General features: G+C 40.7%; 59 protein-coding genes, 1 tRNA gene, 1 other RNA gene and 1 pseudogene (1 of these 62 cut by a window edge). 30 read left to right on the top strand and 32 right to left on the bottom strand.

Annotated elements, in window-relative coordinates; translation table 11 throughout:
- The 9 genes from HKX40_RS03995 to rpe form a co-directional block, all read right to left on the bottom strand.
- Positions 1–238: the beginning of a class I SAM-dependent methyltransferase gene (locus HKX40_RS03995; protein ID WP_171588269.1), read on the bottom strand. 926 nt of this gene lie to the left of the window's left edge; 238 of the gene's 1,164 nt are visible here — the first part of the coding sequence; it begins with the start codon at positions 236–238; the stop codon falls past the left edge of the window.
- A gap of 134 nt (positions 239–372) precedes the next feature.
- Positions 373–2,070 (bottom strand): DEAD/DEAH box helicase, encoded by a 1,698-nt coding sequence (locus HKX40_RS03990; protein WP_171588268.1) that lies wholly within the window; start codon positions 2,068–2,070, stop codon positions 373–375.
- 306 nt (positions 2,071–2,376) lie between these two features.
- Positions 2,377–2,814 (bottom strand): HIT family protein, encoded by a 438-nt coding sequence (locus HKX40_RS03985; RefSeq protein ID WP_171588267.1) that lies wholly within the window; start codon positions 2,812–2,814, stop codon positions 2,377–2,379.
- Between the two features lie 192 nt (positions 2,815–3,006).
- The gene (trpC, locus tag HKX40_RS03980) at positions 3,007–3,795 is read right to left on the bottom strand and encodes an indole-3-glycerol phosphate synthase TrpC (protein WP_171588266.1); all 789 of its coding nucleotides are present in this window, start codon (positions 3,793–3,795) and stop codon (positions 3,007–3,009) included.
- Between the two features lie 165 nt (positions 3,796–3,960).
- Positions 3,961–4,998 (bottom strand): anthranilate phosphoribosyltransferase, encoded by a 1,038-nt coding sequence (gene trpD / locus HKX40_RS03975; protein WP_171588265.1) that lies wholly within the window; start codon positions 4,996–4,998, stop codon positions 3,961–3,963.
- 16 nt (positions 4,999–5,014) lie between these two features.
- Positions 5,015–5,587, bottom strand: coding sequence for an anthranilate synthase component II (locus HKX40_RS03970; protein ID WP_171588264.1), 573 nt, complete (start codon positions 5,585–5,587; stop codon positions 5,015–5,017).
- A gap of 11 nt (positions 5,588–5,598) precedes the next feature.
- Positions 5,599–7,119 carry an anthranilate synthase component I family protein gene (locus HKX40_RS03965; protein ID WP_171588328.1) on the bottom strand — a complete coding sequence of 507 codons (1,521 nt, stop codon included), beginning with the start codon at positions 7,117–7,119 and terminating at the stop codon, positions 5,599–5,601.
- Positions 7,120–7,396: 277 nt separating this feature from the next.
- Complete coding sequence (locus HKX40_RS03960) at positions 7,397–8,071, bottom strand: phosphoglycolate phosphatase (protein ID WP_171588263.1); 675 nt, start codon at positions 8,069–8,071, stop codon at positions 7,397–7,399.
- Positions 8,072–8,207: 136 nt separating this feature from the next.
- Positions 8,208–8,906, bottom strand: a complete 699-nt coding sequence (rpe, locus tag HKX40_RS03955) for a ribulose-phosphate 3-epimerase (protein ID WP_171588262.1) — start codon at positions 8,904–8,906, stop codon at positions 8,208–8,210.
- Between the two features lie 84 nt (positions 8,907–8,990).
- On the opposite strand from rpe, the gene mltA reads away from it, so the two are divergent.
- From mltA to HKX40_RS03940, 3 genes are read left to right on the top strand one after another with little or no spacing between them, the layout of a single operon-like run.
- Entirely contained in the window at positions 8,991–10,244 is a 1,254-nt protein-coding gene (gene mltA / locus HKX40_RS03950) for a murein transglycosylase A (protein ID WP_171588261.1), read from the top strand.
- A gap of 17 nt (positions 10,245–10,261) precedes the next feature.
- Complete coding sequence (locus HKX40_RS03945; protein ID WP_246233557.1) at positions 10,262–11,503, top strand: FAD-dependent monooxygenase; 1,242 nt, start codon at positions 10,262–10,264, stop codon at positions 11,501–11,503.
- A gap of 4 nt (positions 11,504–11,507) precedes the next feature.
- Positions 11,508–12,206, top strand: a complete 699-nt coding sequence (locus HKX40_RS03940) for a DsbC family protein (protein ID WP_171588259.1) — start codon at positions 11,508–11,510, stop codon at positions 12,204–12,206.
- A gap of 88 nt (positions 12,207–12,294) precedes the next feature.
- Here the strand turns inward: HKX40_RS03940 and HKX40_RS03935 are convergent, their stop codons facing one another.
- Together HKX40_RS03935 and yjgA are read right to left on the bottom strand one after the other, a co-directional pair.
- Entirely contained in the window at positions 12,295–12,963 is a 669-nt protein-coding gene (locus HKX40_RS03935) for an alpha/beta hydrolase (protein ID WP_171588258.1), read from the bottom strand.
- A 16-nt stretch (positions 12,964–12,979) separates the two neighbouring features.
- On the bottom strand, positions 12,980–13,531 hold the full coding sequence (gene yjgA, locus HKX40_RS03930; protein WP_171588257.1) for a ribosome biogenesis factor YjgA: 552 nt from the start codon (positions 13,529–13,531) through the stop codon (positions 12,980–12,982).
- 287 nt (positions 13,532–13,818) lie between these two features.
- Between yjgA and pmbA the strand changes: the two genes are divergently transcribed.
- From pmbA to HKX40_RS03890, 8 genes are all read left to right on the top strand, one after another.
- On the top strand, positions 13,819–15,147 hold the full coding sequence (pmbA, locus tag HKX40_RS03925; RefSeq protein ID WP_171588256.1) for a metalloprotease PmbA: 1,329 nt from the start codon (positions 13,819–13,821) through the stop codon (positions 15,145–15,147).
- Positions 15,148–15,175: 28 nt separating this feature from the next.
- Complete coding sequence (locus tag HKX40_RS03920; RefSeq protein WP_171588255.1) at positions 15,176–16,276, top strand: TRAP transporter substrate-binding protein; 1,101 nt, start codon at positions 15,176–15,178, stop codon at positions 16,274–16,276.
- Positions 16,277–16,603: 327 nt separating this feature from the next.
- Positions 16,604–17,032, top strand: coding sequence for a 50S ribosomal protein L13 (gene rplM / locus HKX40_RS03915; RefSeq protein WP_171588254.1), 429 nt, complete (start codon positions 16,604–16,606; stop codon positions 17,030–17,032).
- A gap of 9 nt (positions 17,033–17,041) precedes the next feature.
- Positions 17,042–17,434, top strand: a complete 393-nt coding sequence (gene rpsI / locus HKX40_RS03910; protein ID WP_171588253.1) for a 30S ribosomal protein S9 — start codon at positions 17,042–17,044, stop codon at positions 17,432–17,434.
- A 434-nt stretch (positions 17,435–17,868) separates the two neighbouring features.
- A complete protein-coding gene (gene fic, locus HKX40_RS03905; RefSeq protein ID WP_171588252.1) occupies positions 17,869–18,984 on the top strand; it encodes a protein adenylyltransferase Fic in 1,116 nt (371 codons plus the stop codon).
- A gap of 27 nt (positions 18,985–19,011) precedes the next feature.
- On the top strand, positions 19,012–20,058 hold the full coding sequence (gene argC / locus HKX40_RS03900) for an N-acetyl-gamma-glutamyl-phosphate reductase (RefSeq protein WP_171588251.1): 1,047 nt from the start codon (positions 19,012–19,014) through the stop codon (positions 20,056–20,058).
- Positions 20,059–20,378: 320 nt separating this feature from the next.
- Positions 20,379–20,741, top strand: a complete 363-nt coding sequence (gene erpA, locus HKX40_RS03895) for an iron-sulfur cluster insertion protein ErpA (protein WP_171588250.1) — start codon at positions 20,379–20,381, stop codon at positions 20,739–20,741.
- Between the two features lie 18 nt (positions 20,742–20,759).
- Positions 20,760–23,429: an SEL1-like repeat protein gene (locus HKX40_RS03890; protein ID WP_171588249.1), complete on the top strand. Its 2,670-nt coding sequence runs from the start codon at positions 20,760–20,762 to the stop codon at positions 23,427–23,429.
- A 6-nt stretch (positions 23,430–23,435) separates the two neighbouring features.
- Here HKX40_RS03890 and HKX40_RS03885 read toward each other — a convergent pair whose 3' ends face one another.
- A complete protein-coding gene (locus HKX40_RS03885) occupies positions 23,436–24,608 on the bottom strand; it encodes an anhydro-N-acetylmuramic acid kinase (RefSeq protein ID WP_171588248.1) in 1,173 nt (390 codons plus the stop codon).
- Positions 24,609–24,912: 304 nt separating this feature from the next.
- On the opposite strand from HKX40_RS03885, the gene tyrS reads away from it, so the two are divergent.
- The 7 genes from tyrS (at position 24,913) to HKX40_RS03850 (ending at position 31,752) form a co-directional block, all read left to right on the top strand.
- Positions 24,913–26,139, top strand: a complete 1,227-nt coding sequence (gene tyrS / locus HKX40_RS03880; protein ID WP_171588247.1) for a tyrosine--tRNA ligase — start codon at positions 24,913–24,915, stop codon at positions 26,137–26,139.
- Positions 26,140–26,320: 181 nt separating this feature from the next.
- Positions 26,321–26,953, top strand: coding sequence for a YbhB/YbcL family Raf kinase inhibitor-like protein (locus HKX40_RS03875; RefSeq protein ID WP_171588246.1), 633 nt, complete (start codon positions 26,321–26,323; stop codon positions 26,951–26,953).
- Between the two features lie 137 nt (positions 26,954–27,090).
- On the top strand, positions 27,091–28,335 hold the full coding sequence (gene glyA, locus HKX40_RS03870; protein ID WP_171588245.1) for a serine hydroxymethyltransferase: 1,245 nt from the start codon (positions 27,091–27,093) through the stop codon (positions 28,333–28,335).
- 186 nt (positions 28,336–28,521) lie between these two features.
- Entirely contained in the window at positions 28,522–29,019 is a 498-nt protein-coding gene (nrdR, locus tag HKX40_RS03865) for a transcriptional regulator NrdR (RefSeq protein ID WP_171588244.1), read from the top strand.
- 391 nt (positions 29,020–29,410) lie between these two features.
- Positions 29,411–30,631, top strand: a complete 1,221-nt coding sequence (gene ribD, locus HKX40_RS03860; protein WP_246233556.1) for a bifunctional diaminohydroxyphosphoribosylaminopyrimidine deaminase/5-amino-6-(5-phosphoribosylamino)uracil reductase RibD — start codon at positions 29,411–29,413, stop codon at positions 30,629–30,631.
- A gap of 314 nt (positions 30,632–30,945) precedes the next feature.
- Positions 30,946–31,563: a riboflavin synthase gene (locus tag HKX40_RS03855; protein ID WP_171588243.1), complete on the top strand. Its 618-nt coding sequence runs from the start codon at positions 30,946–30,948 to the stop codon at positions 31,561–31,563.
- Between the two features lie 101 nt (positions 31,564–31,664).
- Positions 31,665–31,752 (top strand) — tRNA-Ser (locus HKX40_RS03850).
- A gap of 8 nt (positions 31,753–31,760) precedes the next feature.
- On the opposite strand, the gene HKX40_RS03845 is transcribed toward HKX40_RS03850, so the two are convergent.
- Positions 31,761–32,156 (bottom strand): hypothetical protein, encoded by a 396-nt coding sequence (locus tag HKX40_RS03845; protein ID WP_171588242.1) that lies wholly within the window; start codon positions 32,154–32,156, stop codon positions 31,761–31,763.
- Between the two features lie 302 nt (positions 32,157–32,458).
- Between HKX40_RS03845 and HKX40_RS03840 the strand changes: the two genes are divergently transcribed.
- Complete coding sequence (locus HKX40_RS03840) at positions 32,459–32,743, top strand: type II toxin-antitoxin system RelB/DinJ family antitoxin (protein ID WP_171588241.1); 285 nt, start codon at positions 32,459–32,461, stop codon at positions 32,741–32,743.
- Positions 32,744–32,899: 156 nt separating this feature from the next.
- Positions 32,900–32,986, top strand: a pseudogene (locus HKX40_RS10940) (hypothetical protein); the annotation flags it as partial.
- Between the two features lie 14 nt (positions 32,987–33,000).
- Here the strand turns inward: HKX40_RS10940 and HKX40_RS03830 are convergent.
- From HKX40_RS03830 to HKX40_RS03815, 4 genes are all read right to left on the bottom strand, one after another.
- Complete coding sequence (locus tag HKX40_RS03830) at positions 33,001–33,594, bottom strand: hypothetical protein (protein ID WP_171588240.1); 594 nt, start codon at positions 33,592–33,594, stop codon at positions 33,001–33,003.
- Between the two features lie 12 nt (positions 33,595–33,606).
- Entirely contained in the window at positions 33,607–34,578 is a 972-nt protein-coding gene (locus tag HKX40_RS03825; protein ID WP_171588239.1) for a hypothetical protein, read from the bottom strand.
- Between the two features lie 259 nt (positions 34,579–34,837).
- Entirely contained in the window at positions 34,838–35,437 is a 600-nt protein-coding gene (locus HKX40_RS03820; protein WP_171588238.1) for a hypothetical protein, read from the bottom strand.
- Positions 35,438–35,688: 251 nt separating this feature from the next.
- Positions 35,689–36,480 carry a hypothetical protein gene (locus tag HKX40_RS03815; RefSeq protein WP_171588237.1) on the bottom strand — a complete coding sequence of 264 codons (792 nt, stop codon included), beginning with the start codon at positions 36,478–36,480 and terminating at the stop codon, positions 35,689–35,691.
- 244 nt (positions 36,481–36,724) lie between these two features.
- Here HKX40_RS03815 and HKX40_RS03810 point away from each other — a divergent pair, with 244 nt between their 5' ends.
- Positions 36,725–36,997: a type II toxin-antitoxin system RelB/DinJ family antitoxin gene (locus HKX40_RS03810; RefSeq protein WP_171588236.1), complete on the top strand. Its 273-nt coding sequence runs from the start codon at positions 36,725–36,727 to the stop codon at positions 36,995–36,997.
- On the top strand, positions 36,984–37,277 hold the full coding sequence (locus HKX40_RS03805; protein WP_171588235.1) for a type II toxin-antitoxin system YafQ family toxin: 294 nt from the start codon (positions 36,984–36,986) through the stop codon (positions 37,275–37,277). Before HKX40_RS03810 ends, HKX40_RS03805 begins: the two co-directional genes overlap by 14 nt.
- Positions 37,278–37,627: 350 nt before the next feature.
- Here HKX40_RS03805 and HKX40_RS03800 read toward each other — a convergent pair whose 3' ends face one another.
- From HKX40_RS03800 to HKX40_RS03755, 10 genes are all read right to left on the bottom strand, one after another.
- A complete protein-coding gene (locus HKX40_RS03800) occupies positions 37,628–38,422 on the bottom strand; it encodes a hypothetical protein (protein WP_171588234.1) in 795 nt (264 codons plus the stop codon).
- Positions 38,423–38,736: 314 nt separating this feature from the next.
- On the bottom strand, positions 38,737–38,973 hold the full coding sequence (locus tag HKX40_RS03795) for a hypothetical protein (protein WP_171588233.1): 237 nt from the start codon (positions 38,971–38,973) through the stop codon (positions 38,737–38,739).
- Between the two features lie 219 nt (positions 38,974–39,192).
- On the bottom strand, positions 39,193–39,882 hold the full coding sequence (locus HKX40_RS03790) for a HEPN domain-containing protein (protein WP_171588232.1): 690 nt from the start codon (positions 39,880–39,882) through the stop codon (positions 39,193–39,195).
- 568 nt (positions 39,883–40,450) lie between these two features.
- A complete protein-coding gene (locus tag HKX40_RS03785; RefSeq protein ID WP_171588231.1) occupies positions 40,451–40,657 on the bottom strand; it encodes a hypothetical protein in 207 nt (68 codons plus the stop codon).
- 43 nt (positions 40,658–40,700) lie between these two features.
- On the bottom strand, positions 40,701–40,934 hold the full coding sequence (locus tag HKX40_RS03780; protein WP_171588230.1) for a hypothetical protein: 234 nt from the start codon (positions 40,932–40,934) through the stop codon (positions 40,701–40,703).
- Positions 40,935–40,969: 35 nt separating this feature from the next.
- Entirely contained in the window at positions 40,970–41,236 is a 267-nt protein-coding gene (locus tag HKX40_RS03775) for a YkgJ family cysteine cluster protein (protein ID WP_171588229.1), read from the bottom strand.
- Positions 41,237–41,246: 10 nt separating this feature from the next.
- Positions 41,247–42,260, bottom strand: a complete 1,014-nt coding sequence (locus HKX40_RS03770) for a hypothetical protein (RefSeq protein WP_171588228.1) — start codon at positions 42,258–42,260, stop codon at positions 41,247–41,249.
- A gap of 16 nt (positions 42,261–42,276) precedes the next feature.
- A complete protein-coding gene (locus HKX40_RS03765) occupies positions 42,277–43,005 on the bottom strand; it encodes a hypothetical protein (RefSeq protein ID WP_171588227.1) in 729 nt (242 codons plus the stop codon).
- Positions 43,006–43,014: 9 nt separating this feature from the next.
- Positions 43,015–44,559 carry a hypothetical protein gene (locus HKX40_RS03760; protein ID WP_171588226.1) on the bottom strand — a complete coding sequence of 515 codons (1,545 nt, stop codon included), beginning with the start codon at positions 44,557–44,559 and terminating at the stop codon, positions 43,015–43,017.
- Between the two features lie 18 nt (positions 44,560–44,577).
- Complete coding sequence (locus tag HKX40_RS03755; RefSeq protein WP_171588225.1) at positions 44,578–45,468, bottom strand: helix-turn-helix transcriptional regulator; 891 nt, start codon at positions 45,466–45,468, stop codon at positions 44,578–44,580.
- 246 nt (positions 45,469–45,714) lie between these two features.
- On the opposite strand from HKX40_RS03755, the gene HKX40_RS03750 reads away from it, so the two are divergent.
- Positions 45,715–46,062 (top strand): helix-turn-helix domain-containing protein, encoded by a 348-nt coding sequence (locus tag HKX40_RS03750; RefSeq protein WP_171588224.1) that lies wholly within the window; start codon positions 45,715–45,717, stop codon positions 46,060–46,062.
- A gap of 338 nt (positions 46,063–46,400) precedes the next feature.
- Here HKX40_RS03750 and HKX40_RS03745 read toward each other — a convergent pair whose 3' ends face one another.
- The 3 genes from HKX40_RS03745 to HKX40_RS03735 form a co-directional block, all read right to left on the bottom strand.
- Positions 46,401–46,631: a LuxR C-terminal-related transcriptional regulator gene (locus HKX40_RS03745; protein ID WP_171588223.1), complete on the bottom strand. Its 231-nt coding sequence runs from the start codon at positions 46,629–46,631 to the stop codon at positions 46,401–46,403.
- A 192-nt stretch (positions 46,632–46,823) separates the two neighbouring features.
- The gene (gene rnhA / locus HKX40_RS03740; protein ID WP_171588222.1) at positions 46,824–47,273 is read right to left on the bottom strand and encodes a ribonuclease HI; all 450 of its coding nucleotides are present in this window, start codon (positions 47,271–47,273) and stop codon (positions 46,824–46,826) included.
- A gap of 33 nt (positions 47,274–47,306) precedes the next feature.
- Positions 47,307–48,005 (bottom strand): class I SAM-dependent methyltransferase, encoded by a 699-nt coding sequence (locus HKX40_RS03735; protein WP_171588221.1) that lies wholly within the window; start codon positions 48,003–48,005, stop codon positions 47,307–47,309.
- Between the two features lie 12 nt (positions 48,006–48,017).
- On the opposite strand from HKX40_RS03735, the gene gloB reads away from it, so the two are divergent.
- The 3 genes from gloB (at position 48,018) to yghU (ending at position 51,383) form a co-directional block, all read left to right on the top strand.
- Complete coding sequence (gloB, locus tag HKX40_RS03730) at positions 48,018–48,797, top strand: hydroxyacylglutathione hydrolase (RefSeq protein WP_425500436.1); 780 nt, start codon at positions 48,018–48,020, stop codon at positions 48,795–48,797.
- A gap of 8 nt (positions 48,798–48,805) precedes the next feature.
- A complete protein-coding gene (locus tag HKX40_RS03725) occupies positions 48,806–50,467 on the top strand; it encodes a lytic transglycosylase (RefSeq protein WP_171588219.1) in 1,662 nt (553 codons plus the stop codon).
- 121 nt (positions 50,468–50,588) lie between these two features.
- Positions 50,589–51,383, top strand: coding sequence for a glutathione-dependent disulfide-bond oxidoreductase (gene yghU / locus HKX40_RS03720; protein WP_246233555.1), 795 nt, complete (start codon positions 50,589–50,591; stop codon positions 51,381–51,383).
- A 101-nt stretch (positions 51,384–51,484) separates the two neighbouring features.
- Here yghU and HKX40_RS03715 read toward each other — a convergent pair whose 3' ends face one another.
- Entirely contained in the window at positions 51,485–52,396 is a 912-nt protein-coding gene (locus HKX40_RS03715) for a LysR family transcriptional regulator (protein WP_171588218.1), read from the bottom strand.
- A gap of 243 nt (positions 52,397–52,639) precedes the next feature.
- Between HKX40_RS03715 and HKX40_RS03710 the strand changes: the two genes are divergently transcribed.
- On the top strand, positions 52,640–54,124 hold the full coding sequence (locus tag HKX40_RS03710; RefSeq protein ID WP_171588217.1) for a YadA C-terminal domain-containing protein: 1,485 nt from the start codon (positions 52,640–52,642) through the stop codon (positions 54,122–54,124).
- Positions 54,125–54,263: 139 nt separating this feature from the next.
- On the opposite strand, the gene HKX40_RS03705 is transcribed toward HKX40_RS03710, so the two are convergent.
- On the bottom strand, positions 54,264–54,536 hold the full coding sequence (locus HKX40_RS03705; protein ID WP_171588216.1) for an SWIB/MDM2 domain-containing protein: 273 nt from the start codon (positions 54,534–54,536) through the stop codon (positions 54,264–54,266).
- 122 nt (positions 54,537–54,658) lie between these two features.
- Between HKX40_RS03705 and pyrC the strand changes: the two genes are divergently transcribed.
- The 3 genes from pyrC to rnpB all read left to right on the top strand — a co-directional run bounded on the left by pyrC (position 54,659) and on the right by rnpB (position 56,944).
- The gene (gene pyrC / locus HKX40_RS03700) at positions 54,659–55,717 is read left to right on the top strand and encodes a dihydroorotase (protein ID WP_171588215.1); all 1,059 of its coding nucleotides are present in this window, start codon (positions 54,659–54,661) and stop codon (positions 55,715–55,717) included.
- A gap of 66 nt (positions 55,718–55,783) precedes the next feature.
- Positions 55,784–56,476 (top strand): O-methyltransferase, encoded by a 693-nt coding sequence (locus HKX40_RS03695; protein WP_171588214.1) that lies wholly within the window; start codon positions 55,784–55,786, stop codon positions 56,474–56,476.
- A gap of 100 nt (positions 56,477–56,576) precedes the next feature.
- Positions 56,577–56,944, top strand: an RNA gene (gene rnpB, locus HKX40_RS03690) — RNase P RNA component class A.
- The last annotated feature ends 1 nt before the right edge of the window (position 56,945 follow it).

Here is a 56,945-nt window from a genome sequence, read left to right as displayed (position 1 = left end):
TTAATTCAGGGGCAGTTGTAAAATCCCCTTGCAGCATAGTGGCTTGATTATCTCCACTCAACTTGGCTAGTCCCCCCGTGTAATAACCACCCAATGGATGATAGAGTGCCTCATTCATCCATTCTTCAAAAGTAATTGTTTGGCGAGGGGCGAACTTATCTTGAATATGACGTAGAAGTGATTGACTATATTCAACTGCTGCAGCACTAGGTGTGGGGAAAGTAGATGGCATTAACATTAACTCGTAATAATTAAATTATCGTGTATTGTACTCATGTCTTATAAGGGAATGACATGATTTTAAAGTTTCTTATAAAAATCCCTATAAAACTCATTGTCTGATTTTATAGGGATTTTTACTGATGATTAATGTTATGCCCACACTCGTTTTTGTGATTTCTTGCGGTTACTTGTTTTTTGACGAGTAGCAGGTTTTGTCGTTGTGTGACTTTTTATCGCACGAGTAGAAGCTGTGGTTTTTTTACCTTTTGCTAATTGAGTTTTTGATGATTTGCTTGCTTGCACACGAGGTTTCTTGCTAGAGCCATCATCAGCATCAGCTTTCTTGTGGCTATATTTTGCCTTGTTACTACGCACTCCACGTTCGTAATCTGCGAATTTAGGTTGTTCAGCCTGGCTAACTACTTTCTTAATACGACGAGCTTCAGTAGGGCTTACTATAGCAAAGTCTTGATTCAATGATAATGCTAAATCGTCAATTCGGCTAGATGAGCTAGACGATTTTTCTTTGCCTTGTGCTTGTTGTAATTGCTTGGTGCCTTTCGCTGATTTAGCTCGTCCCTCGGTTTTGGTACGAGAGGATTTTGCAGATGTCTTCTTGCTTGCTGCCTTGGTACTTGATTTTTTTGCCGGTGTTGGTTCCAATCCAGGAATGACTTCTGTTTCAATCGTTTGACCAATAAACTGCTCAATACGACGAACCTTAAAGCGTTCACTATGTGTTGCAAGAGTAAATGCCAAGCCATTGCGACCCGCACGACCTGTACGACCGATACGATGTACATAATCCTCAGGTTGCATTGGTAAATCGTAGTTAATGGAGTGGGTGATGCCCTGTACATCAATACCACGAGCAGCGACATCAGTTGCTACGAGAATTTGAATACGACCTTTTTGAAGAGCATTAAGGGTACGTGTACGGATACGCTGATTCATGTCCCCGTGCAATGCAGCTACGGCGAAGCCTTGGTCCTCTAGGCGTTCGGCTAAGTCATCTGCTCCGCGTTTTGTGGCAGTAAACACAATTGCTTGCTCAAGTGTCGCATCACGCAGTAAGTAGTCTAACAAACGGAATTTATGCCCTAGGTCGTCTGCATAGAGTAGACATTGCTTGATATTATCGTGTTTCTTTTTCTGATCAGCAATACTGATACGTTGAGGATTATGTAGCATCTCTTCGGCTAACTTTGCAACACTCCCTTCAAAGGTCGCAGAGAACATTAATGTCTGGCGAGTAGGGGAGGTTTGTGCCACGATATGTTTAATATCATCTATAAAGCCCATATCAAGCATACGATCAGCTTCATCCAATACCAGCGTCTGAATTTGCGACAGGTTGATACGTTTGGCTTTTAAGTGATCAAGTAAACGCCCTGGTGTAGCAACGAGAATATCCACATGGTGAGCAAGTGCTTTAATTTGTGCTCCGTAGGGCATACCGCCTACAACTGTAGAAACACGTAATTGCTTAAGACCTGAGGTGTAAGTTTTAGCTGCTTCAGCAACCTGTAATGCTAACTCACGTGTAGGTGTTAAAACCAGCATCTGTACAAAATTTTCAGTGCGTGCAGGTTTATGTTTGCGTGATCGTTTGCCCTCTGATTTTTCTTCTACTGCAGGATGCTCTACAGGATTATCCAGTAGTTTTTGTAGTGAAGGGAGAGTGAAGGCAGCAGTCTTGCCACTTCCTGTTTGTGCTGTGACGATTAAGTCTCGCCCCTCTAGTGCAGCAGGGATTGCTTGTTGTTGTACGGGAGTGGGTTCTGTAAATCCGGCCTTTTTAATGGCACGCAGTAATACTGGGGCTAAGCCCAGATGGTCAAATGACATGGCTGTTTCCTGTAGTCGGTACATCGTGCCGACCAGAACAACCAATTACACGCCTATATAGAGAAGGGCAAATATAGATGCTGGTGAATTTTTAAACACTATTGTGCACAGCATCTTCCTATGTAAGGTCAAGAAGGTAGGAGCGATGAAAATTTAATAAAAGACAACTAGCATACCTTAAATAAGATGGTAGGTAAACCATAATTGCTAAAAAATCAAATGATTAGCTGATTGTGTGGGGGTAAAGCAACTATTTCTGAGTTTAACGATACTTCATTTTTAAAGTGAATGAGGAATCGAAGTTTATCAGAATTGGGTAAGTTGTTGGATAAGTCTTTGCTCGTATTCAGCTAATAGCATTTTCTGCTTGTTAAGCTGCTGTTGATACTCTGCATCGTTTTCATCACGTTGTTTGGCACTCCATACCGAGGCAGGAAAGTGTAAGTCCCACTTAAAGCGAGGAATAATATGCCAATGCAGGTGAGGAACCATGGTGCCGAAGGCTGCCAGATTAATCTTATCCGGATGCAGTATGTCACGTTGAGTTTTTTCTACCAGATATACATAGTCCATCAAGCGTTGTCGCTCTTGTATATCCAAGTCTGTCATCTCTGCGATATGACGCTGTAATACTACACGGGTAAAAGCAGGGTAGTGAGGGTCATTGGCATTAATGACACGGATAAAATTATTTTCATAAAGCACTTGTCCACCAGGAGTATTACATAAAGGGCAAGAGGTCATGGTATTACTCAATAAAGTTGTGACGAGAATATTATAAGAGGAATTGGAACAAGGTTAGACCTACTTTTGCACAATTCTCTATCTTTACCACAAGGGAGGTAGTCATTCTTGATTTGGTGGGCTTTTGTCAGAATGAGCTCCTCCCTGTGATATATAAACATCTAGAAAAAACAACAGAGGTAATAAAGCATATTAGCTAAATAGAGTCTTTAATGCCAGACCAGGTTCTTGCTCACGCATAAATGCCTCACCGACGAGAAAACCGTATACCCCATGCTCATTCATACATGCTACATCATCACGTGTGTGAATCCCGCTCTCTGTGATGAGTAATCTATCATTTGGCACATCACTTAGCAGCTCAATCGTGTGCTGTAGACTTACCTCAAAAGTGCGAAGATTACGGTTATTGATGCCAATTAGTGGGCTCTGACACTTCAACGCCCGCTCAAGCTCCTCACGATTGTGTACTTCGATTAATACATCCATACCGAGGGCAAAAGCAGCACTCTCCAATTCGGCTAATTGAGCATCAGATAAAGCTGCTACAATCAACAAAATGCAGTCTGCCCCCATGGCACGGGCATTAATCACTTGATAAGGATCAATCATAAAATCCTTGCGTAAGACGGGTAAATCACAAGCTGCCCGTGCTTGGCGAAGATAATCAGGAGAACCATGAAAAAATTGTTGATCTGTCAGTACCGATAAGCAAGTTGCTCCATAGGTAGCATAGCTTGTCGCAATCTCTGCAGGGAAGAAATGCTCGCGAATGATGCCTTTAGAGGGAGAGGCTTTTTTGACTTCTGCTATGACGGCATTTTGCTTATTCTTAATGCGTTCGCGTAAAGCATTAGCAAAGCCGCGTATATCTTGACGTGCATTGGCCTCAGCTAACAAATCAGCCGTACTGCGAATCTTTTGCAAAACAGCAATTTCTTCACGCTTGACGGCAAGAATTTTTTCTAAAATATCGGACATTTTTACCATCCTTTATTGAGGCTTTTCTAGTAACAGCATCTGTTATGGACAGAGATGCTATGTGTGAAAAGTCCTCTTAATTCATTAAAATACGGTGCAAAACGATGGGTAACGTATGATGTAGGGGCTTTAATGGAAGCCCACAAACAGCATAGTCAGACTTAATTATGATGCTTTAAATCGTTGCGTATATTCGCAGAATTGATGCATCTTCTCACGTGCAGCACCGCTAGTAATTAACTCATCTGCCATCTTAATACCCTCGGTAATACTATGTGCTTTATTACCCGCATAAATGGCTAGTCCAGCATTGAGTAGTACAATATCACGGCAAGGTCCAGGGTTATTATTTAATACACCACGCACAATATCTCGTGATTCTGCACTGTCCTTGACACGCATATTTTTAATCGAGTGCATGGCTAAACCAAATTCCTCAGGGTGAATTGTATACTCACGGATTTTGCCATCTTTCAACTCTCCGACTAGAGTTTGGGCACCTAGAGAAGCCTCATCTAAACCGTCCATACCATGTACGATAAGTACATGTTTAGCACCTAATTGTTTTAATACACGGACTTGAATGCCCACCAAATCAGGATGAAACACTCCCATGAGTTGGTTTTTAGCTCCTGCTGGATTGGTGAGTGGTCCAAGAATATTAAAAATCGTTCTCACCCCAAGCATCTTACGTACAGGGGCGATATTCTTCATACTGCTGTGATGATAAGGGGCAAACATAAAGCCAATATTAGTCGCCTCCAAGCACTCTTTCACTTGCAGAGGATCTTTAATATCAATATTGGCGCCCAGTGACTCTAAAACGTCAGCACTGCCACTTGAGGAGGAAGCACTGCGATTACCATGTTTAGCTACAGGTACACCAGCTGCGGCAGCGACAAACATTGCTGTGGTGGAAATATTAAAGGTATGACTGCCATCACCACCTGTACCACACATATCTAGTGCCTCATCGGCATTGGTAATCGGTACAGGAGTAGCAAACTCTCGCATTACAGTGGCTGCTGCCGTAATTTCACCTACGGTTTCTTTTTTCACGCGTAACCCCATGAGTAGGGCAGCAGCGATGGGCTCAGGCATTTCACCTTTCATGAGTGAACGCATTAAATCCACCATTTCTTCATGGAAAAGCTCACGATGTTCGATACAACGCGTTAAGGCTTCTTGATAAGAAATTGTCATTTGTCTATCCTCCTAGTTAAGCCTTTTTTAAATCTAAGAAATTTTGCAATAGTTTATGACCATACTCGCTGAGAATAGACTCAGGGTGGAACTGGACGCCATAAATAGGCAATGTTTTATGGGCAATTCCCATAATCTCCCCATCATCAGTTTGTGCGGTAATGTTTAGACAATCAGGTAAGGTATCGCGGTCAATCGCAAGAGAATGATAACGAATCACTGTATAAGGGGAGGGGATGTCTTTAAAAATATCAGTATTAGTATGTGTGATTTTACTAGCCTTGCCATGCATGATAGTTTTTGCTCGGATAATCTTGCCTCCAAAGGCCTCGCCAATGGCTTGGTGTCCTAGACATACGCCAAGGATCGGTTTTTTACCAGCAAAATGTTTAATCACTTCTAATGAAATCCCTGCCTGTGCGGGGTCACAAGGTCCTGGTGAAATACAAATATAATCTGGATTAAGTGCTTCAATTTCTTCGATGCTGGTTTGGTCATTGCGCAATACACGCACATCTTGACCAAGCTCACCGAAGTATTGCACGATGTTATACGTAAATGAATCGTAATTATCTAACATGAGTAACATAACTGTCTCCTTTAGATAGGTTGGTCAAGACCATATTGAACTTGTTCTGCTGCACGTAGGACAGCACGAGCTTTATGCTCGGTTTCTAACCATTCTTTTTCTGGATCTGAATCAGCCACAATACCAGCTGCTGCTTGAACATAAAGCATACCGTCTTTAATAAGACCAGTACGTATAGCAATCGCTACATCCATTGCTCCATTGTAACTGAGGTAGCCAGCAGCACCGCCATAGATACCGCGACGTACAGGTTCTAGTTGGTCAATTAATTCCATCGCTTTAACCTTTGGTGCTCCAGTCAGTGTGCCTGCAGGGAAAGTTGCCCGAAGTACGTCAATGGCATCCATATTTTTATTTAGCACCCCTTCGACGTTAGATACTAGATGCATCACATGAGAGTAGCGTTCAATAGTCATTTGATCAGTCACTTTTACCGATCCAATTTTGGCCACACGACCCACATCATTACGAGCTAGGTCGATTAACATGAGGTGTTCAGCCACTTCTTTAGGATCATTGCGCAAATCATGTGCCAGTGCAATATCTTCACTAGGACTATCACCACGAGGACGAGTACCCGCCAATGGACGGATAGTAATGCGAGATTGCTCGGCTTGATATTCGTCGAGGAAAGTTTCTTGACGAACTAAAATCTCTGGAGAGGCACCCACAACGTGGAAATCACCAAAATTCCAGTAGTACATGTATGGAGAAGGATTAAGGCTGCGTAAGGCACGATAGAGTGATAGTGGAGAGTCGCGGAATGGTTTTGCAATTACTTGACCGACTTGAATCTGCATTAAATCCCCAGCCGCAATGTGTTCTTTGGCTTTTTCTACAGCCTTGATAAAGTCTTTTTTCTTAAAAGTACGAATCTCTTCAGTCACCAAACTAGGCAAGCTATAAGGAATATCCACTGGTTTACGCAACAACATACGTAATTCTAGTAAACGTTTTTGTGCACGCGAGTAGGCTTCTGATTCAGATGGATCCGCATAGACAATGAGATAAGTACGACCAATCACATTATCCACAATAACCAGTTCGTCTACTTGCATCAATAAAATATCAGGAATACCGTCTAACCCTTCAGGGAATGGTTTGACTGCTGGGCCTAATTTAGGTTCAATGTTACGCACAGCGTCATAACCAAAATATCCTGCCAAACCACCAGCAAAACGAGGGATACCAGGGCGAGTCGCCACTTTAAAACGTTTTTGGTAGGCTTGGATAAAGGCGAGAGGGTCTCCCTCAAATGTCTCAATGACTTCACCGTCACGGACTACTTCCGTATGTTGACCGACGGCTTTAATCACAGTATGAGCTGGTAGTCCGATAAAAGAGTAACGTCCAGAACGCTCTCCACCTACAACAGACTCAAGCAAGCAACTCATTTGACCTGCCTCTTTGCCTGAGTGGGCGAGTTTAAGATAAATGCCCAATGTAGTGTCTAAATCTGCATAGGTTTCTTTAATCAATGGAATGCGATTGTAACCTTGGGCTGCAAGTGCTTTAAATTCAATTTCTGTCATCATCTTCGTCTTCTAAAGTGGTTATCTATAAGCCGAGTAGATATAAAAAAACCCGGCCTGTAGGGGTTGCCGGGTTTATCTTTGTATGAGTGCAAGGAGTGAAACTTTATCCTTTAGTATTTCGTAAAAAGGATTACGAAGCCATAAACCCGACAGACGAACGCCACCAGCGCCAATAATAATTAGCGTAAGAGTAAGCGAAATCAACTGTCGAAGTAAACTTCATAAAATTATCAATCCAAAACAATCATAGGCTGTGTGGGGTGAAAGGATGTGTCTAATGTGCCTCAATCCAATCTGCCACAGCAGCAATGTCGTCTACTATAGCATTAAATGAGAGGGTTTGTATAGCTTTTCCTTCATTGTAACCATATGGTAATACTAAAACATCCATTTTTGCAGCATTTGCTGCTTGCGTATCATTTTGTGAATCGCCTACAAATAAGCTATTGGTGACAGTGACACCTAATTGTTCACAAGCATAGTAGAGTTGATCAGGCTGTGGTTTTTTGCGCTCACAGGTATCACCACCGACGACCACGCTGAAAAAATCTGCAATTCCCATCTTTTCTAGTAGAGGCACGGTAAATTCAAGCGGCTTATTGGTTACAACAGCAAGTTTAAGCCCCATGGCTTGCAGGCGACGTAATCCCTCTATAACATTTGGATAGAGTTGGCTTTGAATGCCATTATGCAAATGATAATGTTTTTTAAAGAGTTTCTCTGCCTGTTCAAAAAGTGCAGTATCGGGTTCAGGGGGATCGATGTTTACAGCAAGAGCTCGCTTAATGAGAACTGCTGAACCTTTCCCCACAAAAGTACGTAATTGCTCCATAGGCAAGGTTTCACGTCCCATCTCTGCAAGCATTGCATTTGTTGCAGTACCAATATCAGGCACACTATCGACTAATGTTCCATCTAAATCAAAAAGTACGGCTTGATATGTTGACACAAAGGTTCTCCTTTAAGTAACTGCAGTTGTGTAGTAATAATGACTATGTAATGTTGGGTACCGCCGCACCTACAACCTACATTTCAATGCAATATACAAGGTGTTTTTTGCAGGTGGTAAGCATGCATGAGAGGTTTTATTGATTGCTCACTTTGGCAATCTCTGCTCGCATCTGGTGAATCACTGCTGCATAGTCTGATTGGCCAAAAATTGCAGAGCCAGCAACAAATGTATCGGCACCAGCGGCATAAATTTCGCCAATATTATCAATTTTGACACCACCGTCTACTTCTAAAAATACTTCACGACCTGTTTGAGCTGTATATGCATCAATGCGAGCACGTGCTTGGCGTAGTTTTGCCAATGTAGAGGGAATGAAAGACTGACCGCCAAACCCAGGGTTTACTGACATGAGCAATACGACATCAATTTTATCCATCACATAGTCTAGATAATGCAAAGGGGTGCCGGGGTTAAACACAAGACCTGCTTTACAGCCATTGTCATGTATCAAGGCAAGTGAGCGGTCGATATGCTTAGAGGCCTCAGGATGAAAAGTAATAATGTCAGCTCCTGCTTTAGCAAACAAGGGAATCAGACTATCAACAGGTTCCACCATGAGATGCACATCAATGGGGGCTGTTGTATAGGGGCGGATAGCTTTACAGACCATAGGGCCGATTGTGAGATTAGGGACATAGTGATTATCCATCACATCAAAGTGAATCCAATCAGCGCCTGCAGCGACCACTTGTTGAATTTCTTCACCTAGGCGTGCGAAATCAGCAGAAAGAATACTTGGGGCAATACGGGTGGTTACAGCTTGTAAAGTCATAATGAAAGCAAGATAAATAAAGAGTAATTGCAGTATTATATTACTTTATTGTTTATAACGTTTAGCAGGTTTTTGGAAGTTATCATGAAAAGAATACTCGCAACGCTAGCCATGACAACGATATTGGCAGCTTGTTCTTCTACCTCTACCTACACAGCAGGAGAGTCAGCTAGTTTTGATATGCATGCTCCTTTGCAGATGCCAGACCCTTCGGTATTACGTGATACACCGCCACGTGCTCTTAAGGGGAAGTATGTCGCCAGCGACTGGTCTAAATTGCCAGGATGGAATGAAGACGATGGTGAGTATATCTGGTTGGGGCTTGTCAATAACTGTAAAGGCTTGATGCGCCCAGTATCTGGTTCTTTAAGTATTCCTGCACGATCAACCCCTCAATCTTGGTATGACGTTTGTCAAGCAGTAGCTAATATGGGTATGGATGTAGATGCTGTGTCGGCTAAACAATTTCTCCAACAATACTTACGACCTTGGGCTGTTGTAGGGGATAATGGTTCTCAAGGGTTGGTGACTGGTTATTATGAGCCTGTGGTGCATGGCTCTCGCTCACAAGGGGGAGCTTATCAATGGCCGATGTATGCTCCTCCTGCTGATTTATTGACAGTGGATTTAGGAAAACTATATCCTGAGTTGGTTGGTAAGCGAGTACGTGGCAAGGTAGTGGGCAATAAAGTTGTCCCTTATGATACACGGGCTGAAATTACCAGCCGGAGTGATCAACCTCCTGTGATTGTTTGGTTGGATGATCCTGTGGAGGCATTTTTTCTTCAGGTGCAAGGGTCTGGACGTGTGATGTTAGATGGGGGAGGCTCGTTGCGTCTAGCCTACGCAGACCATAATGGACGTCCATATACTTCTATTGGCAAGTGGTTAGCTAGTCAGGGTGAACTGCCTATTCAACAAGCCTCTATGCAAAATATTAAAGAGTGGGCTCGCAACCATCCTGACCGTGTTAATGAAATGATGAATGTTAATCAAGCGATGGTATTTTTTAAGGAAGAAGCTATTTCTGATGAAGTCGCAGGACCCAAAGGAGCTTACGGCATTCCTTTGATTGCTAAGCGTACCATTGCTGTTGATGCAAATTTTGTGCCTTTGGGCGCACCTGTGTTCCTAGCAACTAGTGAGCCTGGTACAAATACTCCCTTGCGTCGGGTGGTTTTTGCGCAAGATACCGGAGCAGCCATTAAAGGGGCTGCACGAGCGGATTTCTTCTGGGGAAGTGGCGATGAAGCTGGCAATATGGCAGGACGTATGAAGCAAGCCGGTTTTATGTGGATTCTATGGCCGCGTGAGGCAGGTGCACCAAGTGCACGATAGCAGCAAGGATGTACCGAATGGAAATATCAACAATTCATAAAGCAGAAGTAATTATTTGTGGGGCGGGTATTGTCGGTATGAGCATGGCACTGGCTTTATTCAAGAAAGGAATGAAGCCTGTGCTTATTGCTCCACGGTATGTGGCTCAAGCTAATTTAGGGGAGGCATATCATCCTCGTATCTATGCCATATCACTTGCCAGTCAAAAACTGTTGGAGGAGTTGGGTATTTGGTCTTGGTTGCCTAGCCAACGTCTTACGGCGGTAGATAAGATGCAAATCCAAGGTGATCGAGCCGGATTTATTGAGTTGTCTGCAAAGCAAGGGGAGTTGTCAGAGCTGGCGTGGATTGTCGAATCTGGTGAGATTGAGGCAGCATTACAAAAAGCACTGGCATTTTATGGTGTGCAGTGGGTAGATGGTAAAGTGGTAGATAGCCAACGAGTGGCAGATGACATAGCTGATGTACAACAATGTTCATCAAACATGACATATAAACAACAACTAGTGATAGATACTGGAGACATCTGGCATGCTTCCTTGGTGATTGCTGCTGATGGAGCAAGTTCAGTGATTCGCCAAAAAGCGGGTATTTGGCATCAGTTTAAGTCCTACGAGTCAGAGGGGTTGGTCGCACAGTTTACCGTCGAGAAACCTCATCATAATACTGCTTACCAATGGTTTACCGAGGAAGGTGTGTTAGCCTTTCTACCTCTTAATGATACTGCGGATGGCCACCAAGTTTCTATGGTGTGGTCGGCACCCAATGCGATTGCTCAAGAGTTAAAACAGTTATCACAGGCTGAGTTGGCAGATGTTCTACGTAAACGAGTAGGAGAATTAAGTCAGGATGTGTTGGGTAAATTGACGTTGCGTAGCCCCATGTATGGTTTTACATTGACTTTAGAAAAAAGTGGTATGGTTGCGCCAAATGTTGCACTTATTGGAGATGCTGCACATAGGGTTCACCCTTTGGCAGGGCAAGGACTTAATCTAGGTTTGGCAGATGTGTTATCGTTAAGTACAATATTGAGCAATAAAGAGTCTTTCCGAGGTATTGGTGATTTACGTGTATTAGAACGTTATCAGCGTGAGCGTAGTGTGGCGATAGCCCATATGCGCTGGGTTACCGATGGGTTACATGCTTTGTTTAGTAGTAATTTAGAGCCTGTGAGAGCAGTGCGTAACCTTGGTATGGATATGGTGGCTAAATTGCCATTTATTAAAGAATTTCTTATTAAGAAAGCATCAGGAGTATAGACATATGAAATTAAAAAGAGTTTTTGGGGTGTTGCTGGCAGTGCTTTGTACTCAAGCGATGGCAAGTACTGATGAAATCAAGTCAAATTTAGAAAATGTTTTTCATCTCAAGGTAGAAAACATAGAGAAAACCAACTATGGTGGTTTATATGAAGTTATTACAGAAGATACTATTCTTTATACAGATGAGCATGGTTCTTTTGTGATTGCAGGTAGCCTTATTGATACTAAAACTCTTGAGGATGTTACTGAGAAGAGTATGAAGAAGTTGGCGGCTAAAGATTTTTCTAAGTTGCCCTTGAATAAGGCGATTAAAACTGTCTATGGCAATGGAGAGCGTGTATTGGTGACTTTTGAAGATCCCAACTGCGGTTATTGTAAACGTCTTTACAAAGAGGTATCACAGATGGATAACCTAACAGTGTACACCTTTCTAGTGCCTATCTTGGGCAAGGACTCTGTCAAGAAAACTACTGATATTTGGTGTTCATCAAATCCTTCTGAGACATGGAGAGCATGGATGAAAGACGGAGTGCCTCCACCTGAAGCCCAGTCTTGCGGCACAGAACCTACTAGGGAGGTGATGTCATATGCTCGCAAAATTCAGTTGCAAGGAACTCCCGTCTTACTTATGGCAAATGGAGAGCGTATGAATGGCTATGGAGATAAAAAGGTTATTGAGGAACTGCTGTCTAAAAAATAGGACATGCCATTTAGAGTATTTAATCCTCGTTTAGATGAGGGGCAAAAGTTCCACCAACAGAGCCTTACACTGACATCATCTTATTAATCTAGGCCATTGTGTGCTTTTGGATAAAAGCACTAATGGCTTGGACTTCTTCCAGGCAGACCTGGTGTTCCATTGGGTATTGATGCCATTCAATTGGATAGCCCATTGTAGTCAATAATGCATGACTCATTTGAGCCATTTGTAGTGGCACAATAGGGTCAAAGTCCCCATGAGCCCAAAAAATAGGAGTGTTTTTATTCGCCTCAGTTGCTTTTTCTGATATTTGTTGATGTAATGGTAAATAACCAGAAAGAGCAATAATGCCAGCGAGTTTTTCAGGGTAGCGCAGTCCAGTTAATAAGGCCATTGCACACCCTTGAGAAAATCCTGCTAAAAAAATGTGATGACTCGGAATGCCTCGGTCATTTTCTTTGGTGATGAGTGCTTCAATGGCCGTTTTAGATTCCAGCAATCCTGCTTCGTCTTGCTTTTGATCAAGACGATTTAGACTTAAGATGTCATACCAACCTCGCATGGCATAGCCGTTGTTAATAGTGATGGGACGGATGGGGGCATTGGGGAAAACAAAACGAATTCCAGCTGTGAGTTTGAGTTCTGGTACGATAGGAACAAAGTCATCAGCACTCGCCCCTAAGCCATGCATCCAAATAATGCTGTATTGCACTTGAGGTTGGGTCTGTATTTCAATAACTTGTAATGGCTGGGTCATAGGCTAGTCTCTTCATTTAATATTGGTTTGTCATAATAAACGGTTTTAAAAATTGAAATAATGCCCGATAATTTTTCTTCTGTGGTTCTTGCCCCTCGGGAAGGGTGGCATTATTAATTTGTTCTTTGCGGGCTGCACGGATTAAAGCACGCAACTGTTGCACTTCTATCTCTGGGTATTCATTAAGTAACAAAGTGAGTTCTTTATCGTCTTGGATAAGACGGTCTCGTAAAGTTTCTAATTGATGCATCTGTGCGGTAGCCTCTTTAGAGCCGTTTTCCCAGACATCAAGCTGATGACGAATAGCTTCAATATCCGCAGAACGAAGTAGTTTGCCTACATACTGTACCTGACGACGCTTACCCTCTCCACGTGTTTTAATTTTTTGGCAAGTTTTAATGGCATCAAGGATTTTTTCATCTAGTGGCAGTTGTTTAACCTTATCAAAAGGTAATTCAGTGAGTTGTCTGCCTAGCTCGGTAATTGCTAGCATCTCACGTTTAATTTGTGATTTACTCGGACCATCATAAAAATCTTCTTCATCATCATATTGGTTCGGGGTGTACATAATTTTCCTTTATAAAACATAAAGTTATAATATATTTATAGTAACATGATTAAACGTATTTGGCTTTGCTATATGGCAAAAATATCAGTTAATTGTAGGTGTGATGTAATTACCAATATTATCGGCTGTGTGCATGTTATAGTGGCATAGGCGATAAAGCACAGGAATATTTAACACAAAGAGTTTTTGTTTGTTTCTGATAAAAATACCTTATATGTTAAATATCCGTTATCATACCTCTTTCAGCACAATAAGTGTTTACTAACTTTCGTTCATGACGTGTAAATATGAAGCTAAACTTTGAAGAATTGGCACAGCTAGCCCTACAAGAAGCGAAAAAATTGGGTGCAAGCCAAGCGTTGGCTGAGGTCTCTGAATCTAATGGCTTGTCCATATCCGTTCGTAAGTCTGATGTAGAAACAGTTGAGCAGACAAGTGACTGCTCTCTTGGGGTGACGCTTTTTAAAGGCAAGTCGCGAGCATCAGCATCAACTTCCTCGTTGACACCTGAAGCCGTATGTGACACTGTAAAAGCTGCATGGGATATTGCCCAGTACACAGCAGAAGATCCTTTTGCCGGTTTACCAGATGAAGAGGATTTGGCTACAGAATTCCCTGATTTAAAACTCCATAAGGCATGGCGTATTTCTTCACAGGAGGCGATTGATTTAGCCTTACAAGTAGAAAAGGCAGCACTTTCTTATGATAAGGCCATTACCAACTCTGAAGGTGCACAGGTTAATACCAGTACTGGGCGCTTTGTGCTGGCGAACTCGCTTGGCTTTATGGCGGGGTATCCATATTCTAATCACAGCATGTCAGTAGCGGTGATTGCGGGTAAAGGGGCGCAGATGCAACGTGATTACTGGTATTCATCACATCGTTATCCTGAAAAACTAGCTAAGCCTGAGGCTATTGGTGAATATGCTGCGCAACGAGCTTTATCGCGTCTTGGAGCCAAACGTATTCCTACGGGTAAGTATCCCGTGTTATTTGATGCACCTTTGGCGATAGGTTTGCTTGGGGCTTTTGCACAGGCGATTAGTGGTGGCGCACTGTATCGTAGGTCTAGTTTTTTATGTGATAGCCTTGGCAAGAGGGTGATGGCCTCACATTTGAATATCACAGATGATCCTTTTATTAAGGGGGCAATGGGTAGCTCTGCATTTGATGAAGAGGGTGTACGTACACAGAAAAGAGAGTTGCTGACAGATGGCATATTAAATGGTTACCTACTCTCAACCTATACCGCACGTAAATTGGGTATGCGTACCACAGGTAATGCGGGGGGGTCGCACAATATGAACCTTTCCTCAAGTCTTACTCGTCAAGAGGATGATTTTGTGGAGATGTTACGTAAGATGGGGACTGGTTTGCTTGTCACGGAATTGATGGGGCAGGGGATTAATTATGTTACAGGCGACTATTCGCGTGGTGCTTTCGGTTATTGGGTCGAAAACGGGGTTATCCAGCATGCTGTTCAAGAAATTACTATTGCAGGTAACTTACGTGATATGTTCCAGCAAATTGTTGCTGTAGGTAGTGATATGTATACACGAGGGTCTAAGACATCGGGGTCAATCCTAATTGAACAAATGTCAGTAGCTGGTGTATAAGAGTAAAAAATTTTAAGGAGAGTATAAAATGCAACGTCGTTCATTTTTGAAAAAAGCAGGTATGGGTGCCATTGCAGGTACCGCAGTTATTGGTGCACCAGCGATTGCTCAAGAGAATCCTGATGTTAAATGGCGCATGGTATCTAGCTTCCCACGCAGTTTACCAGCACTATTTGGTACAGGCGAGAAATTCGTTAAATATGTTAAAGAGATGTCTGGTGGTAAATTCCAGATTGATCATTTCCCTCCAGGAGAGATTGTACCAGCACTTCAAGTGATGGATGCAGTATCTAATGGGACTGTACAAGCAGGTCATACTTGCGGTTATTATTACTTCGGCAAGAGTCCAGCTTTCTGCTTTGATACGGCTGTTCCTTTTGGCCTTACTGCACGTCAGATGTTTGCGTGGATGATTGAAGGTAACGGTATGAAGTTGCTCCGTGAGCTATTTGCGGGCGTGAATATTGTTAACTTTATGCTTGGTAACACCGCCGCTCAGATGGGTGGTTGGTACCGTAAAGAGATTAAGTCCATTGAAGACTTTAAAGGCCTTAAAATGCGTACCTCTGGTATGAATGGTGAATTGCTTTCTCGCTTGGGTGTTGTGCCTCAACAGCTTGCGGGTGGCGACGTATATCCATCTCTTGAAAAAGGTACGCTGGATGCAGTAGAGTTCGTTGGCCCATTTGATGATGAGAAATTAGGTTTCTTTAAAGTGGCTCAGCACTACTACTATCCAGGTTTCTGGGAAGCAGGACCACAAGTGTCTTTATTCACTAATAAAGCGGCCTTTGAGGCACTTCCAGCCAACTATCAAGCGATCATTGAGGGGGCTTCTCGTATGGCTACCATGGATATGCTTGCGGTATATGACTCTCAAAACCCACAAGCACTTCGTCGTTTAATTGCTTCTGGTGCTAAACTGCACGAATTCCCTCGCGATGTGATGGAAGCTGCTTATAAAGCTGCTCAAGACATGTACAAAGAATTCTGCGACAAAGATCCGATGTTCAAGAAAATCTACGATGACTACATGGGCTTCCGTGACGATTTGACCCCATGGTTTAATGTAGTAGAGGGTTCTTATACTCGTTTCTTAGCACAAAGTATTGCTAAAAATCGCAAATAAGTAGATCAGGCAATCTAATTATTCGCTGTAATCCCCATCAGCACGACTGCTTGGTGGGGATTCTGTTTTAAATATGATGTTTTATTGCCAAGATAAAATAAAAATCCTTGTTTTATATAGCAAAATTTCAAAAAGCATGTTAGAATTTATGGCTTATCCCTAATTTGTACTGCCGATGTTGGGTAGTTGCCTGATGCAATAGCCTAGGTATAACGGCATGGCGAAGCGATGTGATTAGTGCTAGTAAGTCAATTATAAGGGGCTTTCTTTTGCGCTTTTCACAAGTAGTCGGGGTAATCGATTAATTATTTTTTAGGATTTATACACATGAAGACATTTGTGGCTAAGCCCCATGAAGTCAAACGTGAGTGGTTTGTTATCGACGCTAAAGGTAAAGTCCTTGGTCGTGTAGCCAGCGAAGTTGCACGCCGTTTGCGTGGTAAACACAAACCTGAATATACTCCTCACGTTGACACTGGCGATTACATCGTAGTAGTAAATGCTCAAGACCTCGTTGTTACTGGTAGCAAGTTTGAAGACAAGAAATACTTCCGTCACACTGGCTATCCTGGTGGTATTTACGAGACTAACTTCCGTAAATTACAAGAGCGTTTCCCAGGTCGTGCTTTAGAGAAAGCTGTTAAAGGTATGTTACCAAAAGGCCCATTAGGCTATGCAATGATCAAAAAACTTAAGGTCTATGCAGGTAGCGAGCATCCTCATTCAGCACAACAACCTAAACAGCTAGATATTTAAGGATGAATCATGATTGGTAATTGGAATTATGGAACAGGTCGCCGCAAAACTTCAGTGGCACGTGTTTTCTTGAAAAAAGGTTCAGGTAATATCGTTGTTAACGGTAAGACTGTTGAAGAGTACTTTGCTCGTCAAACAGGTCGTATGATTGTTCGCCAACCACTAGAGCTTGTTGATATGTTGGAATCTTTTGATATCCAAATCAACGTTCACGGTGGCGGTGAGAGTGGTCAAGCTGGTGCAGTTCGCCACGGTATCACTCGTGCATTGATTGACTATGATGAGACATTGAAATCAGCACTTTCTAAAGCTGGTTATGTTACTCGTGATGCACGTGAAGTTGAACGTAAAAAAGTTGGTTTACGCAAAGCACGTCGTCGCAAACAGTTCAGCAAACGCTAATCTGTTATCAGCGTCTTATACAGAGCCCATCTCTTTCGAGGTGGGCTTTTTAGTGTGTGCTCGGCATGAGCACGTTCTAACGGATGAAAGTCCTAAGAGCAGTGAGGGTACTAGAGCTTATTTTTTATGGTACTTTCTATTTGGAAACATATCCTGTTTAAATAAATTTCAAACGTACAGAGTGGTATATGTTTATTTTTTAGCGATTTTTAAACATATTAGGATGAATATGTTTGTTGATGGCATAAACATATAGGGCAGTATATGTTTATTTTTTGGCTATTTTTAAATATATTAGGGTGAATATGTTGATGGCATAAACATATAGGGTAGTATATGTTTATTTTTTGGCAATTTTTAAACATATTATTGACAAAAATAAGAAGGAGTACTTATACTCGTGATATGTTTATTTTTAATAAAAATTTAAAGATATGAAGCCATGGCAAGCCGACTTACCCTATAACAACTTACCTTTATTGCCTCCTTCGTACGAGATTGAGACCAAGGCGATTTTGCGACAGTGTATCAAGTCACGCTCTGCACTAGCCGAACTTAAGCAAGCAGCAGAGTTAATTCCTAATCAAAGTATGCTGATTAATACGCTGCCTATTATGGAGGCCCAGGCAAGTTCAGAAATTGAAAATATAGTGACCACTAATGATAAGCTTTTTCAGCATTTACAGATGGGTGATGAGAAAGTAGATCCAGCGACCAAAGAGGCGATGAATTATCGAAGTGCTTTGTTTAAGGGAGTTGAGTTACTGGAGCAAAGACCGCTATGTACGCAAATTGCGGTGCAGGTTTGTGGCATGATTAAGTCTCGTGTGATGGACATCCGTCGTACAACAGGGACGGAGCTACGAGATGCCGTGCGAGATAAAGTGATTTATACGCCGCCAGTAGGAGAGAGATTGATTCGAGATAAGTTGAGCAATTGGGAACAATTTATCCATAGCGAAGCTCATGGTCTAGATCCGCTGATTGTAATGGCTATTGCTCATTATCAGTTTGAAGCTATTCATCCTTTTGAAGATGGTAACGGAAGAACGGGGCGGATACTGAATAGCTTATTTTTAGTAGATACGGGTCTTTTAAAACTTCCCATTTTGTATCTGAGCCGTTATATGATTCAACACAAAGCTGATTATTACCGCTTATTATTGGCAGTGACCCAAGAAAATCGGTGGGAAGATTGGATAATGTATATGCTAAAAGGTATAGAGGAAACAGCCATTTGGACTGTATCCAAAATTGAAGCGATCAAAGCGCTGGCAGCGCATACTCGTCAATACGTTAAGCGAGTGTTACCTAATATCTATAGTCATGAGTTGGTAGATCTTTTGATTGAGCAGCCTTATACGCGTATTACCAATTTAGAAAAAGCGAATATTGCCAAGCGACAAACAGCTTCTCGCTACCTACAAGAACTAGTGCGAGTAGGGGTGTTGAGTGAGATTTCAATTGGGCGAGATAAATTATTTTTGCACGCCAACCTAATGGGGTTATTAAGAGGAGATAATAATCTCTTCAGAGAGTATACAATGTAGCATTATGAGGTTTGAAGGAAAGAAGATATGAGCGAAAAAATTAAAGTTGGCATTGTTGGTGGTACGGGTTATACAGGTGTGGAGCTGTTGCGTTTACTCTCACAGCATCCACAGGTGCAATTGCACGCTATTACCTCACGCAAGGAAGAGGGGATGAAAGTCGCGGAAATGTTCCCTAATTTGCGCGGTAAGGTAGATTTAGCATTTTCTACGCCAGAAAATGCGGCATTAACAGAGTGTGATGTCGTGTTTTTTGCAACGCCTCATGGGGTGGCGATGGCGCAAGCCAAAGAGTTATTGGCTGCTGGTGTAAAGATTATTGATTTGGCAGCGGATTTTCGACTACAGGATACGGCTGTTTTTGAAAAATGGTACAAAATGCCACACAGTTGTCCTGACATATTGGCAGAAAGTTGCTATGGATTGGTAGAGCTCAATCGTCAAAAAATTGCGAATAGCCGGGTTATTGGTAATCCAGGGTGTTATCCTACAACTGTTATCCTTGGTTTGGCTCCTGTATTAGAAGCGAGTTTGATTGAGCTAGACCATATTATTGCAGACTGTAAATCAGGCGTATCGGGTGCTGGTCGTAAAGCCGAGGTGGGAACTTTATTCTCTGAAGCATCTGATAATTTTAAAGCCTATGGTGTGTCGGGTCACCGTCACCATCCTGAGATTAGTGAGCAACTCGCGAAATTAGCAGGACAAGCGGTTGGTTTGACGTTTGTTCCTCACCTTGTCCCTATGATTCGAGGTATGCTATCGACGATTTATGTAAAGATTAAACCAGAAGCACTAGCAACGGATTTTCAAAAATTTTACGAAGAACGATATGCACACGAAGAATTTATTGATGTGATGCCTGCCGGAAGTCTTCCAGAGACGCGTAGTGTACGTGCATCTAATCAACTCCGTATTGCATTACATCGTCCTGGTAATGGCGATACTCTCATCATCGTCGTCGTTCAAGATAACTTGGTTAAAGGTGCGGCAGGTCAGGCTGTTCAAAATATGAACGTATTATTTGGATTGCCTGAAAATACTGGTTTGACACAGGTAGCCGTATTGCCATAAGTAAGTGTAAGTTGTAGTAATCACCATATTGAATGGTTTACATACTTAGAAAAACAGTGCTATATGATGACTAAATGCATGTGACAAGCAGTAGACGAGGTATTGATTTCTTTGCATTTATCGTCATATAGGGAAGTGATAGGTGGATAAGTGAAGCAAGTCGCAAATCCATCATTATTTTGTCGCACATGAGTTTTTTAAGGTGTATCACTCGGATTAACTTGACTAGTGACAGGGTTATTATCGAGTGTATTCCCTTTTGTGCTAATATTAGGTATTGCATTAAATTGATTGATGATGAATATCATCAGGAGTAAACAATGAGTGTTATTGAGTCTGTTGATTTACAAACACCGACAACTATTATTTTTACCGACGCTGCGGCAGCAAAGGTTAAGGATTTGTTAATTGATGAGGGTAATCCAGATCTTAAATTGCGAGTGTTTGTACAAGGTGGTGGTTGTTCAGGTTTCCAATATGGTTTTACCTTTGATGAGAGTGTTGATGAAGAAGATACTGTGATTGATAAAGACGGTGTTCAACTTTTAGTTGATCCAATGAGTTTCCAATATCTTGTTGGAGCTGAGATTGATTACAAAGAGGATATCGAAGGCTCTCAATTTGTAATCCGTAATCCTAATGCTTCGACGACCTGCGGGTGCGGTTCGTCATTTAGTGTCTAGTCTCTATATGGGAGAGAGATGAGTGTTTGGTATAAAACCTTATCCTTTCTCCCTTTCTTCCTCCTTTCTGTTGCCTTTGCGCAACCCCTTGATATTCCTCCCCCTCCTTATCCTAGAACGAACGCCTCTGATTTTGCCTGGGGGTATGAACAGGCGACCAGAACACAACACCCAGACCTACAGTACATGTTGGGAGATATGTACTACAGAGGGAGAGGAACGCCCAAAGATCCTACACAAGCGGCTATATGGTTTGAAAAAGCGGCACAACAAGGTCATGACAAAGCCCAAACCAGCTTGGGGGATTTGTATGAGTTTGGTGATGGGCTTCCCCTAGACATTGATAAAGCAATCTTTTGGTATACCAAGGCGGCAGAACAAAATGAGTCGCAGGCTCAGTTTTCCCTTGGACGAATTTATTTGTTTGGGAAAACAGGTAAAGTTGATCATCAAAAAGCGTTTTTTTGGTTTGAAAAGGCAGCTTTGTTAGGTCATGCCGTTGCACAATGGAATCTTGGTGGGCTTTATCAGGAGGGTTTAGGTGTAGCACAAGATTATGGACAAGCAAAAACTTGGTTTGAGCGAGCAGAGTTGCAGGGGATTAATGAAGCACTCGTTAGTTTAGGAACGATGTACCATAGTGGACAAGGAGTTCCTCGAGATTATGCCAAGGCACGAGAGTATTACGAGAAGGCAGCGCCAGGGGGAAATCCAGCTGCGTTACGAGGATTGGGTAAGCTTTATTACTTTGGTCAATCTGTTCAACAAGATTATAAAAAAGCAAAAGAGTGGTTTGAAAAAGCAGCAGTACAAGAGGATGCAGAAGCCCAGTATTGGTTGGCAGAGCTGTATTATGCCGGAGAAGGGGTTCAACAGGATTATGCAAAAGCAAGGTACTGGACTGAAAAAGCTGCAGCAAATGGCTATGCGGGTGCACAGGCAGGCTTGGGTAAATTCTATTCTGTTGGTCTGGGAGGAACAGAGCAGGACGATGCACAGGCTATTTATTGGTTAGAGAAAGGCGCACAAGATGATAATTCTGAAGCGCTGGCTTTGCTGGGAGAGCATTATTACAAGGGTAAGGGCGTTCCGCAGGATTTTGTTAAAGCTAGAATATTATTAGAAAGAGCCTATCAGTTGGGGTATCAGAGTACTTCTTCACTGTTAGGAGATATTTATTATGCGGGTAGGGGGACAGCGATTGATTATGCTAAAGCACGCACTTTTCTAGAAGAGGCTGCTACGCAATACAATATCGATTTTTCACAACGACAATTGGCGAATATGTACTATTTTGGTAACGGTGTTCCACAAGATTACACCGTTGCTAAAAAATGGTATGAGAAAGCTGCAGCACAAAATGATATGCTTGCTCAGATTTATCTAGGGAATATTTATCTTGGCGGTTTGGGTGTCACAAAAAATATTAAGCTAGCAGAACAATGGTACAAGAAAGCGTTGCTGCATAACTCGGCGAAGGCAGAATATGCGATGGGTATGTTCTACCGAAATGATAAAGATAAGAAACCTAATTTTGAACAGGCAAAGTATTGGCTGACTAAGGCCGCGAAGAAGGGTTTGGCCCCAGCTCAAATGGCATTGGGGGAGATGTATTTCTTTGGTGAGGGGGCAACTAAAAATGACAAACTAGCCCTAGAGTGGTTTACCAAAGCCGCACAGCAAAACTTTGCTGATGCACAAGTGCAGCTCGGTAAGATGTATTTTTCTGTAGACGGTCAGCAGGACAAACAGCAAGGAAGAATGTGGTTTGCAAAGGCTGCCGAGCAAAATCATAGTGAAGCACAATATTTACTTGGTTTACTTTATCTGTCAGGTGAAGGAGGCGAGCAAAATACATCTTTAGCAATGGATTGGCTACTCAAGGCACAGAGTGGTAGTGAGGGTGCTGCAAAAACCGTGGAGTTTTTGCGTACGAGAGTAGCAAAACGAACCCAAGAGCTTCAAGCATTTGCTTATTCGGAGTATATACAGTCGCGAGTATATTATGCTTTTTTAGCTCAAGATAATTTACGATGGATACGTAGTCGATTGGCTTTTGAACAGCAAGCATGGGCCGATATGAAAGAAATTATTCCTATTTTAAGTAAAAACTATCGTAGTAGTGATGCCTCCTATCTACTTGGCTTGAGTTATTATCTTGGAAAGGGGTTTCCTAAGGATATGCAGCAAGCTCAATATTGGTTTGACCGAGCAGCAAAACAAGGGCATGGTGGTGCGATGCACATGATGGGAATGTGGTATTACCTAGGTGAAAATGTAGAGCAGAATTATCAACAGGCAAGGGATTGGTTAACGCGTGCAACAAATGCAGGAGTACCAGCTTCTGCTTATGTATTAGCAACCATGTATAAATGGGGTGAGAGCGTTCATCAAGATGAAGAGAAAGCATGGGTGCTATTGCTTTCCCCTCTATTGAGCTTATACCCTCCTGCATTTGATGAAGCCGAAGATTTCATCCAAGCAAGCCCAGCACTACAAAAATTATTTGGTGATTTGGTTGGTATGCGAGGTAAAGCGATTCAATCAGAGGCTGCTATGCAACAGGCAGGGGAGCTTTATATAAGCTCCCCTTCACAGAAAGGTAAGGCTATTCAACTTTATCAGTCTGCGTGTGAACTCGAGAATAGACGTGCCTGCCAGATGAAAGACTTGATTGATTTTCCTTAAATACCGTTATTTGCTTGGATAGATGGCACCAGCAATACTTGGATGAGAAGAGCCCGTAACACTAGGAAAACCGAGTGGTTTTCTTTCTACACAGGCTTTCGCTAACCAAGCAAAAGCTAAAGCTTCGACAGCTTGACTATCCAACCCATATGCTTCAATGGGTTTTACATCACATTGCATAAGTTGAGTTAACTCTGCCATTAAAGCTTTATTTTTAGAACCACCTCCACAGACAATAACCTCATCCACATGAGAGCTGTAGCGTTGGATAGATTGTGCGACACTGCGGGAGGTTAATGCACGGAGCGTTGCCATCACATCAGACGTAGAAACTCCCTTGCCATTTGTGGGTTTGCCAGTCGATTGGGTTTGTGAAGAGAGCAGATGCGATAGCTGTTCGGCTTGTAAATGTTTTTTGAGCCAAGACATATTAAATAAATCTCTGCCTGTTGACTTGGGTGCCGCTTGTTGAAAATAAGGTTCATCTAACAAACGATTAAGTAGTGATGGGATTACTTTACCACTTGCTCCCCATGCCCCGTCTTTGTCAAAAGATAAGCCTTGGTGATGGGAAATCCATCCATCCATGAGAGCATTGGCAGGTCCAGTATCAAAGCCTAATAATGGTGCATTAGGGCGTAATAAAGTAATGTTTGCAATACCGCCGAGATTAAGGACTACACGCGTTTTCTGAGGATCTGCAAAAAGTGCTTGATGAAGTAGAGGAGCAAATGGCGCACCCTGTCCGCCAGCGGCGATGTCACGGCTACGAAAGTCGGCAATAACATCAATGCCTGTTAGTTCTGCTAGACGTGCAGGAGCATTAAGTTGTACGGTGAATCCCAAATCAGGACGATGTCTTACCGTTTGCCCATGGGCACCAATAGCGGTAATCTGATTGGCTTTTAGATCTGCACTGTGCAGTAGTTGCAAACAACATTGTGCATACAAATCAGCAAGATGATTGGCAGCTAGGTAGGACTTTTCAATTTCATTATCTCCTGCATGGTTTAGTTGGAGAAAGGTTTCCCTCAGCTCAGCAGGCATAGCGATGCTTTCAAAACTGATGATGCGAGGAGTTAATTCTTGTTCAAACAGAATTAAAGCACCATCTACACCGTCAGTGCTTGTGCCTGACATAAGACCAATAAAGTACTGTTGGTTTGATGTCAAATTCATCTGATAATTTCCTTGAAATGGTTATAATGTGGTATTGTAGACGAGAAATGTCACATATCTTAAAGCTCGTAAGTATCTTTTTGAAATCGAAAGGTCTTTTATGTGTGTGCTACAAAATAGGCAAGCATAGACGGTTATATACAGATCGAATGGTTGGTTTTAGAGAAGGTGTGATAGTGTTGCCACTTAGGTTTTTGTGAGAGGCAACAAATAATGGATAGAGTGAGAATAGAGTTGCTCACTCATAAGGTTAAATACCCCCTTTATTTTATTAAGGTTATTGTTATTTTTTAGAGAATAGGAAATGTCAGAAGAAATCAAAATCAGTGCTGAAGTAGAACGTGATATGAAAACCGTATTGCGTGGTGTCGATGAATTGCTTGTAGAAAGTGAGTTTGCACAAAAATTACAGAAAAGCTATGACACAGGGGTACCTTTACGCATCAAGTTAGGTATGGATCCTACAGCACCTGATATTCACCTAGGTCATACTGTGGTATTGATGAAAATGCGTCAGCTCCAAGATATGGGTCATCAAGTGATTTTCTTGATTGGTGACTTTACAGCAGCGATTGGTGATCCCAGTGGCCGCAACTCTACTCGTCCACCATTATCACGCGAGCAGATTGAACAAAATGCACAGACATATTATGAGCAAGCAGCTAAGATTCTAGATCCAGCGCGTACTGAAATTCGTTATAACTCGGCTTGGTGTGATGAGTTGGGGGCTCGCGGTTTGATTCAACTTGCGTCACGTTATACCGTGGCTCGTATCATGGAACGTGATGATTTCACCAAACGCTTTAAAGGCGGTATTCCTATTTCCGTGCATGAGTTCTTGTACCCATTGCTCCAAGGATATGACTCAGTCGCATTAAAGGCAGATTTAGAGTTGGGAGGGACGGATCAAAAATTTAATTTATTGGTAGGTCGTGAGCTTCAAAAAGAATATGGTCAACCGCAGCAATCTGTACTTACTATGCCATTGTTGGTCGGTTTAGACGGCGTAGAAAAGATGTCTAAATCTAAAAACAACTATGTTGGTATTACCGAAGCCCCCGATAGTATGTTCGGTAAGATTATGTCGATTTCTGATGATCTTATGTGGAATTACTATGAGCTATTATCAGCGAAGACATTAGATGAAATAGCTGTTTTGAAAAAAGCTACTGAACAGGGTGAAAATCCGCGTAATATTAAGGTTGCACTTGCTCAAGAAATTATTACGCGTTTTCATGATGCCGCCGCTGCAGATAAGGCACTAGCTGATTTTGAGGCGCGATTCCGTGACGGTCAGATTCCTGATGATATGCCAGAAGTGACTTTGTCAGGAGCTCCTTTGGGTATTGTGGCGGTGTTGCGTGATTCTGGTTTGGTCAGTTCAGGCTCAGAGGCAACTCGCAACATCCAACAAGGAGGGGTGAAAGTAGATGGGCAGAAAATTGAAGACAAAGGCGTGCGTTTAGAGGCAGGTACTTATGTGGTACAGGTTGGTAAACGACGCTTTGCTCGTGTGACAGTGACAGCGTAGCAGAATGGGTATAAACCATCAATATGCCTTGGGCATGTAGAGGGTTACTGTCTGTATGAACCACTTTTAATGTGTTGAGTATATACACAAATTGAAGAGTGAATTGATAACGTTGATGAACACACTGCTCCGAGAATGTTAGTTTGGACTGGTGTAGCTCATTGTTTTAAAAGGAAGTGTTATGAAATTAACGAGTTTAGGCATTATTAATGGACAAGCGATACACCCTCATTATGCCTTTGGTAAACAAGACAAAGAGACACATATTGCGCTTTCTTCTAATTTAAATCCAGATTTATCTTGGAAAGATGTTCCAGAAGGCACACAATCTTTTGTGTTGATTATGGTGGATACTGATGCGCCTACCAAGGCGGATGATGTGAACCAAGTTGATAGAGAAGTGCCTGCGGATTTACCTCGTACGGATTTTTACCATTGGGTCATGGTGGATATTCCTGCAGATATGCGTGAAATTGCAGAGGGAGCATTTTCCAAAGATGTCACTCCCAAAGGAAAGAGTGGTCCGTTGACAGCAAATGGCAAAATGCGTCATGGCTTAAATAACTACACTCAATGGTTCGCTAGTGACCCTGACATGAAAGGGGATTACTTTGGCTACGATGGCCCTTGCCCTCCGTTTAATGATTCAATCCCTCATCGTTACTATTTCACAGTGTATGCACTCGACATTGCCAAGTTACCAGTAGAGGGCAACTTTACTGCACAAGAGGTATTAGCAGCAATGCAAGGTCATATTTTGGCACAAGATACCATTATGGGTACCTATAGTTTAAATCCTCGCTTGACAGCATAACTCAGGGTGCTTATAGTTGTAACTTCTTTTAATAAGTCTATCGCTTTTTGAGTGGTGGATTAGTTTATTTTAGTTTGACGACACATAGAGTGTCATTTTGTATATTGCTTTATGTGTTAAATCTTAGGAGATAATTCATGTTTGATCGTTCGCTAACGCTTGATAAACAAGACCCAGAATTATGGGCAGCCATTCAAAAAGAAAATGTACGTCAAGAAGAACATATTGAGCTTATTGCGTCAGAGAACTACACTAGCCCAGCTGTGATGCAGGCACAAGGATCTCAACTTACTAATAAATATGCCGAAGGTTATCCTGGTAAGCGCTATTATGGTGGTTGTGAGTTTGTGGATATTGTTGAGCAATTAGCGATTGATCGCCTCAAACAGATGTTTGGTGCTGAAGCGGCTAACGTACAACCTAACTCAGGTTCCCAAGCCAACCAAGCTGTTTACATGGCAGTGCTAAAACCCGGTGATACTGTGCTTGGTATGAGCTTGGCAGAGGGAGGTCACCTTACTCACGGCTCACCAGTAAATGCGTCTGGTAAACTATACAACTTTATCTCTTATGGTCTTAATGACAAAGAAGAAATTGACTACGACCAACTAGAGCGTCTTGCAAAAGAACATAAACCTAAACTTATTGTTGGTGGTGCATCAGCTTATGCATTACGCATTGATTTTGAGCGTATGGCAAAAATTGCCCATGACAATGGTGCTTTATTTATGGTTGATATTGCTCACTATGCAGGTTTAGTGGTGGGTGGTCAATATCCTAACCCAGTACCACATGCAGATTTCGTAACTTCTACAACACACAAATCACTTCGTGGTCCACGTGGTGGTGTGATTATGATGAAAGCGGAATATGAAAAAATCATTAATTCTGCGATTTTCCCTGGTATCCAAGGTGGTCCATTAATGCACGTAATTGCTGGTAAAGCGACTGCATTTAAAGAGGCACTTTCTCCTGAGTTTAAAGATTATGCAGCACAAGTTGTTCGTAATGCTCAAGTGATGGCAGAAACGCTAGTGAAACGTGGTTTGCGCATCGTTTCTGGCCGTACAGAAAGCCACGTGATGTTGGTTGACTTACGTAGTAAAGGTATTACTGGTAAATTGGCAGAGGAAGCCTTAGGCAAAGCTCACATTACAGTGAATAAAAATGCTATTCCTAATGACCCAGAGAAGCCTTTTGTGACTAGTGGAATTCGTGTGGGTACACCAGCTGCTACAACTCGTGGCTTTAAAGAAGCTGAAATTGAGTTGACTGCTAACTTAATTGCAGATGTGTTGGATAATCCTACTGATGAAGCAAACTTAGCTGCCGTTCGTGCAAAAGTACACGAGTTGACCAAACGCTTCCCAGTGTATAAATAATTTGTGGTAATGATATGAGGAAGTACTTTTTTAGGTATTTCCTCTTTGTAAAGAGAGTCTGGTACTCCATGTTCTTGGAGTGGGTAGTTCTGATAAGGTATCAGGTGGGTTATCTTGGTACTAGCCAGTGGTTATGACATATTAGACTCTCTTTTAAAAAATAGGCGTAGAGCCTTTAAGTATATTATGAAGTGTCCTTTTTGTTCTCATCCTGATACGCAAGTTGCAGATTCGCGTGCCTCGGAAGATGGTCTTACTATCCGTCGTCGCCGTCGCTGTACTGCTTGCGATAAACGTTTTACAACCTACGAGAGAATTGAACTTAATTTTCCTGTGGTAGTTAAACGTAACGGGACACGCATGGAGTTTGATATAGACAAGCTAAAAGGGAGTATGCGTCTGGCATTGCGTAAGCGACCCGTGTCAGCAGAGAAGCTTGATGAAGCGGTAACACGCATCCAAGAGCGTCTAATCAATCTGCAGCTTAAAGAAATTTCCTCGGCACAGATTGGGCAGTTGGTTATGCAAGAGCTTCGACAACTCGACCAAGTGGCTTACGTACGTTTTGCATCGGTATATCAGAGTTTTGAGGATATTCAGCAATTTGTACATGTGATTCAGGAGATTCAGGAGCCATTAGTGGCCGAGTCTTTTAAAACTGATGAAGAGCCTGTTAAAGGGTGATTTGTTTGTTTATACCATAGGACCGTGTTGTTTATCAGATAGTGCTGTAAAACTCCATTGTTTACGACGAAGATAAGACATGAACTATCTGGCAGTCCTTGCATTAGAATAGTATTAGCAGAGATGAGCTCGGGCTTTCTCGGTCGTGGTGTGTCATTTAAGGCAGAAATTGCCCGTAATGCGAGAGAAGTGAACTGTGTTAATCAAGCAGTCAAGTAGTACAAACTCATCCAAATGAGCTAACAAGCATATGGATTCTTGTTTTAACAAGAAAAAGAGATAAAATGCTGTTGCTACATAGAAAGAGGCTTTTTGAATTAAAAAATATATTACGTACACTATGATGCCAATAATAAATTCCTCTCTTGTTCCTCAAACAGATTTCCTCTATATGCAAAAGGCACAGTCTCTCGCACAAGAGGCTCTTTATATAACAGACCCTAATCCTAGAGTGGGTTGTATCATTGTTAAAGATAATCAAATCATAGGACAAGGTTCTACCCAAAAAGCAGGAGGACCCCATGCTGAGGTGATGGCATTGCGTGATGCCAAAGCACATGGGCATGAGCAGGATATTGCAGGAGCGACATTCTACGTAACTTTAGAGCCTTGTAGTCATTTTGGACGTACACCACCTTGTGCAGATGCGTTAATTGCGCATAAAGCAGGTCGCGTGGTAGTAGCTTGTCTTGATCCTAATCCGTTGGTAGCTGGCAATGGAATTAAGAAACTACAACAGGCAGGCATCACCGTGGACTATTATCCTGAATTAGCGGAACGTACATTAGCCTTAAACCCTGGCTTTATGTCGCGCATGATTGTGGGTAAACCGTGGACGTGGACGAAGTTGGCTTGCTCGTTAGATGGCAAATTGGCACTAAACAATGGTGTGTCACAGTGGATTACTAGTGCAGAGGCGCGAGCAGATGGGCAATATTGGCGTGCACGTAGCAGTGCAGTGGTAACAGGGGTAGGTACAGTACTGGCGGATAATCCACTATTGAATGTGCGAGCTTTTACGGTTGAGCGCCAACCCTTACGTGTGGTTATAGATGGTAAATTTCAAGTACCTGTTGATGCAGCGATTTTTAACGGAGCTCCTGTGCTTGTGATTACCCATACACAGCACCCAGAGAAACAAGCCATGCTACAAGATAAAGGAGCAGAGGTGTTAGTTGTTGAAGAAGAGGGGGTGCTATATAAAGGTGCTGAGGAATTAGTTGTCGAAGAAGAGGGGAAACCGCATAAAGGCAATGAGGCGTTAGTCGTTGAGGAAAAGAGGGGGCTACAGGCAAAAAATAAATATATCAATCTCAATTACGTCTGGGAATTACTTGCCCAGCGTGGCATTAATGAAATCCACGTGGAAGCTGGTGCTGGGCTTAATAGCGCCTTATTACAGGCTGGATTGATTGATGAATTGCTGGTTTATATGGCTCCCAAGATTATTGGCCCAGGACTTGACATTTTTCAGATGCCCGCATTGACGGATTTATCTACCGTGCCTACATTTGAATGGGTTGAACAGCAACGAGTAGGAGAGGATATACGGTTGAGGTTAAGAAATCCAGAACGTTGGGAGGTATTGAAGAGACACTTGATGGGTCTATAGCTTTTGATATAGCGCCTAGCAGAGAGTAAGTTGGATTCTTCTGACTCTAAGCCTCTTCTAGTGATAGATTTCTTAATGTTTCCGACTCTGCTCCTCGCAATGCTGCTAAGTTTTTTTCATTTGACTGTCAAATATCAAATGAGTTTGTGTGATTTTTAGTGTTGCTGTGCGTTATGGCATTTTGTAAGGTATGTAGGCTGTCTGATAAATTAGAGCGAGTGAATATCACAGTCCTTGCTATTGGTAATACAGCATAAACTTCTTTTTGCAGATACAATATAGCCAGTTAAGAACATCTTCATGAAGGAATAATCATGTTTACAGGAATTGTGGCAGGAGTAGGCCAGATTACCCATGTAGAACCACTTGGCAAGAGTGCAAATGATGGTGTACGCTTGACCGTGCAGGCGAATAATTTCGATATGAGCAGGGTGAAGTTAGGTGACTCTATCGCTATCCAAGGCGCTTGCATGACTGTCATTGAGTTTGATAATAAACATTTTAAAGTGGACGTATCACGTGAGAGTTTAAATAAAACCAGCGGACTTGATGCAACTGGTGAAGTGAACTTAGAACACGCCATGCGCTTGTCTGATACAGTAGATGGGCATCTAGTCTCTGGCCATGTCGATGGATTGGGTAAAGTAGAGAGTTTTGAACCTATTGGAGAGTCATATACTCTACGTATTCAAATTCCTACAGAACTTAGCCCGTATATGGCATACAAAGGCTCTGTAACGGTAAATGGCGTTAGCTTAACGGTTAATAGCGTAGAAGATAATGCGGCAGGTTGCGTGATTTCAATTAACCTTATTCCACATACTGTTGCAGTGACGACACTTAAACACTTATCTGCAGGAAAATTTGTCAACATTGAGATAGATACCATCGCACGATATGTGGAAAGAATGTTAAAATGGCGTTCTTCTTAGGAAAATCGTACACATTTTGAGATGTGATATGCTCATTTTGAGCGAGTTTTCTTCTTTATTTTGAATCCCATTGAGATGATGTTTCAATGGGCTCTGCAAACGGATCGGTGGCCGAGTGGCTTAAGGCACACGCTTGGAAAGCGTGCATACGGAAACGTATCGGGGGTTCGAATCCCCCCCAATCCGCCATTTAAAAACTATTCCTTATTAAGAATAGTGTTTTCTATATTTACTTCTATACCTGCTTGTATCAACATCAGATAAACACTTTCAACGAGAGTATGAACTTCTCTGAATGTGCTTTCATCTAAAGCCTCTTTTTTGATAAAAGGAATGACGGTTACACGTCTGTGTTTAAAAAATTCCTTTGTCAGTGAGTTAATTTGATGCTGAAAATCCTGTTGTTCATCTTTTGATGAGGATTTATTCATCTGTAATAAAAATTTTAAGGAGTCAAGAGCTGGTTTTGCTTTTTCGTATTCTTGTCTCAAGCCTATTGTACCGGCATAGTGTATTCTCTCTAATTCGTCTTTGAGTTCTTGGATTTCTTTTTGAATATCATCGAATGGTTGTGTTTGGTTTGTATTTTTCATAATTTGCTAGGGTAGTTAATCTAATCAAATGAGAAGTGCTTCTTAACCTATTCATATTAACAATATGGATTGTTAGGTTGTGTCGCAGGAAAGAACAATGGCAAGCCAATAAAATATATTTACTCCTTTGATTATTAAAGAAAAAAGAAACACCATTCTTGGTATTTCATTGGAGTAATATAGGAGTGAAAAATTTTGGGATACAACGTAGGATATAACGATATTAATCACAAATTTTTATTGTTGTCGTAAAACAAATGCTTTACAATGTAATCCTAATGTAATTGATAAAAGGGTTTGATATGAGCACAAATTTTAATTTACGATTAGATGAGCAACTTAAGGCTGAATCTTTTCGTGTGATTGAAGATTTCGGTCTTACGCCTAGTCAGTTTATGAGATTGATTTTAAAGCAGGTGGTTGATACGGGAAGTTTGCCACTGTCTTTTGAAAAAAGACAGCATACTCTGAGCAAAAAGGGAAAAAGGCTTGTCCGTGAATCAATAGAAGATATAGAGCAAGGACGAATAACGGAGTATGCTTCATTAGATGCGTTTATGCAGGCCGCGGCACATGAAGAGGCTTAGAACTACTCGCTCATTTGAGAAGGATTTCAAGAAGTTTGGCTTATCCGTTGAACTTATTGATGTACTCCATCATTTGCTCAACGGTACGCCTATGCCAGAAAGGTATCGTAATCATCCATTAATCAATGATTTTAAGGGATGTAGGACTGTCACGTTAAACCTGATTTGGTACTTATTTACCAAGTTGATGCAGAGGTAGTTACTCTGATGCGTTTAAATTCACATAGTGAAATATTTGGCTAAGTTATCTCTAGCCATTAGAAGCAAGGAGCATATTTCTCAAATCCTTCCACTAAAATAGTGTTCTTTATGTTGATGTCTTCGAGATCATAACCTAACTTGCATTCCACACATTTATGATGAACTAGCTCTACTAAGTCTTTGATGGTTTCATAAACCTCTGGCTCTACGGTATTTTTATCTATTCTAGGAAAATTGGCGATATTTTTATCGCCTAGCATTTCACCATAAAGAATAAAAATACATCTAATGTAATTAAAGGTTGTACCGTTACGCAAAGTACTTAAAAAACTTTCACTCGTATTGGCAATATCATTTACGATTTCACCCGTCTCAATATCTACTAAACTAAGATTATGAATATTCTTATAGAAATTCTCGGACACTATTTTTAATTTAGGATGATTAGGTAATTCTGACAAAAAAGTATCACTGTAATGTACAGATTCTGACTCTTCATCAAACTCTAAACGACTATTTAAAAATTTGTTTATCTTTTTTTCCTGTTCTGGTTTTTCTCTACGTACAAAACTTATTGTATCGGCAAAAATTTCTATAAATCTAGCTAAACTAGTCTTAGCATTGACTAAACGTAATAAACTGTCTTTCATTTTGATTTCTCCTTAGGATGAGAACGGTATGATTGCCTTTGCTGCTAAATCAAGAGCTTGATTAAGGTCGTCCTCATTCAGTATTTTGTTGCCGTTTTCGTCTGTCTCGAAAGAAAACGCTTTATCTTGACCGAATACGACATTCTCACTCTTCTTTACTTTAAATAATGGGGTGCTCATCAGATTAGCAAGAATAGCTGCAACCTTATAACCATTATCTATGGCAGAGAGAACCTCATCTTTAATTTCATCAATATTCTGGGTTGATGTGAGATGAATATGATGTTTTTTAAGCGTATCGAAATATCGCAAAAATACGGCATAAATAGATTCAGTACAGTAGCAAATCTTTTGTGTGTACCCCCAGATATTTAAGAAGCGGTTTTCTATCGCATTCAATTTTTTGATGGCTTGTTCAATTTGAAGCTCATAATCTTTCGCACGTGCTATTGCTTTTTCAGCGTAGTTAGCATAAGCAAATCCAGCAATGGCAAGAACAGGGGCAGCAACGATAATCATTTCTCCTAGACACACTTCTTCCGCAGCTAGTGCCGTAATGACTTTGTATGTAGCATATGCAGCAGCCCCGCCTATAATGCCTGTACCTATAACGTGTGGGAGACAAGTCATAGTAGGGAGCTCTAATGGTTTAATTTCCTCTAACTCATGCTGAGGTACACAAACCTTTGGCATTTGGTGTGGAGCAGAACTATGAATTTTGTCCAATAATTCCTCGGATAGTTTATGGAACTCATCAATATCTTGCCTAATTTGTAGTTGCAACTGATTAAGTTGATTTATGCCTCTTGAATCTATTCGATTAATAATAGCTATTTTTTTAAAGGTGTCATCGTATTTGGATTCCACTTCTTTTATCAGCCTATCCGCACGGTCTTTATCAACATATCCAAAAAGACTATTTTTAGCACCATAGCCAATAAGGCCTGCCGCTGCTGTACCTAAAAGTATAAGAGGTAATGTCATAAATGTATCTCCTGTGTCTTGTTATACGAACAGTGTACGCAATGTCTGTGCATGGTTGTGTCGCACAGATTCATAACCAGTCAAAGTAGACTAAACGCTTACTTAGACGATTTGATACTGTAGATGGAATAAAATGATTAGTTAAAGCATAGCCTGTTGCTATGCTGTAAGTTTGCTTGGTATTATTTCGGTTTCTTGAAATAAAAATAAGGTATAAAAATGATTTCCCAGAAGTAGTAAAAGATATCTAGGCTTTCTATTAAAAGAAGGGGTCGTTATTCTCGAAACCATCTACCAGAATAGTATTTTTTATATTAATACCATCAGTATCAGTGGCTAGTTTGCATTCCACACATTTATGATGAACTAGCTTTACTAAGTCTTTGATGGTTTCATAAACCTCTGGCTCTACGGTATTTTTATCTATTCTAGGAAAATTGGCGATATTTTTATCGCCTAGCATTTCACCATAAAGAATAAAAATACATCTAATGTAGTTTAGATAAGTGCCTGTATGCAGAGTAGCTGAAAAGCTTCTATTTGTATTTATAATGTCTCTTACGACTTCGCCCGTCTCAATATCGACTAAGCTAAGTCTATGAATATTCTTATAGAAATTCACGGACATTAATTTTAACTTAGGATGATTAGGTAATTCTGATAAAAAAGTATCACTGTAATGCACAGAATCGGCTTCTTCATCAAACTCTAAACGACTGTCTAAAAAATCGTTTATCTTTTCTTCCTGTTCTGTTATCTTTTTGAACCAGTGTGAAAAACTCACTGTTTCGGCAAAAATTTCTACAAACTCCGCTAAGCTAGTTTTAGCATTGACTAAACGTAATAAACTGTCTTTCATTTTGATTTCTCCTTTAAATATTTAAAATATAACTAAGTGCTTTGCATGGTAGTGTCGCTTTGATAAGCAGTACGTAGACAATCAGCAAGTTGATTATTCGTATTTGTTAGTAATCGACATACGTAATCGGCCCAGGTTTGCATATGGGGTCGTCGTTGTTCTAAGAGTTTTGTTCTGTTATAAGCAGCCTCAACTTGATTGCCAATCTTGTGGGAATATTATTTCTCCCTCCCCAATCCGCCATTTAAAAACTATTCTTTATTAAGAATAGTGTTTTCTATATTTACTTCTATACCTGCTTGTATCAACATCAGATAAACTCTTTCAACAAGAGTATGAACTTCTCTGAATGTGCTTTCATCTAAAGCCTCTTTTTTGATAAAAGGAATGACGGTTACACGTCTGTCATTCATAACGATGCCATAAAGATCAAATAAATGATAAAGCACCTTATCCAGCCCATACCGTGTCAGTGTTTCGATGACATCACCGCTATGCAAATCTACGATGTTATATGTTATTGAGGCATAGCCATTAAACTTCATGATGATTTTAATGTGAGGGTATTCTTTAGTATTGGTTTTGATGGTATCAGATGTGAATTCTATGATTTCTGGATAGAAATTATTCTTTGTATCTTTGCATTTATCTTCCATGAAGTTAAAGACTAACTTTAATAATCGAATATAGGAACGGGTGAATGTCATAATATCCGTATTTGCATTCTTAATGCCATCAAGACAATTTCTTATATCGAATTCCTTATCAATATATTCTTTGTCCATTGAAGTCACTGATTCTAGTTTAAAAAATTCCTCTGTCAGTGAGTTAATTTGATGCTGAAAATCCTGTTGTTCATCTTTTGATGAGGATTTATTCATCTGTAATAAAAATTTTAAGGAGTCAAGAGCTGGTTTTGCTCTTTCGAATTCTTGTCTCAAGCCTATTGTACCGGCATAGTGTATTCTCTCTAATTCGTCTTTGAGTTCTTGGATTTCTTTTTGAATATCATCGAATGGTTGTGTTTGGTTTGTATTTTTCATGATTTGCTAGGGTAGTTAATCTAATCAAATGAGAAGTGCTTCTTAACCTATTCATATTAACAATATGGATTGTTAGGTTGTGTCGCAGGAAAGAACAATGGCGAGACAATAAAATATATTTACTCCTTTGATTATTAAAGAAAAAAGAAACACCATTCTTGGTATTTCATTGGAGTAATATAGGATTGAAAAATTTTGGAATGCGACGTAGAATTAACAATGTTAATCACAAGGGAGAACGAAAATGGTAGCTAATGCACTTGTTACTACTCGTGTTAATGAACATATTAAGCAAGAAGCCTCAGAGGTTTTAGAAACAATGGGATTGACAGTTTCTGATGCTGTGCGATTGATGCTCACTAAAATCGCAAGAGAAAAGGCATTGCCATTTGATATTTGGCAGCCAAATGAAAAAACCTTAGCGGCATTGCGTGAAGCTGAGTCAGGAAAATTAAAGAATCTATCATTAGAAGAAGCTAAAGCGGAAATTGGGGCTATCTTAGATGAGGACGATTAGACTTACCTCTCAATTTAAAAAAGACTTAAAAAGAGAGAAGAAAGGGATATACAAAGAAGTCATCAAGAATGAGCTGCCTGTTGTCTTAGACCTATTAGCTCGTGATGTGACTTTACCAGCTAAATTCGTTGATCACCCGCTAATAGGACAAAAAAAGCATCTAAAACTTAGGGATTGTCACATCCGACCTGATTTATTGCTTATTTATAGAAAAACAGATGAGGGAGAACTGCTGATTCTAGAGTTGATTCGGCTAGGCTCTCACAGTGAACTATTTTGATAATTTAGTTAAGATTGATTAAGTAGGGGGAGGTGTAATCCCTCCTATTTTTATATCAGTAGTTGTTTCTGTAAAAAGAAACAAAAAAAGAAAGAGACAGTAAACTAAGTCTCTTACGGAGTCACAAAGAGAGCCTGTAAGAGCTTAAAACTTATCAAAAGGCATTTAAAATTTTTTACAGGCTCTTTTTACTGACTCTCAGACTCGGTCATTATGGATGTTTTCTTCATTAGCCCAATCAATGATAGATTGTAGTGCGTGGTGTTTGGCGATGGTTGAAGTCATAGTAATGATCCTTCGTGATTAAAAATGATTTCATGTAATATCATCGCTTGATGGGAATAGTATTCTCATTGGTTGTTATTAAACTCTGTAAGATTCACATCTAATCTATGCTTAATAGCTTCGGTATAGGCAAGCATTACAAGTTTCTCAATTTCATCAAACGTTTTATTGTCAGTTTCTGAACGCGTAGTCCTAGGGAAATGAGCGATATTTTTATCACCCACTAGAAATCCATAGCAATAAAAAATGTTTTCTAAGTGCCAACAACAAGCGGTACCAAAAGTATGTATTGACTTATTATGAGTAGCATCAATAATACTGCAGTGCATCGTTCCAAACAGACCGTCCACATAAGCTATTCGTATAACAGGGTATTCTGGTAGGTTTGTTTTAAATTTGCTTGAAATATATATGTCACCCTCAGGACAATGTATGCCAATTATTAAATCCGCTATATCCTCTTTTCCTAGAGTAACAGGACTTGAGGAGGTAGAATTTTCTTCTGAATCATCAAGAAATTCGTCCTTTGTGAAAGGCTTAGAGGTAAAGTGACGACGTGGAAGTTCTGATATATATCTTTTAATGGATTTTCCACCCTTGAGCGTGTATATGAAATCTTCGTTGCTTTGGATGATTTTATAGGATCCTTCTAGCGCATCAATAAGCTTGTTTTTTGGCCAGTATGAGTAGCGATTTAATCCAGGCTTTAGTAGCTTTATACGAGCCTTATATTTTCCTCTCATGAACTTAGCATAAAACGTTGTAAAGTCAGCAAGGGATATATTTGCTTTGTGGATATTTTCTATTGCAGTTTTCATTGCTTGTATCTTTTGTGAGGTATTTTCTGGGGTAGTATTCATCTTTTCCTTGGATATATTAAAAATAAGAGGCAACTTGTCATTCACTGTTCTTATTTATTGATTAAGAAGAAACTTAATCCACCAATATGCGTATCGTAGCAATGTGAGGTGTGCGGTTGTGTCGCTTTGATAAGCAATATGTCAGCAATCAGCAAGTTTATGATATATATTTACTTCTTTGATGATTAGAGAAAAAACAACTTCAGAATGGTTTTCCATAATTTTCACCCTATCAAGAACATTAAAAAAACACAAACCATTAACGACTTTCCCTATCGTCACGTTTAAGCTAGAGAAAGTGATTCTGCTAGAAACTACCCAAACAACTTATCCAAAATACCTGCCGTCTTTTTATTTAATGGCGCATAACATTTCGGACATTGAGGCGATGCTCCTGAATACGTCATTTTCTCAGTAGTTTCTGCAGAGCTCTCAGGAGTTGAATCGGAACCAAAACCCAAAGGCAGTATCACATCCGATTTAATCAAGGGTGATTGCCAACCACATTTAGGACAGACAAATTTATATGGATTTTTAGGAGGCATAACCATGATGAATTCCTTTAAGAGAAGAGGGGAAAAAGGGCAGAGCTTCTATAGCCGTACTAGGAGATGCCCTCATTCTCTTTTTATTATTCATTAACAGACTAAGAAGGAGAAACTTAATCTATCAATGCGTTTATATTAACAATATGTGTTGTACGGTTGTGTCGCACAATCAATAGCAATGTTGTGTTTAGACAGTAATGTTGTTTTTAGAAAAATGTTTAATTAATTCTCTTTAAGATAGGGATAAAAAGGTTTACCCCAGTGTTGCTCACTAGGGTTACGCATCATAATCTCCAAAATAATGGTGGTGCAGCTTGCCAGAAAATAACACGCATCGTTTAATTGATCTCGGTTAGCACTACTCGCATAGGTCGCTCCACCATGCATAATTTGATTACGTAAAGTATAAAGACGATCAAATAACACCATTAACAATGCACCAGTATCCTGTGCTGCTAAGGCTTGATGGGCTTTCTGTTTAGCTTTAGCAAATGAACTTGTCCATTCTTCTTCAGTAATGAGACCGTTGTGATAATCCCAGAATGGTTGAAAAACAAAACGATTATCTAAAAGTAGACGAATGCTTTTGGAAAAACTAGACCAAACGAGTCTATATATTTTTTGCTCATTATCCAAAGAACAAATCAATTGCAAAAACTCTTGAAAACTGATTTTATCGGCAGAGATATTGGTGTTGAGATTTTTAGCATACGCTGCATTAAACCCAATCCATAGATTAATAAATGTCATATCCAAATCAGCAGGTGTTTCTTGAGCGAAAAGACGTGCCTTTTTTATCCAACTTAAGGAACGATGAATGCGTAAACGAAAGTCCTCAGAGAAATTATCACGGCTGCTTTTATAGAGCGTTTCCAACGATGTGATTTCGTTCAGTGTGGTTTGTAATGACATATCAAGAGCCTTCCAAGGGATTGTTAGTGGCGGTGTTGTGCGTCGTGACATAATGGACAGTAGGTGCATTAAAAAAGTATACGCACTTTAATACTATGTTGTGAATATATCATATGCCTAGTAATGTGTACGAAAAAGTCAGAAAGGGTTGTTGTGAATGAAATATATCATTGCAAAAATAAAACCAAGCAATGTTAAAAAATAGAGCCACGCGTGTTTGCTTATTAGCATTCTTATGATAAGCAATAAAAGTAAGATATACACTACCCAAGTAAGTACAGGACCGAGGAGAAACATTAAGGGCATGGAGAAGTTCCTCAAACACAGGAATAGCAGGAGAAAGAAAGATGAAATTTTTAAAAGCCTAATAATTATCTATTGGCTCTAATATACCAATTAGTCCTCTTTTCTATCATTGATGTTTGATGATGGGAATCCTTGACCTTATGACTACTTCCCGCTCTTCTTTCAAAATGCTATTGGAGCGAGATTCAGCCAAGTATTCCCCATCATGTTATTCGTATCTAAGACATATCATGCTATCAATCATTAGATACTTCATCATAAACTACATTTCGCCTGATCTACGTTTATTTAAGATATATCGAGCAGCTTGTTTTTCTGCTTGTGATGCACCAAAAAAGCTAGAGTCCTTTGCTATGCTTAATAACTCGTCATTACTTTTATACTTTAACCTTTCTACTTCATTTTTAATTTTTTCCATTTTTTCGTGTTGTGCTTCAATTGTCTTTGCTAATGTATTTAAAAATCCCATGATTAAACTCCTGTAGTTAAGTTACAAAAAATAGTGAAAAAAGTTATTCTTCACCTTGTCTTTTTTTTAGCATTCCTCGTGCCATCATCTTTTCAAGTGGTTTAGCACTCTGGCGACCACTTGCTATCTTTTCCAAATCTTCATCACTTTTGTACGATAATGAATCTTGTGCTTCTTTCAACTCAGAGAACATAGCTTTGAGTGCAGTGAATAGAAACCGAAGAATCATAAAAATTGCATTACCTAAAAACTTTAAAATATTGACAAATGTATCCATGAAATTACTTCCTCTCAAATGAATGGGTAGATGTTTTATAAAAGATCTTTACAGACCTCTAAATTAAGTTTTACAAATTCATCCCAACCAATTTTGTCCATCAGATACTCACGGTAATAATCCTCGACTCGACATACCAAAGGACGCTGTTCATAAATCGTACATAGATTTGTTTTTTCGTCGAGAAACTGACAAACACCATCGCCACGACTGAGAAAAGAGGTGAGTTCGCTTTTATCAACATGGCGACAGCATTTGCCACAAGCTGTACATGGAAAAGGAGAAAGTTGTTTTATTTCCATGCTCTCAAAATTACACAGCAGGTAATTCACCTGTTAAATCATTATTGACGTATTGCGTAATTTGTAAGACATTACTTTCCGCATCACCTAATAAATTACCTTCTTCATCAAGAATTGGGGTATCAATAATCACCTTCATTACTTGCGTAATTTTGATATTTTTCATGACGGTTTTTTTAGCTTCTTCATCATAAGTTGCATAGTCATAGCCTTGAGTTTCAAATACTTTTTGCAAGGCTTTAAGTTGACGACGACTTTGAGTGTTGATAGTAGATAAAATATCAATCATTGATTGGGAGACATGGTGAATGCCTTGAAGTAAAGTCACACTAGTTTCTACTGCATCTCGGAATTTACGAGCTTCAGCAAGATTGCTTCGTGCATTTTCTAAATTCTTAGTTGCCTTATTTCCCATGTACCAACCAGCTACAGCTAAGGCTGGACCAGCTGCTAAAGCCCCTAAAGCCATAGTGCCTGCTGCAATACCTCCACCGCCAGCAGCAATACTACCTCCACCTAACCATGCTAATGCAGCATTAGTTGCAGCAGCCCCTGATAGGGTACCAATAGCTGTACCTGTAGACGCTGTCCCTAATAACATCACACCACTGTAAGCACCATAAGCGGCAAGTGCTCCGCTCGTTGCTCCACCAGCGACACCCAGACCCGCAGAGGCAATGAAATTCACCTGTTTTTGTAACTCGCCAATGACGACATGACTAAACTCATTAACAGTCATATTTGATAGAACAGGAGAGGACAAATCAATATTTTTGATTTTTTGAAATTCTTCGATAAAGGGTTTAATACGCTGGTTCAGACTATCAACTTTCTTTTGCCCTAACCCAGAAAGTGAGGCTTGAGTTTGTCGCTTGTGCGTTTCTAAAGAATGCTCTGCTTCATAGACAATAGAGTGAGCATCACTCTCTAAGTCCTTTGCTTTACTATTATCTTTAATAGCTTTAGCTCCCTTATACACTCCAATAGCACCAGCAGCGACACCAATAATTAAAGGAATTGCCATAATTCTCTCCTAAAATTTACTCATTAATCAGTTCAGTCAGTTCACGATTAGCAATGAATACTTTTTCCATGGCTTCGGTAATTTCATCAAAATACTCATCATCTAAATCAAGCTCAGTGCCAATGAATTGAACAAGTTCTTTTTCTTCTTCCTCAAAATGTCCACTACTAAAGCCAGCTCCAATAAGTTCAGTGAGGATGATTTTGCGTTCTTTTGTTGAAAAGTCTTCTGTATTTCCCTTAATAATTGCGGAAGCAGCATGTTTAAGTACGTAAAGACGCATACCAGAGCGAAGCAGATAAGGTAAATTCTTATCGCTTTCTTTTTCTTCAAACGTCACGTTTTCTGTCATGACTTGTGTTGAATAAACCTTAAGTAGATTGACTAAATCAACTTGATCGTCATCATCAAAATCATCATCAAAAGAGTTGGCTAATATGGAATCTAAATCATATGCTGTACATCCTATTGCGCATCTGTTGTATACCCAATATTTATAGTTCAGTTCCTGCATATACTCCTTCACCATTTGAGCCTCGGCTGCTTGAATATTGCCAAAAAGGTGTTTAAGTAAAACATCTTGAGAGGACAAACTGGCCTTGATTCTATTAAACTCTTTTAACGAGTCATCATCAGCATCTTCCTCTATATTTTCTGTTGAAGATCCTGATGCCATCATTACGAGAGTAGCTAAAGAAAGAAATAGTTCTTTCTGGTTATCTTGTTCCAACTGATTTAAAAACATAGTTGCTCCTTAAATAACAATAGGTTGAGTAGAACGCATGGCATCATCTAGTTCTGCCATGTTGTTAATGGTGAGTGTTTTTCCAAATACTGCTGCGAAACGGTTCATCCCCTCACAAAACGCATCACCTGAAATATCTTTGTGAGAAAACAGATCTTGTAATATGGCTTTTTCTTCTTGTAACTGGGCAAGTTTAGTAGAGAATAATTCTTCAAAAGCAACCTGGTATCGACGAGAAAGTTCCCGTGCCGCCTCACAACGCATTTCAACGAGAATTCGATTTTCTTTGGCTAATTTTGCGTCACTAAGCGCTTGAAGAAATCCTTCATAAAAAGTATTGACAATAATGCCCCCAACCATACTACCAATTACACCACCAAGCACAGGCACAGGAATAAGCCCTTGTCCAACAACGGTAAACAAAGAAGTAGCAACAGCACCTACTGCGATACCGCCCATCTCTTGCATGAGCCTTGTTTCGTCAATATCCCCTCTGGCATAGCTATGAATGGATTTTGTGGTAGAAATACACATGCCAACAATAGCACCAGGTAATCCTGTTTTTGAGGCTGCTTGCATTACCTTTGATGTGGACTGTTGCATCAATGATTTGGCTGTTGATCCAGCAAAAGCTGTACCATATCCTACACCTGCTGCTTTGAGCGTACCTGTGGCACTATCTAGCATCGCCTCTGAGAACTCTTTGTTGCCTGACTGTACAGCGATTAAATTCGTGATGAGAGAAATTGAGCCACCGATAGCCGCCCCAAATTTGGCTCCTTCTATACCTGCTCGGTGAGCGGTCCCTGCCATATCTTTAATAGTTTCTTTTATAGGATCTAAGCGATAGCGAATAGCTTCTTCTGTGCTTAGTCCTGAATCTGTAATCTTGTCATGTAACTTGTCATAGTTATCAGCTTGTTTTTTCAATAGTTCTACTGTTTTTAAATCTGACTCTGTTAGATCTGTTTTGGCTAAAATCTTGTCAGCACTTTCACGTAACTTATTCGCTTGTTTAATACAAATTTCTTTAGCTGCATTCACCTGTTCTGTAGGTAATTCAAGCTTATCAACACTCATGTAACGAGAAAGGTCATTTTTTCCTCCTTGCCCATCTCCTTTTGCTATTTTTTGCAGTAAGCCCTGTACATCTCCAACAAATTTCATTTGTGAAGTTGACTGTGTTGTCCCATTAAGCTGTTCAACAATATCAACGGTATTATGATTCTTTCCGTATTCTGCAATATCTTCACTTCGCACATACCGAGTAGGGTCTTTGCGGATAATAGCTTCAGCATTCCGTTTTGAAACACTTGCTACTTCAGCCGCAAACCCTGCTTGCTGCTTTATATTATTTTGAGCATTCTCTGGATTGATTTTATATTGGGCAACTTTTGATAGACTACGGTCAAAAACCTGCCCTGTCTGGTTATCAACTCCACGCAACCCTTTCAAAAACTCAGCACCAGCGTCACCAAAGCGAGCATTAATTTCAAATAAACCACCAGCAATTGCTGCATTCGTTGCAGAAAAACTTGATTTTTCCTTATCCATAATCTCTCCTAAAACTCTCTAGTTTTTGCTGACATATTGTTCAAGTCTTACCACCATCTTCTCCTGCAATTCCACAGGGCTAATAATCGTCAAATGCGGTATCCAGTACTGCACAATCGGGACAATTTCCATTTCATTGACTTTGTTACAAGCTAAAAGTAATCCTCCGTCGTCTAACTCTCTCACCAGCATCTGATTGGGGAGTAAGCTACGTCGAATAAAATAGGGGGCAGCATAGGAACTGACTTGAATAACAACCTCATTGAGTTGATTGCCGTAGTAGATGCTGTCCCCCTCGAGAAGCTGTTGTTTAACGGTAGGACTGATGTCAAATGTTGTTTTTAGTACCGTCACCGCACTGATTTGGGTAAAACAAAAGGTTTTTTGCTTACCCTCATGGATGCCGACGAGATACCATACCCCGATTTTATTAATTAGTGCATAGGGTTCAACTTGATAGTATTTCCCTGTAGCAGCATTGGCTTTGATATAGCGAAACTCAATGACATGGCATGTATCAATCGCCTGTTGGATGGTATCGAACTGCACTTTGAGATGGTCAATGTTTTCATACTGCACCCCTTTAACTTGTACACTTTGGGTGAGGTGTTTTTGATAAAAACGACGATCAATTTCGGGGAATAAATCTTGAATACTGCAAAAACGGGCAAACCGTTGAATATCTTCAGGGGTTAGATGCCCTAACTTACTTCTGTCCACGCTGTAGTAGCGAGGTCCTTTTTCTTGCCATGCTAGAAAATCTAAGCGCTCGTTTAAATCACGCTGAATAGTGCGTTTATCAACCTGGAATTCATCAGCCAATGATTGGATATCTAGGCGTTGCCCTTTATTCAACTGCTCCAAAATTCTACTTAATCGATAAGCAAATTTTTCATGTTTGCTACTCATTTAAGTCCTCTCCTGTGTTCTACCATGCGAACAGTGTACGAAATGTCCATGCATGGTTGTGTCGCATAGATTCATGACTATTCCTCTGTTGTTTTTACGCCTAGGAATGTTTTATCAAGAAAAATATTCTTTGGTAAGAATTTTAAATTAAGTTGTACATTTTTTGTTAATTTATTCTTATAGCAGAATAAAAAGCCGTTCTTACTCTATGAAATATAGTAGATATTTGTCGTTTTGGAGCAAAACATGACTAAAGCGACAAAACAAGAAATCAGTCAAAGAATAGGGCAATCCATTGCCAAACACCGTAAAGCTGTTGGGATGACGCAATCAGAGTTAGCAGAGCGTTTAGATTTAAGCCTTGATGCTATGTCTCGTTTAGAACGAGGAAATATCAATCTATCTGTGGTAAGGTTGCTGGAATTGGCTGAGATTTTTGGCTGTGAATCGGCTGATTTATTAGATGAGGCTAGTCATCGCCCTCGTGATATTGCTTATCAGATAGAAAACTTACTTCAGCGGCTCGATGATATAGACAGGATTAAATTATTATCAATCATAGAACAACTCGTCGCTATGATGGAGAGTAAATAGCCTGTTTGGTATGTTATGCATGCAGGTGAGGACGTTCAGCATCGGATTTTGTGGGTATTTGATATTCATCTGTGGTTTATAGCTATTTTTTGTTTCATGCTCATTAAAGAAAAAAGAATATAAATTACTATGGGAGTGAAGGGCTTAATTGCGGTTATTTCAAAATATTAGTCTTTGTTGTTCTGCTGCTGAGCATACAGCAGAGGGTAATCACCAAACATAGTCAATGTTTGAGGACATGGATTGTAGCTGCACAGAAAATGCTGATGTAGTAGTAGGAGGTAATCAGTGTATTAAGGCTCGGTCGGGCAAGGCAGGCTGCACAATACGATATCTGGCTATAGTCTTTTTTCTGCATGGTATATCTGATATAGTCTGAGAATCAGTTCAGCGGTGTTTCGTGCACCTACCTTTTGGAGAAGGTTAGATTTATGAAACTCAACTGTACGAGGAGAGCATTTTAATTTTTCTGCACTGACTCTGTTTTTGACACCATGTACGGCTAGCCATAGTACTTGAGTTTCTTTGCGAGTAAGTTCAGTAAAACGAGTATTTTTACCATAAAACATCGTGTTGTCTCCTCTTTAATGTCTCTTTCCTGCAGACCTCTTTTTAAAGTAAGAGGGATTATAGCAGGAGATTATGCAGTGGGACATTATTGGCTGCTTCTATTAAAAGTAGTAAGAGCTAGTACAGAAGATGCCTATGGTAGGTTGTGTGTATAGATGGTTTAATTAATGATTAGATGCCGGAAAGGTAGGTTACTCAGATGCTTCTTCTGCACCCTTATTGGCCAATGCATCAGCACGTTCATTGCCCTCATTTCCAGCGTGACCCTTTACCCACAGCCACTGGATATCATGTTGTTGGCATAAGGTATTTAATTTTTGCCATAAGTCTTGATTCTTGACGGGTTTCTTGTCAGCGGTTTTCCAGTCTCTAGCAATCCATGAGGGCATCCATTCGGTTAGCCCTTTTTTTACATATTGTGAATCGATATGAAGGTGTATTCTGCAAGGACGCTTGAGAGCTTCTAATGCTTTGATGACGGCGAGCATTTCCATGCGGTTATTGGTGGTCATGAGTTCGCCACCATAAAGTTCTTTTTCATGTCCACCATGACGAAGTAAAACTCCCCATCCACCTTTGCCAGGGTTTCCTTTGCAAGCACCATCAGTCCAAATATCTACAACAGGGTCATTTTTATTCATGGGTTTTCTCATTAAAAGAAGTAATTGATGAGGTTACTTTATGTGTTGTTTATGCATTTGTCGAGTTGCAACGGCCGTTTCTGCGGTTGTCTTTTTCTTTTTGCGAATAGCAGGTCCTACCAAATGCATACCAAATGAGCGTTTGCGAGCAACCAGCATGTAAAAGCTATCTTTTCTTGAAAACCACGGAGTAAATCGTGAAGAGATGGGTTGCTCAATTAATTCAAAGCCAAGTAGTTTAAACCATTCTTTTATTCTATGTTGTGAAAATTGTCGCCTGTAGGGAATGGGAGGAGCGAGCGGAGAATGGTAAAGTTGTTGTAACCTACTTGGATGTAATGGATTAAAGCCTAAAATAACGATTTTCCCCTCGTTGATAAGGATACGGCGAACTTCTTTTAGAATGTGTTTTGCATGAGGATATAGTTCTAAAGTGTGAGGAAGGACAACAAGGTCTACTGATTGGCTTTCTAATGGAATTTGTGTTGGAATCGCATTAATATATGGATGAGTACTGCATGAGGTATTGTTATCATTGCTAGATAATATAAATTTTCTGCGTGCATGATGAAGAGCAAGGTAGTCAATACCTGGTAAATCAATCTGCAGAGCTAGGTAACCAAATGAATGGCTCATCACGGGAGCTACTTTTGCTAGCTCCTGTTGAAGAATTGCCTGCCCTTTCTCGGATACCAGCCATTGTTCTAGTTGTCTTGTTGAATTTTCTTGCATAGGATGAACGCCATGGTAGAGATTAAACCGATTCCTGCTTTTAATGATAATTATATATGGATAATAACGGATGGGCGCTACGCCTGTGCGGTGGATCCTGGACAAAAAGATCCTGTTGCTGTGTTTTTGCAGCAACACCATTTACAGCTGACCTCTATTCTTATCACGCACCACCACCAAGATCATACGGGGGGGGTGCTTGCATTGGCACAGGAAACTGGGGCCAGGGTTTACGGTCCTGTAAGCTCGCAGATTGAAGGGATTGATGTGTATGTACAAGAGGGCGACACACTGGATTTGGAACCTTTGCCATTGTCTGTTTCGGTACTAGAGGTGCCAGGTCATACGCTCGATCATGTGGCGTATTGGGGGCAAATTTCCTTTCGACAACCCTTTGTTTTTTGTGGCGATACCTTATTTTCTTGTGGCTGTGGACGGCTATTTGAAGGAAATTCGAAACAAATGTTGCAAAGCCTTGATAAGCTTAAAAAAATGAGCGAAAATACTCTAGTGTATTGTGCCCATGAATATACTTTATCTAATATTCGTTGGGCCCTATTAGTGGATTCTTCTAACCCTGACTTGCTGGATTGGCAAATCAGAGCACAGGAGTTGCGTGAGCAGGGTTTACCCACTGTTCCTACCACTTTAGGTCAAGAGTTGCGTACTAATCCATTCCTAAGGGCTAATCAGCGTATTATCCAACAGGCGGCAGAGCAGTATGCTGGGCGTTTTTTGTCTTCACCAGCGGATGTCTTGGGGACGCTGCGTGAGTGGAAGAATCATTTTTAGAGAGAGCTATGAAACTTCTTCGTTATGCTGTTATTGCTGTGGCTGTTGCTATTACTGGCTGCGCTTCTACAGGAGGTCATCATCATCGCAATTTAGCTGGTCTAGATAAGCAGCAAAAGGATATCTGGGAGCGTATTCGCAAAGAATTTGATATGCCAGACTTGGATAATGACCCCAAGGTGGATTATTGGACTCAGTTCTATGCCTCTCGTCCTCAGATGATTCATACTATGGCAGAGCGTTCTCGTCGCTATATTTACTATATCACCAAAGAATTAGAAAAACGTGATATGCCATCAGAGTTGGCTTTATTGCCTTTTGTTGAGAGTGCTTACAATGCCAAGGCATTATCTCGCTCCAAAGCGGCTGGTTTGTGGCAGTTTATCCCAAGCACAGGGACGCATTATAATTTGACACAAGACTGGTGGAGAGATGACCGTCAGGATACCATCCATTCTACACGTGCAGCTCTAGATTATCTTGAGTACTTGTATCAATTCCAAGACAATGATTGGCATTTGGCACTTGCGTCCTATAACTGGGGGGAGGGTGCTGTACGCCGTGCTCGTGATCGTAACGCAGCCCAAGGTTTGGGAACTGATTTTTTATCATTGCGTATGCCAAACGAGACTCGTAACTATGTTCCTAAGTTATTGGCTATCAAGCGCATTATTGCAAACCCATCAAAATACGGGGTGACTTTGCCTAATGTCCCTGATCAACCTTATTTTGCTGAAGTTACCAAGACAGAAGACATGGATGTTAGCACGATTGTACGTTTAGCTGGTATTTCAGATGAAGAGTTTCGTTTATTGAATCCAGCAGATAAGCGTCCTGTAATTCTTAAAGAGCATAAAACACGTATTCTTCTGCCCAAGAAAAATGTCGCTATTTTTGAACAAAATCTTAAACAACATAAGGGTGAGTTATCCTCTTGGCGAGGATATACACCTACTCCAGGTGAGTCACTTGCTGATATTGCCAAGCGGCATGGAATTTCTTTAGAAGAATTAAAGTCGCTCAATGGTTATGGACGTAAACAAACTGTGGCGATTTCCTCTCGGACCCTTTTAGTCCCACGTGCACCCGGTTTATCTATGGATGCTTCTCCTTCAGGTATCAATACAAAAGAGATTCGTAATCCTATCGCTGGTAGTAGTACTATGTTAGCAAGTAATCAAGTGAATTTGCCTGTACAGACTCCTTCTTTGCGTGAGGTAAATCCTAATGTGCGTTTGGGACAGTCAGCCTCTAATGCCGCTCAGCCACGGTTAGTCTCTGCTTCACGTCCGGTGGTGAATAATAATTCAATCGGTCATGATGATTTAATTGGCAATCTTGTTGCATCTCAGAATACAGCTCAGGAGCCTACTCTTGCTCAGGATGTTAGAGTGAGCACAGTTTCTACCTCTAAGGCTAGGGTTCGTACTGCTATTTATTCTATGAATACTAAAGTGGTCGCCCCAAGAGCAGTTAGTGCTCCTAAATATACTAAACGTAGTAGTGCAGGACCACAAATCCACAAAGTGTCAGCAGGGGATACTTTATACTCCCTAGCACGCCGCTATGGTACGACTGTTGATGGTATTCGTGCCTTAAATAATCTAGGTAAACGTGGTATCCGTGTGGGTGAACATTTACGAATGCCAGGTTCCGGTGTTCAAGGTTAATCTTAGTGTTTATAATCAGTGATGGTAGAAATGATATTTTTACCATCATTTTTTTTGACAATGAGATTGTTAGGGTGAGTCGTACAATATACGAATACTCGCCGCACTTGAATAGGAGATCATGATGACAGCACAATATATCCCCCCTAAAGTATGGGAATGGGTACCTGGTAATGGTGGTAAATTTGCTAATATTAATCGTCCGACAGCAGGTGCTACGTTTGAGCAACATCTACCGCGTGGTGATGCAGATTTACAGCTATATTCATTAGGTACTCCCAATGGTATTAAAGTGACTGTTATGCTGGAAGAGTTGTTAGCTAAAGGTATTCAAGCGGCTAATTATGATGTGTTTAAGATTGACATAGGTAAGGGTGAGCAATTTGGCTCAGATTTTGTGTCAATTAACCCCAATTCTAAAATTCCTGCTTTACTAGACTATTCTGTGACTCCGCCACAACCTGTTTTTGAATCAGGAGCTATTTTACTTTATTTAGCTGAGAAGTTTGGCGAGTTCTTGCCAGAGACATTGCCTGAAAGGACAGCGTGTTTGTCATGGCTATTTTGGCAAATGGGAAGTGCTCCTTATGTGGGAGGTGGTTTTGGTCATTTCTATGCCTATGCCCCTGAAAAATTTGAGTATCCGATTAATCGTTTTGCCATGGAAACCAAACGACAACTTAGTTTATTGGATCAGCAATTAGCAGTAAGGCAGTTTATTGTTGGTGATGAGTACACTATTGCGGATATGGCCATCTGGCCTTGGTATGGTCGTTTGGTACTGGGTGAGCTTTACAATGCCGCAGAGTTTTTAAATGTACAAGAGTATACACATATTCTACGTTGGGCAAAACAAATAGCAAATAGGACAGCAGTACAAGCTGCTCTAGCAAAAGAATACCGTCTCATTGCTTAATAGAATACCGTCTCATTGCTTAATAGAATACCGTCTATTGCCTAATTACAGAAAGTATTTACTCTACACGTATAAGTCAAGGTTTTAGCTTACAGTGATTGCTATTCTTGTTGAGTAAAGTACTTGCCTTTATTGAGTCTAGATACTACAAAATCCTTGAAGTGCTGTGCTGCATCTGATAGTACAGCACTTTTTCTTTGGAAAATATAAAATTTCCGACTAATGCTGGGTTTTACCATTTTGCACATTACTAAATCATATTGGTCAATCTGTTTTTTTGAATAAGGCAAGCAAATCGTAATCCCCAATCCTGCATTGACCATACTTAGTGCTGTGGACATATAGTTAACCTTGTTTGCCTTTTCTAGTATGGATTGTTGAGAGACATGAATTTGTTCTGCCAATCTTTCGGAGAATGGGCCTTTTAATGTGATGAGCGGTTCATGGATAAGTTCTGCCCATGTAAGAGTACTCTGTTTTGCTAGACGATGTTCTTTTTTTAAGACGGCATGAAAAGGAAGAGAAAATAAATTTTCACTACTAATGTTAGACCTTACCTCCCTTTCTGGCCCTATTCCCCAGTCAGCCTCTCCTTCATCAACGAGTGGAATGACATTTTCTACACCACAATCCATAATATCAATATGGGTAGAAGGGGTGATTAATTGGTATTCTGCTATTAGTTCTGGTAGCAAAAAAGCAGCCAATTGCTGAGAACATGCAACACGCACCCTACCTTGGTGTATTGCTCGGTAGCTTTTGGCTTGGGTATTAATCTCTTCAATCTGCATGAGAATTTGTTGAGCTTTGGGATACAGCTCCTGCCCAGCACTAGTGAGTACCAGACGGCGAGTGGTTCGTTCAAATAATTTGACCTCCCATGTTTGCTCTAATTCTTTGATAAGTCCGCTAAGAGCTGACTGTGTCAGAAACAAAGACTCTGCTGCTGATGTAAAGCTCCCTTTACGGGCAACGGTGACAAAAGCGCGTAATTGTCGAAAGGAAATATTCATAGCAAGCAAAAATTCACCACGAAGAAGTTATTAGTATACCGAAGTAACTTCGTCATATGTGATTTAAGGTTATTGTCTTTGCGAACAAAGTTGTTGGAAAAAGTCAAGTCTTTTGTATGTAGTTTTACGCATGGACAAAAGTATTCTTTCCTGATGTTCAGTTTCTAGATGCTTTTTTAGAATGAGTATGACGTGAAAAACGATTCACGTAGACAACTGGTAATTATTTAAAGGAGCATTAATATGATATTCAATCGAAAAAAACTATGGGTATTAATTGGTTTTTCTTGCGTAGGAGCTGTATATACAAATGCATTAGCAGAAGAGGGTGGAGTTCATTACGCTACAAGAGTAACCTATAACGCAGAAAGGAATGCTATTGAGGTGCAAAGATGCGATGAATCAACAGGTTTTTGTAGGGTTATCCATACAGCTGGAGGTGGCAATTCAGCAGAGATTACTCGACTTACAGGTAGGGCATCTGACCTAGAGGAAAGGGCTAATGCCTTGGAGTCTAGGACGGTAGACGTGGTAAATAGAACCTCATCGCTTGAGATGAAAACCAATAATCTTGGGGAAAGGACAGCAGGATTGGAAAACAAAACCCAAGGTCTAGAGGGGCGTACTTTAACATTGGAGGATAAAACCCAAGGTCTAGAGGGGCGTACTTTAACATTGGAGGATAAAACCCAAGGTCTAGAGGGACGTACTTTAACATTGGAAGATAAAACTCAAAGTCTAGAGGGGCGTACTTTAACATTGGAGGATAAAACCCAAGGTCTAGAGGGGCGTACTTTAACATTGGAGGATAAAACCCAAGGTCTAGAGGGGCGTACTTTAACATTGGAGGATAAAACCCAAGGTCTAGAGGGGCGTACTTTAACATTGGAAGATAAAACTCAAGGTCTAGAGGGACGAGCAATGGTGTTAGAAGGTAGGGCGGATACAACAGACCGAAGTATTAATGATATAGTGACTCATTTAGGAGGAGGAGCTATGCTCAATAACGACGGTACAGTGATACCTCCCACTTATACTATTCAAGATATTGCCACAGCAACAGAAATAAACCATCGAGATGTTGGTAGTGCCATTGGTGCAGTACAGACAAATGTGAACTATGTGATGGATACTTCTAAAGCTTTGATAAGGGCTAATGCAGAGGACTTGGCTCAACATCTTGGCGGTGGTGCCACTGTAGGGGATGATGGGAGAGTGACTGCCCCACAATATGTGGTGACAGACTCAAAAACGGGACAAAAGAAAACGCATTCTACGGTAGCAGGTGCCATTAGTGCTTTGGATGCTAATATGGGTGTGGCCGCTCAAGACACTGCCAATTATTTGGGGGGTGGAGCTAGTGTGACAGCGGATGGTCGAGTGAATGCTCCTGTATATACCATTAAGGATTTAAACTCTGGTAAACAAATGAAGCTCCGTGATGTGGGTAGTGCTTTACAGGCATTGCAGAAAAATACGCAATTTGTTCGTAAAGAAGGGTTTGCTGGAACAGCTTCTGCTATGGCTGTTGCTGGTTTGGGGCAGTCTTTTAGACCAGGACAGACTTCACTAGGCCTATCTTCTGCCATTTACAAAGGTCAAGTGGGCTATGCCTTAGGTGCGTCTTATATGGCAGATAATGGTAAATTGATGGTAAAAGGAGCAATTAATCACAATAGCCAAGGAAATCTGGGTGCTGTTGTGGGAGCAACTTATTATTTTGATTAATACTTATGATGCAAAGAGGAGAACATTGATTGAAGTTTCTCCTCTTCTTGGCTCTTATTAAGACATACCCACCGTCTGGGCACTGTGATTGATAGTGCTACTCGGTGGGTAAGAGTTAAGTAAGCGAAGTGAGCAGGCATTATTTTAAGTGTTGGCTCACAAGCTTAGTCATTTCAAACATAGATACTTGATCTTTACCAAAAATAGGACGAAGTTTAGCATCAGCATTGATGTTGCGACGATTTTTTGCATCTTGCAAATTGTTGGCTTTAATATAGTCCCAAATCTTTTTAGTCACTTCTGTGCGAGGTAAAGGAGTGCTGCCAATGATGGCTGCAAGTTCGCTACTAGGGGTTAATGGTTTCATAAACGCTGCATTAGGTTTGCGAGCTGTTTTTTTCTCTGTTGTCATTTTTAATACTCCCAAATGAATAATTCAGAGGCGTCATTTTAAGCGATTTACATACAAAAGAAATTAAATTTCCTTGGGAATTGTAAAATATAGGGAGTTAAATTTTATGAGGGGTAATAACCATGCAGATTTCCAGCACACATCTTACTATGATTCGTCCCGATGATTGGCATTTACATTTGCGTGATGATGGTGCATTGGCGGCAGTGTTACCTGACTCAGCATGTCAGTTCGCACGAGCTATTGTTATGCCTAACTTGAAGCCTCCCGTGACGACTGTGGCTATGGCACAGGCCTATAAAGAACGTATTGAGAAGGTTATGCAAGATAAGCAAATCACTCATTTCACCCCCCTGATGACACTGTATCTTACAAATAATACAACAGCAGAAGAGGTGGTACGTGTGGCAGAGAGTGGTTTTGTGAAAGCCTTTAAACTTTATCCCGCAGGAGCAACCACTAACTCTGATGCTGGTGTAACAGATTTATTAGCTAACTGTGCTGCTGTTTTGGAAATGATGCAGAAGTATGGTGTACCTCTGTTGGTGCATGGAGAAGTGACCGATCCAAGTGTGGATTTGTTTGATCGAGAAGCTGTGTTTATTGATCGTGTCATGTTGCCGCTACGCAAGGCGTTTCCTGAGCTTAAAATAGTGTTTGAACATATTACGACTAAGCATGGAGCACAATATGTGCGTGATGCAGAAGGGTATATAGGAGCCACAATTACTCCACAGCACTTACTTTATAACCGTAATGCTATTTTCCAAGGGGGAATTCGTCCACATTACTACTGCTTGCCTGTATTAAAACGGGAGGAGCATCGAATTGCGCTGGTAGAAGCTGCAACAAGTGGCAATCCGCGGTTTTTTCTTGGTACAGATAGTGCTCCTCATGCTAAAGGAGCCAAAGAAGCTGCTTGTGGCTGTGCTGGTTGTTATTCTGCATTACATGCGATGGAGCTATATGCTACTGCTTTTGAAAAGGCAGGGAAATTAGAGGCATTGGAGGGGTTTGCAAGTTTGCATGGAGCTGCTTTTTATGGGCTGCCAGTGAATACGGACACGATTACCTTAGAGCGCAAAGCGTTTGCTATTCCAGAGGTGTTAGATTATGCGGATAAACAATATCTTGTCCCGTTGGCAGCTGGAGAGTCGCTAGCTTGGTCATTTGTGAAGTAGTTTTTGGTATAAGTTATTTATTTGAGAGTATGATAGCAACCATTGGTGTTTTGCTATAAAAAAGTTATGTATAGTGCAGTTATTCCATCGGATTTACCTGATCAGGTTGATGATTTGGTTTTTAAACGTTTACATGCTGACGATACAATGTCTGATGCTGTATTAGCGTTTCATCGTACTAAGCCTATCCCTAAGATTAATGTTCCAGCCAATCACGGCAAGTTATTACATTTTTTCATTAAAATGATGGGGGCGAAACGCATCCTGGAAATAGGAACGCTAGCGGGATACAGTACAGTATGGATGGCGAAGGATTTGCCAGCAGATGGGTTAGTGACTACCATTGACTTTGATGAAAAGCATATTCAAATTGCTGAGCAGACTTTTGCTATGACAGATATGCAAGATAAGATTCGTATGATGCATGGTAAGGCTCAAGAATGTCTAGAGTTGCTTGTTAAAGAACATAAGGCAGGATTGATTCCAAGTTTTGACTTCATCTTTATAGATGCGGATAAGCAAAATAATCCTGTGTATCTTGATTATTGCATGGAGCTAAGTCGTTCGGGTACTGTGATTGTGGCAGATAATATGGTACGCGATGGTAAGGTTGTGACCGAGACAGATAGGGCTCCAAACATTCGTGGCATCCGGCAATACTTCCAAAAACTTCATGATGATCCTCGTTTAGATTCTACCGTTATTCAGACGGTAGGACACAAGGGCTGGGATGGTTTTGCAATTACTATGGTGAAGTAGGGTGAGCATAGCCTGAGTTTATAGAGCTGTGTTTGGTATTGCATGAAATCAGTGAGTTGGTCTATGGCCTTTATAGAAAATAATGCTACAATAGCCTCGCAAAACAAGCTGGGCAATCGCGTGCCATAAGGCCCGAGGAAAGTCCGGACTCCGCAGAGCAGGGTAGCGGCTAACAGCCGTCCGTCTAGTAATAGGCGAGGAATAGGGCCACAGAGACGAGTCTACTATGTGGGTTGTGGTGACATGACACTGGTACGGCGACTTCCGTATGGCACTATGCAAGTAGTAGCATAGTAGGGTGAAACGCGGTAACCTCTATCTGGAGCAACATCAAATAGGCATGCATTAAGGGCTGCTCGTCCGAGTATGCGGGTAGATGGCTTGAGCTTACTAGTAATAGTAAGCCTAGAGGAATGATTGCCAACCTTTCGGGGTTTACATAATCCGGCTTATAGGCTTGTTTTGCTTC

Origin of the sequence: Pelistega europaea (genome assembly GCF_013133775.1) — a bacterium.
GTDB classification, from domain to species: domain Bacteria; phylum Pseudomonadota; class Gammaproteobacteria; order Burkholderiales; family Burkholderiaceae_B; genus Taylorella; species Taylorella europaea.
The sequence above is the reverse complement of the archived record's forward strand: the minus strand, read 5'-3'. Positions and strand labels throughout refer to the sequence as shown.

What these genes read in the sequence shown, in the direction of transcription:
- HKX40_RS03990 (WP_171588268.1), bottom strand. Translation starts at nt 2,070, where the DNA reads ATGTCATTTGACCATCTGGGCTTAGCCCCAGTATTACTGCGTGCCATT.
- HKX40_RS03875 (WP_171588246.1), top strand. Translation starts at nt 26,321, where the DNA reads ATGAAATTAACGAGTTTAGGCATTATTAATGGACAAGCGATACACCCT.
- HKX40_RS03795 (WP_171588233.1), bottom strand. Translation starts at nt 38,973, where the DNA reads ATGGTTATGCCTCCTAAAAATCCATATAAATTTGTCTGTCCTAAATGT.
- HKX40_RS03855 (WP_171588243.1), top strand. Translation starts at nt 30,946, where the DNA reads ATGTTTACAGGAATTGTGGCAGGAGTAGGCCAGATTACCCATGTAGAA.
- HKX40_RS03940 (WP_171588259.1), top strand. Translation starts at nt 11,508, where the DNA reads ATGAAATTAAAAAGAGTTTTTGGGGTGTTGCTGGCAGTGCTTTGTACT.
- HKX40_RS03810 (WP_171588236.1), top strand. Translation starts at nt 36,725, where the DNA reads ATGGTAGCTAATGCACTTGTTACTACTCGTGTTAATGAACATATTAAG.
- HKX40_RS03805 (WP_171588235.1), top strand. Translation starts at nt 36,984, where the DNA reads ATGAGGACGATTAGACTTACCTCTCAATTTAAAAAAGACTTAAAAAGA.
- HKX40_RS03750 (WP_171588224.1), top strand. Translation starts at nt 45,715, where the DNA reads ATGACTAAAGCGACAAAACAAGAAATCAGTCAAAGAATAGGGCAATCC.
- HKX40_RS03885 (WP_171588248.1), bottom strand. Translation starts at nt 24,608, where the DNA reads ATGAATTTGACATCAAACCAACAGTACTTTATTGGTCTTATGTCAGGC.
- HKX40_RS03760 (WP_171588226.1), bottom strand. Translation starts at nt 44,559, where the DNA reads ATGGATAAGGAAAAATCAAGTTTTTCTGCAACGAATGCAGCAATTGCT.
- pyrC (WP_171588215.1), top strand. Translation starts at nt 54,659, where the DNA reads ATGCAGATTTCCAGCACACATCTTACTATGATTCGTCCCGATGATTGG.
- pmbA (WP_171588256.1), top strand. Translation starts at nt 13,819, where the DNA reads ATGAAGCTAAACTTTGAAGAATTGGCACAGCTAGCCCTACAAGAAGCG.
- HKX40_RS03765 (WP_171588227.1), bottom strand. Translation starts at nt 43,005, where the DNA reads ATGTTTTTAAATCAGTTGGAACAAGATAACCAGAAAGAACTATTTCTT.
- HKX40_RS03965 (WP_171588328.1), bottom strand. Translation starts at nt 7,119, where the DNA reads ATGACAGAAATTGAATTTAAAGCACTTGCAGCCCAAGGTTACAATCGC.
- ribD (WP_246233556.1), top strand. Translation starts at nt 29,411, where the DNA reads ATGCAAAAGGCACAGTCTCTCGCACAAGAGGCTCTTTATATAACAGAC.
- argC (WP_171588251.1), top strand. Translation starts at nt 19,012, where the DNA reads ATGAGCGAAAAAATTAAAGTTGGCATTGTTGGTGGTACGGGTTATACA.
- yjgA (WP_171588257.1), bottom strand. Translation starts at nt 13,531, where the DNA reads ATGTACACCCCGAACCAATATGATGATGAAGAAGATTTTTATGATGGT.
- HKX40_RS03725 (WP_171588219.1), top strand. Translation starts at nt 48,806, where the DNA reads ATGAAACTTCTTCGTTATGCTGTTATTGCTGTGGCTGTTGCTATTACT.
- HKX40_RS03945 (WP_246233557.1), top strand. Translation starts at nt 10,262, where the DNA reads ATGGAAATATCAACAATTCATAAAGCAGAAGTAATTATTTGTGGGGCG.
- HKX40_RS03785 (WP_171588231.1), bottom strand. Translation starts at nt 40,657, where the DNA reads ATGGGATTTTTAAATACATTAGCAAAGACAATTGAAGCACAACACGAA.
- nrdR (WP_171588244.1), top strand. Translation starts at nt 28,522, where the DNA reads ATGAAGTGTCCTTTTTGTTCTCATCCTGATACGCAAGTTGCAGATTCG.
- HKX40_RS03705 (WP_171588216.1), bottom strand. Translation starts at nt 54,536, where the DNA reads ATGACAACAGAGAAAAAAACAGCTCGCAAACCTAATGCAGCGTTTATG.
- HKX40_RS03815 (WP_171588237.1), bottom strand. Translation starts at nt 36,480, where the DNA reads ATGAAAAATACAAACCAAACACAACCATTCGATGATATTCAAAAAGAA.
- HKX40_RS03970 (WP_171588264.1), bottom strand. Translation starts at nt 5,587, where the DNA reads ATGTTACTCATGTTAGATAATTACGATTCATTTACGTATAACATCGTG.
- tyrS (WP_171588247.1), top strand. Translation starts at nt 24,913, where the DNA reads ATGTCAGAAGAAATCAAAATCAGTGCTGAAGTAGAACGTGATATGAAA.
- HKX40_RS03770 (WP_171588228.1), bottom strand. Translation starts at nt 42,260, where the DNA reads ATGGCAATTCCTTTAATTATTGGTGTCGCTGCTGGTGCTATTGGAGTG.
- HKX40_RS03800 (WP_171588234.1), bottom strand. Translation starts at nt 38,422, where the DNA reads ATGAATACTACCCCAGAAAATACCTCACAAAAGATACAAGCAATGAAA.
- trpC (WP_171588266.1), bottom strand. Translation starts at nt 3,795, where the DNA reads ATGTCCGATATTTTAGAAAAAATTCTTGCCGTCAAGCGTGAAGAAATT.
- HKX40_RS03780 (WP_171588230.1), bottom strand. Translation starts at nt 40,934, where the DNA reads ATGGATACATTTGTCAATATTTTAAAGTTTTTAGGTAATGCAATTTTT.
- HKX40_RS03890 (WP_171588249.1), top strand. Translation starts at nt 20,760, where the DNA reads ATGAGTGTTTGGTATAAAACCTTATCCTTTCTCCCTTTCTTCCTCCTT.
- rpe (WP_171588262.1), bottom strand. Translation starts at nt 8,906, where the DNA reads ATGACTTTACAAGCTGTAACCACCCGTATTGCCCCAAGTATTCTTTCT.
- yghU (WP_246233555.1), top strand. Translation starts at nt 50,589, where the DNA reads ATGATGACAGCACAATATATCCCCCCTAAAGTATGGGAATGGGTACCT.
- HKX40_RS03935 (WP_171588258.1), bottom strand. Translation starts at nt 12,963, where the DNA reads ATGACCCAGCCATTACAAGTTATTGAAATACAGACCCAACCTCAAGTG.
- HKX40_RS03840 (WP_171588241.1), top strand. Translation starts at nt 32,459, where the DNA reads ATGAGCACAAATTTTAATTTACGATTAGATGAGCAACTTAAGGCTGAA.
- erpA (WP_171588250.1), top strand. Translation starts at nt 20,379, where the DNA reads ATGAGTGTTATTGAGTCTGTTGATTTACAAACACCGACAACTATTATT.
- HKX40_RS03920 (WP_171588255.1), top strand. Translation starts at nt 15,176, where the DNA reads ATGCAACGTCGTTCATTTTTGAAAAAAGCAGGTATGGGTGCCATTGCA.
- HKX40_RS03695 (WP_171588214.1), top strand. Translation starts at nt 55,784, where the DNA reads ATGTATAGTGCAGTTATTCCATCGGATTTACCTGATCAGGTTGATGAT.
- HKX40_RS03745 (WP_171588223.1), bottom strand. Translation starts at nt 46,631, where the DNA reads ATGTTTTATGGTAAAAATACTCGTTTTACTGAACTTACTCGCAAAGAA.
- trpD (WP_171588265.1), bottom strand. Translation starts at nt 4,998, where the DNA reads ATGACAATTTCTTATCAAGAAGCCTTAACGCGTTGTATCGAACATCGT.
- rnhA (WP_171588222.1), bottom strand. Translation starts at nt 47,273, where the DNA reads ATGAATAAAAATGACCCTGTTGTAGATATTTGGACTGATGGTGCTTGC.
- rpsI (WP_171588253.1), top strand. Translation starts at nt 17,042, where the DNA reads ATGATTGGTAATTGGAATTATGGAACAGGTCGCCGCAAAACTTCAGTG.
- glyA (WP_171588245.1), top strand. Translation starts at nt 27,091, where the DNA reads ATGTTTGATCGTTCGCTAACGCTTGATAAACAAGACCCAGAATTATGG.
- HKX40_RS03825 (WP_171588239.1), bottom strand. Translation starts at nt 34,578, where the DNA reads ATGACATTACCTCTTATACTTTTAGGTACAGCAGCGGCAGGCCTTATT.
- mltA (WP_171588261.1), top strand. Translation starts at nt 8,991, where the DNA reads ATGAAAAGAATACTCGCAACGCTAGCCATGACAACGATATTGGCAGCT.
- rplM (WP_171588254.1), top strand. Translation starts at nt 16,604, where the DNA reads ATGAAGACATTTGTGGCTAAGCCCCATGAAGTCAAACGTGAGTGGTTT.
- fic (WP_171588252.1), top strand. Translation starts at nt 17,869, where the DNA reads ATGAAGCCATGGCAAGCCGACTTACCCTATAACAACTTACCTTTATTG.
- HKX40_RS03735 (WP_171588221.1), bottom strand. Translation starts at nt 48,005, where the DNA reads ATGCAAGAAAATTCAACAAGACAACTAGAACAATGGCTGGTATCCGAG.
- HKX40_RS03790 (WP_171588232.1), bottom strand. Translation starts at nt 39,882, where the DNA reads ATGTCATTACAAACCACACTGAACGAAATCACATCGTTGGAAACGCTC.
- HKX40_RS03710 (WP_171588217.1), top strand. Translation starts at nt 52,640, where the DNA reads ATGATATTCAATCGAAAAAAACTATGGGTATTAATTGGTTTTTCTTGC.
- gloB (WP_425500436.1), top strand. Translation starts at nt 48,018, where the DNA reads ATGGTAGAGATTAAACCGATTCCTGCTTTTAATGATAATTATATATGG.
- HKX40_RS03775 (WP_171588229.1), bottom strand. Translation starts at nt 41,236, where the DNA reads ATGGAAATAAAACAACTTTCTCCTTTTCCATGTACAGCTTGTGGCAAA.
- HKX40_RS03820 (WP_171588238.1), bottom strand. Translation starts at nt 35,437, where the DNA reads ATGAAAGACAGTTTATTACGTTTAGTCAATGCTAAAACTAGCTTAGCG.
- HKX40_RS03845 (WP_171588242.1), bottom strand. Translation starts at nt 32,156, where the DNA reads ATGAAAAATACAAACCAAACACAACCATTCGATGATATTCAAAAAGAA.
- HKX40_RS03715 (WP_171588218.1), bottom strand. Translation starts at nt 52,396, where the DNA reads ATGAATATTTCCTTTCGACAATTACGCGCTTTTGTCACCGTTGCCCGT.
- HKX40_RS03830 (WP_171588240.1), bottom strand. Translation starts at nt 33,594, where the DNA reads ATGAAAGACAGTTTATTACGTTTAGTCAATGCTAAGACTAGTTTAGCT.
- HKX40_RS03755 (WP_171588225.1), bottom strand. Translation starts at nt 45,468, where the DNA reads ATGAGTAGCAAACATGAAAAATTTGCTTATCGATTAAGTAGAATTTTG.
- HKX40_RS03985 (WP_171588267.1), bottom strand. Translation starts at nt 2,814, where the DNA reads ATGACCTCTTGCCCTTTATGTAATACTCCTGGTGGACAAGTGCTTTAT.